Raw genomic sequence first — 52395 nt, 5'->3', positions numbered from 1 at the left:
GAGTAACTTGTGATGCTGATAATCTTTTTGACTGTCAGTCTGACTCCACAAGCACCCACACGAATTGCTTGATTCAGTTGTTAAAGAGCGGTTGGTCAATTCTTTCGTCTCGACCGAGGCGCGCATTCTACATGCTTCACCTCTTTTTGCAACACCCTTAAAGCTTTAATTTCATCAACAAAATCAAGTGCTTAACTAAGATCAGCTTCGAGCTGCTCGTTAGCGGGAGGCGAATAGTACAGCATTGAAATTGGCCGTCAACCCCCGTTTAGAAATTCTTTTCCCTTTTACACAGCCTGTGTCGACAGTCGCCTATAGCAGCAGGTATTTTCGAGCCCCTCTCGGGCACCAAAAGTAGAAAAGGTCTTGTTTTGCAGGACCTTTTCTACTTTTGGCGGCCGCCCCCCTCCCCCGCGGCACGCGGCGTAAGGATCCTCACCATGGAAACGTCACTGGAAACCGTCGCCCTGTTCTCCCTCAAGCTGGCCTATGAGGAAGAAGGCCTGAGCCCGATCCTGCGGGACGATCTGGTGATGGGCGATTACCAGAGGGACGTATTCGAACTGCTGGTGCGCCGCAATGACGTGGACGCCATCCGGGTGAAGCTGCACGAGTGCCTGGACCTGGCGCTGGACGCCCTGGGCGGTGCGGAGAAGCCGTTGGGGCGCGAGCTGCACAGGCTGTCGGCGGGCATCGGCCGAGCCGATTCGCTTGAGCAGTTGCACGCGCCCGTGCTGGCGATCAAGGGCTATCTGAAAGACGTGCTCTGACGCCTGCCTCTTCGGTGAATGTCTGCGTGGCGAGACTCTGTCGTTCTGATATCTTGCCACCCATCTTCAGCACCCTGCCCGGCAGACACCGATGCGGGGCGATAGGCAATTCAAGGAAAGGATCGAATGGAGTTTCTGCGTTTACTCGTGTTTTTGGCGGCCTGGGGTTTCATGTGGCGCTGGGTGGTGAAGAACCGCGGCGGCTGGAACCTGTTCTATAGCAACCTGGTGGGTGCGGCGGGCGGTTTCATCGTGGGCCTGGTGATGCTGTCGATCACCTTTTCGCTGTTCCCGTCGCCGCACCGCGCCGAAAGGGCAGCACCGGAGGAAGTGGTGGAGCAAGAGGCCGAGTCGGTCTCCGACGTCGCACTGCTCCCGGAGGCCGACGACCTTCCGGCCTATGTCGCCGGCGAACCGCAGAACGAGCCTTCGCCGCCCGAGTCCGCGCTCCTGCCCAATTTCAGTAAACGTCTGACGGCAGCGGTGTCCGAGAAGAAGGTGCAGGACACCGCCGGCAAGGAATTCGCCGCGCTGCGCAAACGGATCGGCAAAGACCCGAACGCCGACAAGTCCCTGCTGGCCTCGGTGATGTGCGCGCCCTTCATCATGAACGCCATGCGCTTTCCTGCCTCGGCGGTGATCGCCAATCCGTCCTCGACCCAGAGCACGCGGTACAAGGATCAGACCTACACCATCAGCAATACCGTCACCGCCCGTAACATGCTCGGCGACGATGTCAGCTACCGCTATGACTGCTCGCTGCAGCAAGTGGCCGGCAAAGAGTCCGGGTACGCCGATTGGCGCCTGCTGAACCTGAAGCTGCAGAAGGTCAAATCTTAAGCCTGGTTTAAGGGTGTCGGGCGCCGGCTGCGCTATGATCGCCGGCCTGTGCGCCCCGAGCCCGATCCACGATGCCCCTCGATGAGTTGACCCCGCTGCCCCCTGTGTTGGCCGGCCCGCTGCTGCGGCGGCTGGAGCCCTCTCGGCTGGTGATGTGGCTGGTGGGCACCCGGCCGCTGTCGCTGACCTTGCACCTTGATGGCGTGGGCGACATCCCGCTCGACGGGACGGCGTGCACCGTCGTACCCGTCGGCGCCCGGGCGTTTATCCACCTGATCGACGTCGCCCTGCAGGCCCCGCTGCCCTGCGACACCCGCATCGCTTATGACCTGCTGATCGATGGCCTGCAGCCGATCGCCGAGTGGGCCCCTCACCTGCTCTACGGCAACGCCGATTCGCCGGACTTCGTCCTGCGCTCGCGCATCGACCAGTTGCTCCACGGCTCCTGCCGCAAGCCTCACCACAAGGCCGCCGACGGCCTGCTATGCGTCGACCGACTGCTGGCGGCCGAAACCGCCCCTGCGCAACGCCCGGCCCTGCTGATGATGACCGGCGACCAGATCTACGCCGATGACGTCGCCGGGCCGATGCTGCGCGCGATCCATGCCTTGATCGAACGCCTGGACCTGTTCGGCGAGCACCTCGAAGGCGCCGTGGTCAGCGACAGCGCCCGGCTCTACGAACATCCGGCCAGCTACTACCACCGCGCGGACCTGCTGCCGGCGCTCGAGAGCAACGAGACATTGCGCGAGCGCTTCTTCGGCGGGGCGCGCAAGCCGATCTTCACCAGCAGCAACGCCGACAACCATCTGGTGACGTTCGCCGAAGTCATGGCGATGTACCTGCTGGTGTGGTCGCCGGTGCCGTGGACGCTGATCGATCCGCAGCCGCCGGCGCTGACGCCGGACCGGCTCAAGCGCTACGCCCTCGAACAGGTGCGCATCGACGGCTTCAAGGCCGGCCTGGGCAATGTGGCGCGGGCGCTGGCGCACTTGCCGAGCCTGATGATCTTCGACGACCACGACATCACCGACGACTGGAACCTGTCTGCGCAATGGGAGGAAACGGCCTACGGCCATCCGTTCTCCAAGCGCATCATCGGCAATGCGCTGATCGCCTACCTGCTGTGCCAGGGCTGGGGCAACAATCCGGACGCCTTCAAGGATCCGCTGGAGAAGGCCCGCCGCCTGGGCGCCGACGGCGATGGCCGCCACCTCGACAGCCCGGCGCAGGATGCGCTGATCGACAACCTGCTGCGTTTCCAGCGCTGGCACTACGTGCTGCCGAGCGCCCCGGCGCTGGTGGTGCTCGACACCCGCACCCGCCGCTGGCGCAGCGAACGCTCGCTCAAGCAACCCTCGGGCCTGCTGGACTGGGAAGCCCTGTGCGAACTGCAACAGGAACTGCTCGATCACCCGTCGGCGATCATCGTGTCGCCGGCGCCGGTGTTCGGCGTGAAACTGATCGAGACCGTGCAGCGGGTATTCAGCTGGTGCGGCTACCCCTTGCTGGTGGACGCGGAAAACTGGATGGCCCATCGCGGCGCGGCCCAGGTGATCCTGAACATTTTCCGACACTCGCGCACGCCCGGCAGTTACGTGGTGCTGTCCGGCGATGTGCATTATTCCTTCGTCTACGAAGTGCTCATCCGACACCGCAAGGCCGGCCCGCGAATCTGGCAGATCACCAGCAGCGGCATCAAGAACGAATTCCCGCCCGCCCTGCTGGAATGGTTCGACCGCCTCAACCGCTGGCTCTACTCGCCGCGCTCGCCACTGAACTGGCTGACCAAGCGCCGCCGCATGCGCATCGTGCCCTACGTCCCCGAACACGCCGAAGCGGGCGAACGCCTGTGGAACTCGGCGGGGATCGGCCAAGTGTTCTTCAACAAAGCCGGACAGCCACAGGACATTATCCAGCACAACGCCAACGGCGCAGCCAAGACTCGGATGCTGGCGCCCGACCTGTCGGACTATCCTGATTAGAACCACGGCACCGCAGACGCTCACTGCAGGAGCCAGCCTGCTGGCGATGGCGCCAGCACGGACGCCGCAGGGCCGAAGCATGCCCATGAACCTCACACGCACCCTCATCATCGGCAACTCGGGCGCCGGCAAGAGCTGGCTGGCCCGACGCCTGGCCGCGCACCTGGACGCGCCGTGGATCGAGCTCGACCTTATCCACTGGCTGTCCGACGAACACAGCATCCCCCGCCCCCGCGGCGAAGCGATGGGCATGGCCCGACTCGCCGCCAGCCAGGAACGCTGGGTGATCGAAGGCGTGTACGAGGTGTTCGTCAGTGAATTGCTCGACCGCGCGACGGCGCTGATCTGGCTGCGCATCGCCGACGCGGAATGCGTGGCCAACATCCGCCAACGGGAACGCGGCTCGCCCCCGGACGATCCGCGCCTGGCCGCGATGCTGGCGTGGGCCGTCGCCTACCAAGACCGGGAAGGCACGGACGGATGGGCCGCGCACCGGCAGTTGTTTGAGGGGTTTGCGGGGGAGAAGGTGGTGCTCTGGGAGCGCGGTGAAATCCTCCGGTTTGCGGGCAGTGCATGACACACTGCCCGCCCCAGCTTCACATCGAGGCGATCACCCGCCCCACCCCTCTGACAATCATCCCCACCTCCCGCTCATCGAGCGTCAGCGGCGGCAGCAGCCGGATGGTCTTGCCGCGGGTGACGTTGATCAGCAATCCGTGATCCCGTGCCGCAATCAGCGTCAGGTCGCGGATCGGCTGCTTGAGTTCGATGCCGATCATCAGCCCCTGCCCGCGTATCGCCAGCACGTTGGGGTTGTCCGCCAGCTCTGAGCGCAGGCGGGTCAACAGGCGTTCGCCCTGTACCCTGGCGTTTTCCAGCAGCCCTTGTTCTTCGATGATGTCGAGCACCGTGCAGGCGACCCGGCACGCCAGCGGGTTACCGCCGAAGGTGCTGCCGTGGCTGCCCGGGGTGAACAGGTCGGCCGCCCGCCCCCGCGCCAGACAGGCGCCGATGGGCACGCCGTTGCCCAGGCCTTTGGCCAGCGTCATGACATCCGGAACGATGCCTTCGTGCTGGAACGCGAACCAGCGGCCGGTGCGGCCGATGCCGGTCTGGATCTCGTCGAGCATCAACAGCCAGGCATAACGGTCGCACTGCTCGCGCAGGGCCTTGAGATAACCGGGCGGCGCGGTCTGCACACCGCTTTCGCCCTGGATCGGCTCCATCAGGACGGCCACGATCCGTGCGCCGTGCTGGCGTTGCACCTGATCCAACGCAGCCAGGTCGCCGAACGGCACCTTGATGAAATCCCCCGGCAGGTCATTGAAACCGAGGCGCACCGCCGGACCGTCGCTGGCCGACAAGGTGCCCAGCGTGCGGCCGTGGAAAGCGTTGGCCATTACCACCACCAACGGCTGCTCGATGCCTTTGCGCCAGCCGTAGAGCCGCGCCAGCTTCAGCGCGGTTTCGTTGGCCTCGGCCCCGGAATTGTTGAAGAACGCTCGCTCCATGCCGGACAGCTGCGTCAGTTTCTGCGCCAGCCGTTGCTGCCAGTCGATGCTGTACAGGTTGGAGGTGTGCAGCAGCAATCCGGCCTGTTCGCTGATCGCCGAAACGATGCGCGGGTGCGAGTGGCCGACGTTGGTCACCGCCACACCGGCCACCGCGTCCAGGTATTCGCGACCGGCCTGATCCCACAGTCGTGTGCCCAGTCCCTTGATGAAACTTAGGGCCAGCGGTTGGTAGGTGTTCATCAGGGCGGCGGTCATGACTTCAAACTCCAGTGAAGGTCGGTGTGTTTGCAGTATGGTTAGCCACCAGAGCTGGATAAACTCGGCAACACTTCAATCATTTAGAAGCAGGGCTTGATAATGGATCTGTTCCAGTCGATGAGCGTCTACGTCAAAGTCGTGGAAGCCGGCAGCATGACCGCGGCAGCCCTGCAATGCGAAATGTCCACGACCATGGTCGGCAATCACCTGCGGGCGTTGGAGCAGCGGCTCGGCGTGCAACTGCTGCAACGCACCACCCGCCGCCAGCGGCTGACCGAGTTCGGCTCGCTCTACTACCAGCGGTGCCTTGAGGTGCTGGGGCTCGTCAAGGACTCCGAACGCCTCGCCGAACAGACGGTGGACGAGCCACGCGGCCTCTTGCGCATCACCGCACCGCTGACCTTCGGCGTCGAGCGCCTGGCCCCGGCATTGAGCGAGTTTTCCCTGCAGTGCCCGCAGGTCAAACTGGATGTGGTGCTGACCAACCGCCGTCCGGACCTGCTGGAAAGCGGCCTCGATGTGGCGTTCCGGCTTGGCCATTTCGAGCAATCGAACCTGATCGCCCGGCCACTGATCGATTACACCCTGACCGTGTGCGCCTCCCCCGAGTACGTGGCCCGGCGCGGCATGCCGCATACGCCCGAAGACCTGCAGCAGCACGATTGCCTGTCGTTCGCCTACCCTGCCGGCGATGACTGGCAATCGGTGGAGAAGCGCTGGCGCCTGAGCGGGCCGGACGGAGAGATCATGATCGACGTCAGCGGCCCGATGCTGATGAACACCTCTGCCGGGCTGCATCAGGCGGCCCGCACCGGCATGGGCATCGTGATGCTGCCCGATGCCCTGGTCGAGCAGGACTTGCGGGACGGCAAACTGATCACGGTGATCCCCGATTACCAACCGCCTAGCCGCCCGTTGCACCTGCTGTATGCGCCGGATCGCTACCGGCTGCCGAAGCTGCGGCGCTTCGTCGAGTTTGCGATGCAGACGTGGGGCAAGCGCTGACCGGCGACCTGTAATCACGACCCGCCTTTGACCAGCACCGGTTTCTCCTGATAGCGCTGGGCGAACAACTGCTTCAACTGCGCCACCTTCGGCAGGTCGTTGATCACGATGTAGGGATAGCTCGGGTGTTCCGTCAGGAAGTCCTGGTGATAGTCCTCCGCCGGGTAGAAGCCGTTGTAGGTTTCCAGCCGGGTCACGATCGGTTTGCCGAAGGCATGCGTCCCATCGAGCTGGGCGATGTAGGCCTGGGCCACCCGTTGCTGTTCGGCATTGAGCGGAAACAGCGCAGAGCGGTATTGCGTGCCGCTGTCCGGCCCCTGCCGGTTGAGCTCGGTGGGGTTGTGGGCCACCGAGAAGTAGATCTGCAACAGGCTGCCGTAGCTGACCTGCGTGGGGTCGAAGGTGACCTGCACCGATTCCGCATGGCCGGTATCACCCTCGCTGACCCGCTCGTACTCTGCCGTGTCCGCCGCGCCGCCGGCATAGCCGGACACGGCGTTCCGCACCCCTTTGACGTGCTGGAAAACGCCCTGGACGCCCCAGAAGCAGCCGCCGGCGAACACCGCCGTCTCGCTGTGGGCCTGGGTGTTCTCATCGAGGGCCGGCGGCGGAATGACCACCCCTTGCTCGGCACCGAAGGAGAATGCCGAGCACTGCCCCACCACCGCGGCTGTCGCGACGCCGAGCAACAGCCGGCGCCAGATCGTTTGGGTTTTCATGTTGCGGACTCCTGATCAACCGAAGGTAAAGGCGTAGGCCGACACGCCCGGATCGAGGAACTCGATGCTGAAGGTGCGGTCCTTCACGCCGTCGGCCTGGCGCACCAACTGATACAACCGCTGCTCGGTCACCTGGCCGGTTCCGTCCGGAGCGACATCGACACCGTGGGCATCGCCCGGCGCCTGGCCATCGAGGGTCACCTTGAAGCGCACGGGTTTGCCGTCCTTGCCCGGGCCCAGCACCAGGTGCAGGTCGCGGGCGTGGAAGCGATAGACGATGCGGCCAGCCGGTGCGTCGGCGGTGGCGCGCTCGGCGCCGACCGCCCATTGCCCGCCGAGGCTCCAGTCGTTCAAGGCCAGGATGGCCGGGGTGTTGTAAGCCGCTACCTTGTCGGGCACGAGGCTGGTTTCCGGTACGAAATGTTCCGCGCGCTGGTAGCCGATGTAGGTTTCCGGCGACAGCACCTGATTCATGTCCGCCGCCAATTGCACGCCCTGGGCATCGGCATCGATCAAGCCGTCGGCCACGGTCTTCGAACCGGCTTCGCGCAGCAATTGCTGAATGACCTTTTCCGACTCGGCGTAGTCCCCTTCGCCGAAATGGTGGTAACGGATTCGCCCCTGGGCGTCGGCAAAGTAGTGCGCCGGCCAGTATTCGTTGTTGAAGGCCCGCCAGATCCGGTAGTCGTTGTCGATGGCCACCGGGTATTGGATGCCCAGCGCCTTCATGGCCTTGGTGACGTTGCCCACGTCGCGCTCGAAGGCGAACTCCGGCGCATGCACGCCGATCACCACCAACCCCTGGTCGCGGTACTTCTCGGCCCAGGCCTTGACGTAAGGCAGGGTGCGCAGGCAGTTGATGCAGGAGTAGGTCCAGAAATCCACCAGCACCACCTTGCCCTTCAAGGCCTGGGCATCCAGCGGCGGCGAGTTTAGCCATTGCACCGCACCGTCCAGCGCCGGCAACTGCCCCTCCACCGGCAAGGTGCCCGGTGCCTTCGCCGCCATTTTCATTGCGCCGCCGGCCGCCATCATGGCGCCGCTTCCTGGGATGTCCGACGCCGGAACCTGCGCGGTCATCGTGCCGTTCGCACTGGCGGAGCGTCCGGACAGCTTGCCGACCAACGCCTGTTCCAGGCCGCCCGTGGAGGCGGTGGACACCCGCGCCAGAATCCCGGTGTCGAGGCCCAACGCGATGGCGGCCACCCCGGCCAGCATCGCGGCCCCCAGCCCGCGCCGAATCCACTCGCCGGTGCCGATCGAGCGCTTCATCAGCGCAAAGACCTTACCGCCCAGCAGCAGGGCCGCGGCCAGCGAAGTGGCGGCACCGGCGGCGTAGGCCAGCAGCAACAGCGTGGTGGCGATGCTTGCGCCTTGCAGCGCGGCGCCGGTCAGGATCAGCCCCAGGATCGGCCCGGCGCAAGGCGCCCAGAGCAACCCGGTGGCGACGCCGATCAGAAACGAAGCGCCGGGACGCGGCCGGCTGTCCTGCCCGGCGGCTTCCGACAGGCGACTGCCGGCCGACACCAGCGGCCGGGTCAGGCGTTCGGCCAGACGCGGCAGCAGCAGCGTCAGCCCGAACAGTGCAACGAACAGCAACGCGAGCCAGCGCCCGTACTGATTGACTTGCACCACCCAACCGCCGCCCACCGCCGCCAGCGTGGCGACCAGGGCGAAGGTCAGCGCCATCCCCGCCAACAGCGGCAAGCCACTTCTGAAAAACGGCTGCCCGGTGCGAGCGAAGACAAAGGGCAGAACCGGCAGGATGCAGGGGCTGACGATCGTCAGCACGCCGCCCAGATATGCGAGAACCAAGAGCCACATGGCATCGTCCTGTAGTCAGTGAAAAACGCGGGCGGGGCACGGTTCATGCCGCCGCGGGGTTGAAGGTCATGGCCACGCCGTTCATGCAGTAGCGCAGGCCGGTGGGTTTCGGCCCGTCGTCGAAGACGTGCCCCAGGTGCCCGCCGCACCGCCGGCAGTGGACTTCCTCGCGGCTCATGCCGAAGGAACGGTCCTGGCGCGTGGCCACGGCGTGCTCCAGCGGCGCCCAGAAACTCGGCCAACCGGTGCGGCTGTCGAACTTGGTCGCGGACGAGAACAGCGCCAGCGCGCAACCGGCGCAGGCGAACGTGCCGGTGCGGTGCTCATCGTTCAGCGGGCTGGTGTAGGCCCGTTCCGTGCCTTCGCGGCGCAGCACGTCGTATTGCTCGGGGCTGAGCAGCGCGCGCCATTCGCTGTCGCTGTGGACAACGTCGAACGCTTCGTCGGCCCGGGCTTCGCCGATCGGCGCCGCGCCGGTCGACAATTTTGGCAATACACCCGCCAACAGGGCCGCAACCCCCAGCCCGCCGCCCGCTGCCAGTATCTGTCGCCGTGAAAGCATGGCTGTCTCCGTCGATTCCAAGTGCTTGATGACGAACACAGCCTAGGCTTGGGTTGATCGCCGAATCCTCACGGAAAGTTAAACGATTGGTGATAACTCGCCCGGAGGAAAACCCGCACAATGCGCCTATCGCGCCGAAGGAATGAGCTTCATGGAACAGACCAAACGCGTCCTGGTGGTCGAGGACGACCTGCACATCGCCGACCTCATCTGCCTGCACCTGCGGGACGAGCAATTCGAGGTGGTGCACAGCGCCGACGGCGCCGAAGGCATGCGCCTGCTGCAGCGTGAACAGTGGGACGCCCTCATCCTCGACCTGATGCTGCCCGGCGTCGACGGCCTGGAAATCTGCCGCCGCGCCCGGGCCATGGCGCGCTATACGCCGATCATCATCACCAGCGCCCGCTCCAGCGAAGTGCACCGCATCCTCGGCCTGGAGCTGGGGGCCGACGACTACCTCGCCAAACCGTTCTCGATGCTGGAGCTGGTGGCCCGGGTCAAGGCCCTGCTGCGCCGGGTCGACGCCATGGCGCGCAACCTGAAGATGGACGCCGGGCGCCTGATGCTCGACGGCCTGGAGATCGACCCGATCACCCGCGAGGTGCTGCTCAACGGCCAGCGGCTGGATCTGCCGCCGCGGGAGTTCGACCTGCTGTACTTCTTCGCCCGCCAGCCGGGCAAGGTGTTCTCGCGCATGGATCTGCTCAACGCCGTCTGGGGCTACAGCCATGAAGGCTATGAGCACACGGTCAACACCCACATCAACCGGTTGCGGTCGAAGATCGAGACCGATCCCGCCGCCCCCCGTCGCATCCTCACGGTGTGGGGGCGCGGCTACAAGTTCAGCGCCAGCGCGGACCTGCCATGAAACTGCCCCTCACGCAGCGCTTGTCACTGGTGTTCGCCGCCCTGCTGCTGGTGTGCTGCGGCACTTCGGCCTGGCTGCAGGTGCGCTCCAGCCAGATGCATGAACTGGAAGTGGTACAGGGGCTGTCCCGCGACCTGGCCCGGCACATCGCCCGCGACACCGTGCTGATGGACAGCCACGGCCTGATGCCCGGCGCCGTGCGCGAGCTGTTCAGCCAGCTGATGCTGGTCAACCCCAGCGTCGAGGTGTACCTGCTCGACAACGCCGGCCGGATCGTCGGCAACGCTGCCCCCGAAGGCCGGCTGCGCAGGCAGACGGTCGACCTCGCCCCTGTTCGGCGGCTGCTCGACGACCAGCCGCTGCCGATCCTCGGCGACGACCCGCGCAGCGTCGACGGCCGCAAGGTGTTCAGCGCCGCGCCGCTGCAGGTCGACGGCAAGCCGTCCGGCTATCTCTACGTGGTGCTGCTCAGCGAGGCGCACGACCGCTACGCCGAACGCGGCGCCACCAGCGCCGCCCTGAACACCGCCCTGCTGTCCATCGGGCTGGTGGCGCTGCTGTGCCTGGTCGCCGGTCTCGTGGCGTTCAACCTGATCACCCGTCCGTTGCGGCGGCTGACCGACACCGTCAGCCGCTTCGACATCGACGGTGCGCCGCGCACAGCGTCGCAAGACAACGGCCCGCCGGTTGTGGACAAGTCCGCCGGACACGACGAGATCGCCGTGCTCGACAACGCCTTCCGGCAGATGCAGGCCCGGCTCGGCGAACAGTGGCGTTCATTGACCCGCCAGGATCAGGAGCGCCGCGAGCTGGTGGCGAACATCTCCCATGACCTGCGCACGCCGCTGGCTTCCCTGCACGGCTACCTGGAAACCCTGTCGCTCAAGGACGCCACGCTATCGGCGCAGGAACGCCGCCGCTACCTGGGCATCGCCCTCGACCAGAGCCGCAAGGTCGGCGGCCTCGCGCAATCGCTGCTGGAACTGGTGCGCCTGGAGCACGGCTTCGTGCAACCGGTGCTGGAACGCTTTTCGCTGACCGACCTGGTGCAGGATGTGTTCCAGAAGTTCGAGCTGGGCGCAGAGGCCCGCCAGGTCAGCCTCATGGCCGACTTCACCGCCGGCTTGCCGGCGGTCTGCGCAGACCTCGGCCTCATCGAGCGGGTGCTGACCAACCTGGTGGACAATGCCTTGCGCCACACCCCGCCGGGCGGGGACATCGAGCTTGCGCTCACGCCGCAGGGTGCGCAGGTCGAGGTCACGGTCAGCGACACCGGCCCCGGCATTGCGCCGGAACTGCGCGAAGGCCTGTTCCTGCGCCCGTTCAACATCGGCGGCGCACGCCGGGACGGCGGCCTGGGCCTGCGCATCGTGCACCGCATCCTGCAGTTGCACGGCAGCGAGATCCGCCTGCTCGATGCGCCGGGGCGCGGGGCGACGTTCCGCTTTGCCCTGCAGGTCAATCCGCAGAGCGCCGAGCAATCGATGCTGCGTTCGGTGACACAGCACGCAGCGGGCAAATAATCGGCGCCGTCGGCACCCTGCTCCGTGACAACCCGGCGCCGCTCCCCTAAATTAGGCGCCCGGAAAAAGACCCCGTGCTTTCTCGCCTCCACCCAGTCAAAGAAGTAGTGAAATTTCAATGTCCGATTTCAACACCGCTGAATCCGTAGTCACTCTGTCGTCCAAAGCGGAATACGAAAACTCCATCAATCTTTCACAACACCTTCCGCAGGCCAAGACCATCAGCGAAATGGTGCTGGACGCGTTCCAGTCCACCCGCGAAAGCGAGCAGATCCGTGAGCTGCGCGCGGCTATCCGTCAGGCCCACGACCGCTTCGATGACGACCAGGCCTATGAACTGATGGGCCAGCTCAAGCGCCTGAAGGACGCCGAAGCCGCCGACACCGCCGCCCTCGAAGACTTGAGCAGCAAGTTCCCGATCAGCCGTATCCTGTCCAGCTTCAAGGACGATCCGGCGTTCCAGGAAATCGTCTACGGCCTGGCCCTCAAGGTCCTGAACCAGACCCACCAGGCCATCAGCAATCCGAGCGGCGGCAAGGGCAAGGCCGCACGGGCCAAGAAAGACGCCGAAGTGTTCAGCATCAGCAAGGACGGCGTCAGCGTGACCCTGCCGATGCGCACCCCGCGCTCGCGCCTGAGCATGGACCGCGAGGCGCTGGAGTTCCTCGGCTTCACCTTCACCGGCGAAGGCGACGAGGCCGAGCTGGAGAGCGAGACCTTCATCGACAACGCCGGCACCGAGCAGGCGGTCAACCGCAAGAACATCATCACCGCCCTGCAGCAGCAGACCGCGTTCGACGGCTACAGCATCGCCGCGCAGTAAACCGCTCTGACGAAAAAGCCCCGCTCTGGATACCAGGCGGGGCTTTTTGCTGTGCGGCGGTCAGGCCGACGGATGCAGCGCCGCGATCATGTCCACTTCGATGGCCGCGTTCTTGGGCAACTGATACACACCGACCGTGGTGCGGGTGTGCCGGCCGACATCGCCGAACACGTGGCTGAACACATCCGATGCGCCGTTGGCCACTTCGCTCAGGTCGACGAAGTCCGCCGTGGACTTCACGTAGACCGTGACCCGCAGCAGCGCCTTGACCTTGTCCAGCGAGCCGACGGCATCGACGATCAACGCCAGCGCGCGCATCGCGCTGATGCTGGCGGCGGCCTGCGCATCCTTGAGCGTCAGCTCCAGGCCGACCCGGCCCGGGTACTGGATCTGGCCGTGGGTGCGCGGCACCAGCCCGCTGATGTACAGCTCGTCGTGATGGCGGATCAGCGGCGCATAGTTGCCGCCGCTGGAGTTCTCGCCATAGATGTCGAAGTTCAGTTCTTTCGCCAGTGCAATGAAGCGTTCGTCGCAGGTCAGCCTTTCCGTCATTTCGCCCAGCCTCTGAATCGATGCATGAAGGACCGCAGGTTTGGATCCAAATCTAGGCCTTTTGCCATTACCGCGCAACCGGCCATTCCCCTCCCCCGGCACCGAAACGCAGGCAAGAAAAAACCCCGTCCATCTTCCGATGGCGGGGTTTTTCTTGAAGCCTGCGAACCTTACTGCGCGTACGTCATCAGCACGTCGCCCGGCACCTTGAAGTCCACCGACATCATCACGCTCAGCGCGGTGATGGTGAAGATCGAGAACACGAACAGCTTGCGTGCCCAGACGGTGTCGTCCACAGCCTTGTTGCCGGTCCAGGCCATGTACAGCCAGTACATGCCCATGGCCGCGGCGACGGCGAAGTAGCTCATGCCGGCGTAGCCGCTCAGGGTCAGCATCAGGGTCGCCGCCAGGAACGCCAGGATGTAGATCAGGATGTGCTTCTTGGCCGTCTCGATCCCGCGCTTCACCGGCAGCACCGGAATCGATGCGGCCTGGTAATCCTTGAAGCGGAAGATCGCGATAGCGTAGGAATGCGGCATCTGCCACAGGCTGAACATCACCAGCAGGGTCAGCGCGGCCATGTCGAAGCTGTTGCTCACAGCCACGTAACCGATCACCGGCGGCATGGCGCCCGACAGACTGCCCACCAGCGTGCCGTGAACCGACTTGCGCTTGAGGTACAGGCTGTAGAAGCCGACGTAGATGATGAAGCCGATCACGGCGAACAGGGCAGCCAACGGGTTGGCCACCTTGTACAGCAACGCAACGCCGGCGACACCCAGGACGGTCGCATAGGCCAGGGCCAGTTTCAGGGACACGAGCCCCTGAACCAGCACCCGGTTCTTGGTGCGCTCCATCTTCAGGTCGATGTCGCGGTCGATGCAGTTGTTGAACACGCAACCGGAGGCCACGACCAGGGAGGTGCCGATCATGGCCGCCAGGAACACGGCCAGATCGACATGCCCTTTGGAGGCCAGGAAGAACCCGCCTGCCACCGAAAGCACGTTACCGAAAATGATCCCCGGTTTGGTGATTTGGATAAAGTGCTTGAGCGACATCGGGTCTACCTCACTTCGCCATCATGAACGTGTGGATGCTGAACATGATCCACAGCGACAAGCCGACCAGCAGCAGAATCACGATGGCCGTGAAGACGAACGCAATCACGTTGTTGCGCTGCGCCGCGGAACGGTCCAGGTGCAGGAAGTAATACAGGTGAACGATCACCTGGATCACCGCGAACAGCAGGACGATCGCCAGCGTCGTCGCCTTCGGCAGGCTTGGGTACATCACCAGGCCGAACGGGATGACGGTCAGGATCACCGACAGGATGAAGCCGATGGCGTAAGACTTTACGCTGCCGTGGCCAGCATCGTGGCTGTCATGGGAGTGTGCATTAGCCATTACAGGGTCCCCATCAGGTAGACGACGGTGAAGACGCAGATCCAGACCACGTCCAGGAAGTGCCAGAACAGGCTCAGGCAGCTCAGGCGGGTCTTGTTGGTCGACGTCAGGCCATGTTTGTTGACCTGGTACATCATCACCGCCATCCAGATCAGACCGGCGGAAACGTGCAGGCCGTGGGTGCCGACCAGGGTGAAGAACCCGGACAGGAAGCCCGAACGGTTAGGGCCGAAGCCTTCGGAGATCAGCAGGTGGAACTCGTTGATCTCCATGGCGATGAAGCCCGCGCCCAGCAGGAAGGTCATGAACAGCCAACCCAGCACCTGCTGCTTCTTGCCCTTGTACAACGCCAGCATGGCGAAGCCGTAGGTGATCGAACTGAACAGCAGCAGAGCGGTTTCGCCCAGCACGTAAGGCAGTTCGAAGATGTCGTGGCCCGACGGTCCGCCGGCCACGTTGTTCACCAGTACCGCGTACACCGCGAAGATCGACGCAAACAGGATGCAGTCGGTCATCAGGTAGAGCCAGAAACCGTAGACGGTCATCTCGCCCGAGTCGTGGTGATGGTCATCGTGCCCATGGTCATGACCATGGGCGTGTCCAACATTGGTCACTAAGTTCGACATTGTTTAAGCCTGTTCCAACTTGGTTTCAACACGGGTGGCGGACGCCGGGATCTTGCCGGCCGCGACCAGACGCTTGTGCTGCTCGGCTTCGATGCGCTCGATCACGTCGACCGGCACCATGTAGCCCTGATCGTCACGCGCAGCGTGGATCACGAAGTAGATCACGGTGCCTGCCAGGCTCGCGATCGCCAGCCACCAGATGTGCCAGATCATCGCGAAACCGAACACGGTCAGCAGAGCGCCCATCACCACACCGGTGGCGGTGTTGTTCGGCATGTGGATCGGCTCGTACTTGGCCGGCTTCTGGTACGCGGTACCGTTTTCCTTGGCTTCGGTGAACGGGTCGATGCAGTCGGCCTTCGGCAGGACGGCGAAGTTGTAGAACGGTGGCGGCGACGAGGTCGACCATTCCAGGGTATGCGCATTCCACGGGTCGCCGTGTTCGCACATGTTCTCTGGCTTGTTGCGGTCACGCACCGACACGTACAGCTGGATCAGCTGGGAAGCGATACCGAACGCGATCAGCACCGCACCGACCATGGCGACGTACAGGTACGGCACCCACTCAGGGTTGGTGGTGGCGTTCAGGCGACGGGTCATGCCCATGAAGCCCAGTGCGTACAGCGGCATGAACGCGACGAAGAAGCCGACGATCCAGAACCAGAACGCTGCCTTGCCCCAGCCTTCGTGCAGCTTGAAGCCGAACGCTTTAGGGAAGTAGAAGCCGAAGCCTGCGATGTAGCCGAATACCGCGCCGCCGATGATCACGTTGTGGAAGTGCGCGATCACGAACAGGCTGTTGTGCAGCACGAAGTCCGCACCCGGGATGGCCAGCAGTACGCCGGTCATGCCGCCGATGGCGAAGGTCACCATGAAGCCCAGGGTCCACATCACCTGGCTGGTGAAGCGCAGACGGCCCTGGTAGATGGTGAACAGCCAGTTGAACAGCTTCACGCCCGTCGGGATGGAGATCAGCATCGTCGCCAGACCGAAGAAGGCGTTGACGCTGGCGCCCGAACCCATGGTGAAGAAGTGGTGCAGCCAAACCATGAAGCCCAGCACCGAGATCGCGCCCGAAGCGTAGATCATCGAGTGGTGGCCGAACAGTTTCTTGCCGGTGAACGCCGAGACGACTTCCGAGAAGATGCCGAACGCCGGCAGGATCAGGATGTACACCTCAGGGTGGCCCCAGGCCCAGAACAGGTTGACGTACATCATCGGATTGCCACCAAGTTCGTTGGTGAAAATGTGGAAATCCATGTAACGGTCAAGGGTCAGCAGCGCCAGGGTGGCGGTCAGGATCGGGAACGAAGCCACGATCAGGACGTTGGCCCAGGTGCAGGTCCAGGTGAAGATCGGCATGTCCATCAGCTTCATGCCAGGGGTACGCATCTTCAGCACGGTGGCCAGGAAGTTGACCCCCGTTAGCGTCGTACCCAGGCCCGATAGCTGCAGCGCCCAGATGTAGTAGTCCACACCCACGCCAGGACTGTATTGCAGACCCGACAGCGGCGGATAGGCAACCCAGCCGGTCTTGGCGAATTCGCCGACGCCCAGGGACAGGTTGATCAGCACGACGCCGGACACCAGCAGCCAGAAGCTCAGGGAGTTCAGGAACGGGAAGGCAACGTCACGGGCGCCGATCTGCAGCGGAACCGCCAGGTTCATCAGGCCGGTGAAGAATGGCATCGCCATGAAGATGATCATGATCACACCGTGGGCGGTGAAGATCTGGTCATAGTGTTCAGGCGGCAGGTAGCCAGGCGAACCCTCGGTGGCCATGGCCAGTTGGGAACGCATCATGATGGCGTCGGCGAAGCCGCGCAGCAGCATGACCATGGCGACGATGATGTACATCACGCCGATTTTCTTGTGGTCGACCGACGTCAGCCACTCGGTCCACAGGTAGGTCCACTTCTTGAAGTAGGTGATTGCCGCGAACAGCCCCAGACCACCGAGCGCGATCATGGCGATGGTCACCATGACAATCGGCTCGTGGAAAGGAACCGCTTCCCAACTTAATTTACCAAACATCGTTTACTCCTCTGCCCCGGCAGCTGAATGCGAATTCGAGTCCATTTCCGTGGCGGCCACTTCCTTCTCTTTCTTCTCGTGCTTCAGAGGCTTGCCCGGTTTCATGCCTTCGTACTTGTCGACGATGATCTGGAACTGGTTCGGCGTGACCGAGGAGTAGAGCTCAACCGGATTGTTCTGGCTTGGCTTGGAAAGGGCTGCGTATTCAGCTTGATCAAGCTGTTTAGGTGCCTTTTTGACTTCACTTACCCAGGCGTCGAAATCTTCCTGGGAAGTTGCGATAGCCTTGAATTTCATGCCGGTGAAACCAGCGCCGCTGTAGTTGGCGGAGATGCCTTCCATTTCAGCGTTGCGGTCGGCGATCAGGTGCAGCTTGGTCTGCATGCCTGCCATCGCGTAGATCTGGCCGCCCAGGCCCGGGATGAAGAACGAGTTCATCACGGCGTCGGAGGTGATCTTGAAGTTGATCGGCGTGTGCGCCGGGAACACGATCTTGTTGACCGTGGCGATGCCTTGTTCCGGATAGATGAACAGCCATTTCCAGTCCAGCGCGACCACTTCGATGGTCACAGGCTTGACGTCGGATTCGATCGGGCGATAAGGATCCAGCGAGTGGGTCGACTTATAGGTGATGTAGCCCAGGGCGATGATGATCAGGACAGGGATGGTCCAGACGGCCACTTCGATCTTGGTCGAGTGCGACCATTTCGGGGTGTAGACGGCGTTCTTGTTGGAGGCGCGGTACTTCCAGGCGAACAGGAAGGTCATCACGATGACCGGCACCACGACCAACAGCATCAGCAGCGTGGCGGTGATGATCAGGTTGCGCTGTTCCAGGCCGATCTGGCCCGTTGGATTGAGCAAGGTCATGTTGCAGCCTCCCAGCAGCAACGTGCCGAGCAGCGGCACTAGGCCTAGTAATCTGGGGTACCTGTTTTTACTCATCTCACGACCTCTAAAGCAGCTTGCGCAATGCAGTTGGGTTTTGATCGCCAACACTTCACCCTGCCAAGGGTTGGCATTTTCTTTGGATTGAATAAGGGCCGCCCGTCGCGCGTCAGACGCTCGACAAATCCTGGGACAGCGGTCAGTTCTTATTCGAATTCGTGGTCAAAGGCCTTGTTACAGACCAATTCCATTTGGTGCGGAAAGTTGGAAGGCACCGACACCTGGGTATCGCGGCAGGCCTCATGGCCGCCCCGATACCCGACTTCCTGCCTGTGCCTCTATAAGGACGGGCAGTGCCGGGAATTCAGTGCGGGCGATTGTAGTGAGGTAGCGCCCCCGACACCATGTCTCATCCCGAAATAATTTTTATCCCTCAGAGCAACAATCCATCACCGTTTTTGCAAAAGTGGCGCATGGTATCGAAATCGATTCTCAACAAAAACACCAAAAAATGTAGGTGTACCCGCCCCAGATCAGACAGCTCCGAAGGCATTTTCCCGATCCCCGATCGGCGTAAACCCCGATAACCAAAGGGTTCTGGCCAAATGCCAGATGTTGTTAAAACTGCCTGCCGGAGCGACGCTGAATAAATGCTGACAAATGTCGAAACAGAACCGTTCGCTTGCCTGATCCTGCGTCTCCCCTGTCCTGAAAACGACACCGCGGCGCAACGTGTGTGACAACATGTCGCACACTTGCCGCACCGTTCGTTGCCGTTCGTCACGACGTTTTCACACGGCCCCTGAAATGGCACGGCGCCCCGATCTCCGAACCCGGAAATCGGGGCGCCGTCCTGTATCGGCAAGCCTTGGGATAAGTTGACTCAGCGCAACGCCCGGCGGTTGCGCGCGGTCAGCAGCGGCACCAGGATCACCACCAGCACGAAGGCCAGCAGCGCCCACTGGGCCAGCGACAGGCCGAGGATCGGCGGGTACGGCGTCGAGCAGAAACCGTCCACCTGGAAGCCCAGCGGGAAGATCTTCGCCAGCGGCAGGTCATCGACGATCGGCTGCAGCACATCGATGCCGCAGCTCACCGCCGGGTAGAACTGGGTGTACACGTGATGCCCCGCCACACCGGCGCCGGCCAGTGCGCAGACCACCACCAGCGCCTCGAACACCGTGATGCTGCGGCGAGTGCGCATGGCGGCGCCAATGAACGCGAACAGCGCGATCAGCAGCAACGCATAGCGCTGCAGGATGCACAGCGGGCACGGCGCCTCGCCCAGCACGATCTGCATGTACAGCGCCCCGCCGATCAGCGCCAGGCAGATGATGCCCAGCAACACCAGCCAGCGCCGCTCACGTCCCAACCGAATCGATTCCTCGCTCATCGCGTTTCCCTTTCATGTCCATGGTTCAGCCGGCCGGCGCCTGCGCCTGCAGTTGCGCCATCAGGCTGATGTTGTCTTCGATATGCCAATTGGCCGCGATCCGGCCATTGTCGATCTGATAGATATCGGTTGCCCGGAAGTCTACACGCTGGCCCTGCCCTTTGAGAGCCTTGAAGGTGCCGGTGAAATGCCCGCGAAAGTGCAGATGCACCACAACGCGGTCGCCGGCGACGATCATCTGCTCGATCTCGCAGCTCAGGTCCGGCACCGCCGTGCGGAAGAACCTAGACGCCAGCAACGGGCCGGTCGGCCCCTGCACCCGGCCTTGCGGCGGGGTCATGTCAACGAACTGCGGCGACAGCGCCGCCGTGGCCAACGCCTCCTCCCCCGAGTTCCAGAAACTGCCGTAGCGCCGCGCCGCCAGCTCCATCGCCTCTTGCTGCGCCTTGGGCAGGCTCCGGTCAACGGTCAGGCTTTGGGGCTTGATCAAGGCGGATTCGGCAGACGCGAACGGGCTGGCGAGCAAGGCAGCCGACAGGCCCAATGCGGCCAGGCTGAAACGGCGGGAGAAGGTGAGGTGCGACATGGGGCGATCCTGATCCTGTAAACGAACGAGCGCCTATCATCAGCATCGGGGAATAAACGATAAACCGGTTAAGAAACGATTAACCTTTAAACACTTTTTAAGAATCGGGACCGCATCACGGCCAATCGCGGGCAAGCCCGCTCCCACAGTGTTTTGCAGTGGCCGCACTTTCTGCATCCACCACGGTTCCTGTGGGAGCGGGCTTGCCCGCGATGAAGGCCACCCGGTTTCAGATCACTCCAACGCAGCCGCCGGCCCGAAGAACTCGAAACGGCTCTGCGCCTCCGGCACGCCCAGCGCCTTGAGGTGGCGCTTGATGGCCGCCATGAAGCCCTTCGGCCCCAGGAAGTAGGCGTCCACGTCACGCTGCGCCGGCAGCCATTGGCCCAGTTGCTCCTCGCTCAACAGCCCGACCTTGTCCGCCGCCGGGCTCACGCCGTCGTCCTCGGCGTAGCAGTAGAAGCGCTTGAGCTGCGGGTGACGCTCGGCCAGCCCGTCGACCCAGTCGCGGAACGCATGCACGCCGCCGTTGCGCGCGCAGTGGATGAAGTGCACCGGACGCTCGGTCTCCAGCGCCGCCTCCAGCATCGCCAAGGTCGGCGTGATGCCGACGCCGCCGCTGATCAGCACCAGCGGTTTGTCGCTGTCGGTCAGGGTGAACTCGCCCGACGGCGGGAACAGCTGGATACTCGCCCCGACGTGCAGCTGGTCATGCAGGTGATTGGAGGCGCGTCCGCCGGGCTCGCGCTTGACGCTGATGCGGTACTGGCCGTTGTTCGCCAGCGCCGACAGCGAGTAGTTGCGGCGGATCTCTTCGCCGTCGAGGATCAGTTTCATGCCGATGTACTGGCCAGGCTCGGCCGCAAGGATCGGGCCCTTGTCCGCCGGCTCGAAGTAGAACGAGATGATTTCCGCGCTCTCCTCGACCTTGGCCGCGACGATGAACTCCCGCGCCCCGCGCCATCCGCCGGGGGCCTGTTCCTTCTGGTCGTAGATGGCGGATTCGGCGCCGATCAGGATGTCGGCGAGCTGGCCGTAGGCCGCGCCCCAGGCGCTCATGACGTCAGGCGTCGCGATCTCGTCGCCCAGCACTTCGGAAATCGCGCGCAGCAGGCAGCTGCCGACGATCGGGTAGTGCTCCGGCAGGATCTGCAACGCCACGTGCTTGTTGATGATCTTGGCCACCAGATCGCCCAACTGGTCGAGCTGGTCGATGTGGCGGGCGTACATCAGCACGCCGTTGGCCAAGGCCCGGGGCTGGTCGCCGCTGGCCTGGTGGGCCTGGTTGAACAGCGGGCGCACCTCAGGGTATTCGGACAGCATCATCCGGTAGAAATGGGTGATCAGCGCTTCGCCGCCGCTCTCCAGCAGCGGCACGGTGGATTTGATGATTGCACGGTCCTGAACGCTAAGCATAAGGGTGACTCCTGAGCTTTCTTGATTAATGTCTTAAGCGTTTCAGCTTTCATGCCAAGTTTTTTATTAAATAAAATCAATGAGTTATAAATAGCGTAGTCATATCGACACAGGCGCGCGTATAGTCACGCCGACTACACAGAGTCCGAATGACTACCACCATGTCCGCCAAACCCCTGCTCACCGCCCTGCTCCCCTTGGTCGCCGACCTGTCCCGCGAACTGCCCGAGGGCGAGCGCTACCGACGCCTGCTCGAAGCCATGCGCGCGCTACTGCCGTGCGACGCCGCCGCGCTGCTGCGCCTGGACGGTGATTGCCTGGTGCCGCTGGCGGTGGACGGCTTGAGCGCCGACACCCTGGGGCGGCGCTTCAAGGTCAGCGAGCACCCGCGTTTCGAAGTGCTGCTGGCGGGCGCAGGACCGACCCGCTTCGCCGCCGACAGCGAACTGCCCGACCCCTACGACGGTCTGGTGGACGGGCTGGCCGACCACCTGGAAGTCCATGACTGCCTCGGCTGCCCGCTGTTTGTCGATGAACGGCTGTGGGGCCTGATCACCCTCGACGCCCTCGACCCCGAACGCTTCGAGCCGATCGAGCTCGACGCCCTGCAAGCCTTCGCCAGCCTGGCCTCGGCCACGGTGAACGCCGCCGAGCGCATTGAACGCCTGGCGCTGCGCGCCGAAGACGAACACCAGCGAGCCGAGGTCTATCGCCAGGCCAGCGGCCAGCAGCACCGGGAAATGATCGGCCAGAGCAAGGCCCATAAACGCCTGGTGGAAGAGATCCAACTGGTGGGCGGCAGCGACCTGACCGTACTGATCACCGGCGAGACCGGGGTCGGCAAGGAACTGGTGGCCCAGGCGATCCACGCCGCCTCGCCCCGCGCCGACAAACCGATCATCAGCCTCAACTGCGCCGCCCTGCCGGACACCCTGGTGGAAAGCGAGCTGTTCGGCCACGTGCGTGGCGCCTTCACCGGCGCCACCGCCGACCGGCGCGGCAAGTTCGAACTGGCCAACGGCGGCACGCTGTTCCTCGATGAGGTCGGCGAGCTGTCGCTGACCGTCCAGGCCAAACTGTTGCGGGTGCTGCAGAGCGGTCAGCTGCAGCGCCTGGGCTCGGACAAGGAACACCAGGTGGACGTGCGCCTGATCGCCGCCACCAACCGCGACCTGGCCGACGAAGTGCGCAACGGCCGCTACCGCGCCGACTTCTACCACCGCCTGAGCGTGTACCCCTTGCGGGTGCCGGCCCTGCGCGACCGGGGCCGCGACGTGCTGCTGCTCAGCGGCTTTTTCCTGGAGCAGAACCGCTCGCGCATGGGCCTGGGCAGCCTGCGCCTGAGCGCCGACGCCCAGGAGGCGCTGCTGGCCTACACTTGGCCGGGCAACGTGCGCGAACTGGAACACCTGATCGGCCGCAGCGCGCTCAAGGCGCTGGGCAACTGCAAGGTACGGCCGAAGATCCTCACCTTGCATGCGGCGGATCTCGACTTGCCCCGCGAGGTTGTGGATAACCTGGCGCCGCCGGTCGCCGCAGCCGCCCTGCCCTTGCCCGGCGCAGACCTGCGCAGCGCCACCGAGCAGTACCAGCGCCAGCTGATCGGCGCCGCCCTGGAACGCCACCGGGACAACTGGGCCAGCGCCGCCCGCGAACTGGGGCTGGACCGGGCGAACCTGGGGCGGCTGGCCAAAAGGCTGGGGATGAAATGACCGCCACGCCGTCCGATTGGCGCCAGAATCCCTAAAGCCTGCCGGCATCAAGTCGATAACCCGGCATCGATACCTGCTGGCGATCCGTGGATCGCCGCTCACCTTTTTCAACAGAAGGTTTTTATGTCTTCCAACAAAGCCCGCGCAGATTCACTTTCGCTTCTGCTGTTTACCTTGCGCAGCGGCAAGCTGATGGCGATCAACCTGCTGAAAGTCAGTGAAATCATCCCCTGCCCGCCGCTGACCAAGCTGCCGGAGTCGCACCCCCACGTCAAAGGCATCGCCACCCTGCGCGGGACGTCGCTGTCGGTCATCGACCTGAGCCGCGCCATCGGCGAGCGGCCGCTGGAGGATCCCAACGGCGGCTGCCTGATCGTCACCGACGTCAGCCGTTCGAAACAGGGCCTGCACGTGCAGGCGGTGAGCAAGATCGTCCACTGCCTGACCACCGACATCAAGCCGCCGCCCTTCGGCTCCGGCGGCTCGCGCGCCTACATCACCGGCGTCACGTCGGTGGACGGCACGCTGGTGCAGGTGCTGGACATCGAAAAGGTCATCCACGGCATCGCCCCGGTGGAGATCGACCTGACCCCGACCGAACTGAGCATGGAAGACGCCGAAGTGCTGGGCAACGCACGCATCCTGGTGGTGGACGACAGCCAGGTGGCGCTGCAGCAATCGGTGCACACCCTGCGCAACCTCGGCCTGGAATGCCACACCGCCCGCAGCGCCAAGGAAGCCATCGGCTGCCTGCTGGACCTGCAAGGCACCGCGCAGGAGATCAACCTGATCGTCTCGGACATCGAAATGTCGGAGATGGACGGCTACGCCTTCACCCGCACCCTGCGCGAGACGCCAGACTTCGCCCACCTCTATGTGCTGCTGCACACCTCGCTCGACAGCGCGATGAACAGCGAAAAGGCCCGTCAGGCCGGCGCCAACGGAGTGCTGACCAAGTTCTCCTCGCCGGAACTCACCCACTGTCTGATCGAAGCGGCCAAGTACGTCGCCGCCCAGGGCCATTGACCGATGGCCGAGACCTTCTGCTACCTGATGCGGCGCGACCTGAGCCAGGACGTGCCGCCCATCGAGTGGCCGAACGGGATCGGACTCACCACCTACCGCACCGAACTGGCGCCGGCGGTGCACCGCCTGATGGAGCTCGGCTACCGCGAAGGCGGCGGCCGGGTGCCTGCGCTGGAACACTGGCAAGCGCAGTTCGAGAGCGACCCGGAATACGACCCGACGCTGTGCCTGATCGCCAGCGATGCCGAGGGCATCGCTGGCGTGGCGCAGTGCTGGACCAGTTCGTACCTGAAGAACCTGGTGGTGCATCCCCGCCTTCAGGGCCGGGGCCTGGGTCGGGCGCTGCTGCTGGAGGTGTTCAGGGTGTTTCGGGCGCGCCACGAAGGCTTCGTCGACCTGAAGGTGCTGGAAGACAACCTGCGCGCGCAACGCCTGTACGAAAGCGCCGGGATGTACGTGGTCCACCGCGAGCCCGTGCCCGACTGACCCGATCGCTTACCGCAGAACTTTGTGGGAGCCAGCCTGCTGGCGATGGCGTCCGTGCTCGCGAATGGCCAGCACTGACAACCGCCCCCCATCAGGCATACTCCGAACCTTGGACACCCACCCCCAAGGATGCCGAACCATGAAAGCCCTCACCCTCTTCTGCCTCGCGGCCCTCGCCCCGCTGGCCCAGGCCTCCAGCCCCGACGCCTGGGCCGCCCACGACAAAGCCGTGCTCGCCGCCTGCACCCAGGCCAGCGGCCTGAAAGCCCCCAAGCCCGTCGGCACCGCCGCGCCGTTCGACGACCGGGTCGGCTACACCGCCGTGCTGCTGCAGGGCCAGTACCCGCAAAAACACATGAAAGGCCAGCAAGGCACCGAGCTGTGCCTGTACGACAGAAAGGCCAAGAGCGCCTACGTCACCGAATGGGACTCGGTGCGGCCGACCGCCAAGGGTCGGTGAATGGCGTGCAACTTGCTTCGCCAGGGCTCAGCCCGGCGGCTTTCCGTCGCCGCTCCACCTCCTGACCGAAGATTGGCCGTTCAATGAATACGACGTTTTCCTGCGTGGGCTGCGGCAAATGCTGCACCGACCACCATGTGCCCCTGACCCTGGCCGAAACCCGCATGTGGGCGGCGGACGGCGGTCAAGTGATCGTGCTGGTGGAGGCGTTCCTCGGCAACGGCCTGGGCTTGCCGGCGCAGCAGCGCGAGCACGCCGAACGCCGTTCGGCCGTGGTGCGCAGCGCAGAGGCCCACGTCCACGTGGCGATCACCTTCGCCGCCTACAACGTCGGCCCCTGCCGGAATCTTGACGACGACAAGCGCTGCCGCATCTACGAACGCCGCCCGCTGGTGTGCCGCATCTACCCGGCGGAGATCAACCCGCACATCCCGCTCAACCCCGCCGCCAAGGACTGCCCGCCGGAATCCTGGACCCAGGGGCCGGAGCTGATCGTCGGCGGGGAGTTGGTGGACCGAGAACTGGTGGAACTGATCCAGCGGTCGCGCCAGGCGGACCGCGACGACATCCGCATCAAGGAGGCGGTCTGCGGACTGCTCGGCATCCGCACCACCGCGCTCAAGGGCGACGGCTTCACCGCGTACCTGCCGGACATGGCGGCGCTGGCCGGCGTGATCGACCAAGTGACGGCGCAACCGCTGGCCGAGACGCCGGGTGAATGGCAGTTCCATGTCTCCGGCGATGACATTGCCGGGCAAGTGCGGGCGGCGGGGGCGCAGGTGGTGACGGAGCCGGCGCTGACCTATGCCTTCATTCCGCTGCGAGCGGCCTGATTCGGATCTTGCACCGGGGCTGGTGGCCTCATCGCTAGCAAGCTAGCTCCCACAGGGTCCGCGTCGTTCACTGATTTTGAGCCCCCATGTCACCTGTGGGAGCCTGCGGCGCCTGGGCTGCCGCCATCGCCAGCAGGCTGGCTCCCACAGGGATCCCGGTCGTGCGCAAATCCCTGCACACCCAAAAACCTGTGGGAGCTGCGGTGCGACGATTCGACTTGCCCGCGAAGAGGCCCGTCCGGCAACGCCCCCCGTGGGAGCCAGGCTGCTGGCGATGAGGCCGGCCGGAACACCCTCAATCCCTGACCTGACGCCGCCCCCAGAACTCCCGCGCCAACGACCGCAGGTCCCCCGCCAGCCCCGCCACGTCCTGCGAATTGGCCTGACTCTGCCGCCCTTCGTCCACCGTCACCTCGCAGGCCGAGCGGATGCTGACGATGTTGCGGTTGATGTCCTCGCTCACCGCGCTCTGCTCTTCCACCGCCGCCGCGATCTGCAGGCTCATTTCGGTGATCTGCCCCACACGCCCGCTGATGCCGTCCAATGCCTGCGCCGCCCGCTTCGCCTGTTCGACGCTGTTGTCCACATGCTCGCCGCTCTGCTGCATGGCCAGCACCGCGTCCCGGGCGCCGTTCTGCAGGGTGCTGATCATCCGCTGGATCTCGTTGGTCGATTGCTGGGTACGCTGGGCCAGCCCCCGCACTTCGTCGGCCACCACCGCGAACCCGCGCCCGGCATCCCCGGCCCGCGCCGCTTCGATGGCAGCGTTGAGCGCCAGCAGGTTGGTCTGCTCGGCGATGCTGCGGATCACCTCCAGCACCCCGGAAATCTCGCTGCTGTGGCCTTCCAGTTGATGGATCACCTCGGTCGCCCGGCCCAGCTCCTCGGCCAGGCGCAGCACCGCCGTGCGGCTTTCGCCGACCAGCAGATGCCCTTCACGGGTTTCCGTGCCGGCCATGTCCGCCGCCACCGAGGCCTGCTGGGCATGGCTGGCCACCTCGGCGACACTGGCCGCCATCTGATGGATCGCTGCCGCCACTTGATCGGTCTCAGCCTGCTGGGCCAGGCTGCTGGTGTGGCTGCTGTGCAGGTGATCGACCAATTGCGCGGCATGCCCGGCCAGCCGCTGCGAAGCGTCGCCGATCCGCCCGACGACCGCGCCGACCTGGGCCTCCAGCATCTGCAAGGCAAACTCGATCTGGCCGAACTCGTCCCGCCGGCCGGTGTAGATGCCCTGGCTCAAGGGGTTGTCGGCGATTGTTTGCGCCCGCGCGGTCAAGCGCTCCAGCGGCCGCAGCAGCCAGCCCACGCCCAGGGCGCAGACCGCGCTGCCGACCACGAACGCCCCGGCATCGATCCACAACGACTCCGGCCGCAACCACGCTTCGGTGCCCAGCACCAGCGCCAGCAACGCGCTGGCCAGCGCCGTGATCCGCCCCCGCAACCCCAGCACCGGCAGGCGCGCCCAAGGCGACGTGCGACCTTCGCGCAACCGCGCATAGGCCCGCTCCGCCGCCGCCACCAGCCGCGCGTCCGGCCGGGTGCGCACCGACTGGTACTCCACCGCCGCGCCGTTCTGCGTCACCGGCGTGACATAGGCACTGACCCAGTAATGATCACCGTTCTTGCAGCGGTTCTTCACCAGCCCCATCCAGGAACGCCCGCGCTTGAGCGTCTGCCACATGTGGGCGAACGCCTGGGGCGGCATGTCCGGATGGCGCAGCAGGTTGTGCGGCCCGCCCAGCAGCTCGTCACGGCCATAACCGCAGATGTTGATGAAGTCGTCGTTGGCGTAGGTGATCGCGCTGTTCAGATCGGTGGTCGAGAGGATGTTCGCATCGGGCGCAACATCGACGTTGCGCCCGGTCACCGGGAGATTGATCTTCATGGAGAGCGCGCTCGTTTTATTGGAAAGAGTCGGCAGGGCTGCTGACTCTAAGCGCACTCATTGGATAAACGTTGATCTGGCTCAGGATCTGAGCAATTAGCCATCACTGCGACGGAAAATCGCAGCCGATGGCCGCACATCGGTGCCGGATCAGCGCTTGCCCATCGACCGCCGGGTGCCGGGCGGCGCCATGCCGGGGACTTTGGTGTGGCCGTTCTTGGCGCCGTTCTTGTACCACGGCTGGTTGGAACCCTTGGCGGCGGCCAGCTCACCGGGCCTGAACGGGAACTTGAAGTCCGGGATGGCCGACGGGGTTTCGCTGGCGTCAGGTTGAACGGCCGGGGCGTCGGTCACGGCATCGTCGGTGGGGGCAGTCATGGGGGCTCCGGGGAGGCGGGAGGTCGGCTCCGGAAGGGAGCCGAGAAAGCGCGCAGTATACCTGCGCGCCACCACTTTACAGCCCCGAAAAAGGAACCGGCCGGCCTCATGCCGAGACTGTTCGATGGGCGGAACGCTCCGGCCTCACGCCAACGGCGCCACCCGGTCCAGCGCCCGGTTCACCGCCAGCTCGGCGAGCATGACGATCTGCTGGATCCCCAATGCCATGCTGCGATGCGGGCCGCTGAGCTCATTGGCGAAGTTGCTGACCAGGATGCTGGCCGACGCCAGGGACTCACAGGCGTCGGCCAGCAGGTTCTCGTTGCCGATGTTGGGGCAGACCGTGTACATCGCACTCGGCTGACGGCGCTTGTGGGGTTCCGGGCTGAGGTAGAAATCGAGGGCCCGTTTGACGGCTTGCTCGTTTCTGGCTTGCTCTTCGGCGCGCCTGGCGTCGGCGAGTGGGGTTGTTGAGGGTGGGTCGGGGATCAATTTATCCATCACGCATTTCCTTATGAAATTGCACCTTCATTCCCGATCTCACCCGTGGAATGAGGTGGCAGCTATGTACGGAGTGAGATTACCGGTAAGGAAACTAAACCCGGCCAGACCGAAGCCTGCCCGCACATAACCGCCATAAAGAACTGCTGACAGCCTGAGCTGGCGGCAATTATGGGGGCGCTTGCGTTAGTTTCCAAATTGAACAGCCGGGCATCTCACCTCCCGGTCGCTGAATGGCCAGCGACGGGGAAAGACTAGAGAGCGGGCTTCCGACGGACAACCTGAAAACCTTGTGGGAGGGTTCGGCAAATCTGCAACAGCCTTTAAACATTTCGGTTCTGAAATGCAGTGAGGTTCTATGGGGATTGGGGTGGTCAGGTAGAGATTGATTGGCTGGCAGGCCGCTATCGCCAGCAGGCTGGCTCCTACAGTTGGATCGGGGGCAGTCAGGTGGGGATTGGTTGGCTGGCAGGCCGTTATCGCCAGCAGGCTGGCTCCCACAAGGGATTGAGGTGGTCGGGGAGGGATTGGTCGGCTGGCAGGCCGCCATCGCTGGCAAGCCAGCTCCCACAGGGATTGAGGTGGTCTGGGAGGGATTGCTCGGCTGGCAGGCCGCCATCGCTGGCAAGTCGAGTCGTCGCACCGCAGCTCCCACAAGTAGCCCGGTGCCCACAAAATCCAGGCACACCACAAAAACCTGTGGGAGCCGGCTTGCCGGCGATGACGGTGAGTCAGTCACCACAGATGTCGGCAGTGCCGGCCCCATCGCTGGCAAGTCGAGTCGTCGCACCGCAGCTCCCACAGGGAATTGTGTCGGGCAGTCAGAAACAGGTCGGCTGTCAGGCCGCCGTGGCGTGCTTCTCAAAAGGCCGAGTGTCAGCTCGCCTCGCTTTTGATCTTGATCTGCCGGCCCCTTCGGAAGGCTGAGTGGAGGGGTTCATCCGGGGGTGGGCGCGCAGCGCCGTTTGGCGCAGCCAAACACATCGGAAGGAGGTGCAGCGAAGCAAACCGTAGCCGATGCCCCGGATGAATCCCGGAGCGAGGGGCCGTACGCCGGGGCCAGCCTTTTTGGTTACTTTTTTCTGGGCCGGCATTCCGGGCGTTTGAAAAAAGTGACCCGCCGTAAGGGCGGAACCCTAAGCCGCCGTTACCGCAGAAACGGATATGTACTCAACCAAAACTTAGCCTGGTCGGTCCAAAGACCGCCAAGGCCACAAAGATCAAAAGCCAAGAAGCCGAAACTGACAGCGCCGTCAGCCAGCCGTCACCCTCCCGACCCCCAAACCCGTTTATAAAGACACAACCTGCCCCAACTCCGTCCCCCTGGCGCCCACCGCATGCACATCCAGAAGAAACCCGCCCTGCTCGCCACCCTGCTGATCGCCCTGGCAGCCGCCGGCCTGTGGTACATCGCCAAACCCGCCCCGGCCAAACTGGCGGCCCCCACCGCCATCCCGGTGCAGGTCGTCAGCGTCAGCGAACAGGACGTGCCGCGCTACACCAGCGGCATCGGCTCGGTGCTCTCGCTGCACAGCGTAGTGGTGCGCCCGCAGATCGACGGCATCCTCACCAAGCTCTGGGTCAAGGAAGGCCAACTCGTGAAGGCCGGCGACCTGCTCGCCACCCTCGACGACCGCTCGATCCGCGCCAGCCTCGACCAGGCCCGGGCGCAACTGGGCGAGAGCCAGGCGCAGCTGCAGGTGGCGCTGGTCAACCTCAAGCGCTACAAGCTGCTCAGCGTCGACGACGGCGTGTCGAAGCAGACCTACGACCAGCAACAGGCGCTGGTCAACCAGCTCAAGGCCACCGCCCAGGGCAATCAGGCGTCGATTGACGCGGCGCAGGTGCAACTGTCCTACACCCAGATCCGCTCCCCGGTCACCGGCCGCGTCGGGATTCGCACGGTCGATGAAGGCAACTTCCTGCGCATGACCGACACCCAGGGCCTGTTCACCGTGACCCAGATCGACCCGATCGCCGTGGAGTTCTCCCTGCCCCAGCAAATGCTGCCGACCCTGCAAGGCCTGATCGCCGACCCGCAGCACGCGCAGGTCAAGGCCTACATCGGCGCCGACACCGACGGCGAGACCGGCAACCTGCTGGGCGAAGGCCACCTGACCCTGATCGACAACCAGATCAACGCCAACACCGGCACCATCCGCGCCAAGGCCGAGTTCGACAACCCCGGCCAGAAGCTCTGGCCCGGCCTGCTGGTGACGGTGAAGGTGCAGACCGCCCTGGATAAAGACGCCCTGGTGGTGCCGCCGACCGTCGTCCAGCGGGGGCTCGATCAACACTTCGTTTACCGGGTCAACGGCGACAAGGTCGAAGCGGTGCAGGTGCAGATGGTCTATCAGGGCAGCGGCCAGGACATCATCCAGGGCGTGAAGGCCGGCGACATCCTGGTCAGCGACGGCCAGTCGCGGCTCAAGCCCGGCTCGACCGTGCAGGTGATGAATGAACCGGCGCAGGTGGTGCAAGCGGAGCCGAAGCCATGAGCGTGCGCGGCGGGATGTCCGGGTGGTGCATCGATCACCCGGTGGCGACGATTCTTCTGACGTTCGCGTTGCTGCTGGTGGGGGCGATTGCCTTCCCGCGCTTGCCGATCGCCCCACTGCCGGAAGCGGAATTTCCGACGATCCAGGTGTCCGCGCAATTGCCCGGCGCCAGCCCCGACACCATGGCGTCGTCGGTGGCCACGCCGCTGGAGGTGCAGTTCAGCGCCATTCCCGGCATGACCCAGATGACCTCCAGCAGCGCCCTGGGCTCCAGCCTGCTGACCCTGCAGTTCACCCTCGACAAGAGCATCGACACCGCCGCCCAGGAGGTGCAGGCCGCGATCAACACCGCCGCCGGCAAACTGCCCAAGGACATGCCGACGCTGCCGACCTGGAAGAAGGTCAACCCGGCCGACAGCCCGGTGCTGATCCTGAGCGTCAGCTCGACGCAAATGCCCGGCACCGAACTGAGCGACCTGGTGGAAACCCTGCTGGCCCGCCAGATCAGCCAGATCGACGGCGTCGGCCAGATCAACATCACCGGCCAGCAGCGCCCGGCCATCCGCGTGCAGGCGTCGGCCGACAAACTGGCGGCCATCGGCCTGACCCTGGCCGACATCCGCCAGGCGATCCAGCAGACCAGCCTCAACCTGGCCAAAGGCGCGCTGTACGGCGAGTCGAGCATTTCCACGCTGTCGACCAACGATCAACTGTTCCATCCCGAGGAGTACAGCCAGCTCATCGTTTCCTACAAGGACGGCGCCCCGGTTCACCTCAAGGATGTCGCCAAAGTCGTCAACGGCTCGGAAGATGCCTACGTGCAGGCCTGGGCCGGCGACCAGCCGGGGGTGAACCTGGTGATCTCCCGCCAGCCGGGGGCCAACATCGTCGAGACGGTGGACCGGATCCAGGCCGCCCTCCCCGCCTTGGAGGCCATGCTGCCGGCCTCGGTGCAGGTCAAGGTGCTGATCGACCGCACCCAGACCATCCGCGCCTCGCTGCATGAGGTCGAGATCACGCTGATGATCGCGATTCTGCTGGTGGTGGCGGTGATGGCGCTGTTCCTGCGCCAACTGTCGGCGACGCTGATCGTGTCGGCGGTGCTCGGCGTGTCGCTGACCGCCAGTTTCGCCCTGATGTACCTGCTCGGCTTCAGCCTGAACAACCTGACCCTGGTGGCGATCGTGGTGGCCGTGGGGTTTGTGGTGGACGACGCGATCGTGGTGGTGGAGAACATCCACCGTCACCTGGAGGCCGGCGACGACATGCGCGAGGCCGCGATCAAGGGGGCCGGCGAGATCGGCTTCACCGTGGTGTCGATCAGTTTCTCGCTGGTGGCGGCGTTCATTCCGTTGCTGTTCATGGGCGGCGTGGTCGGTCGGCTGTTCAAGGAATTCGCCCTGACCGCCACCTCGACCATCATGATTTCGGTGCTGGTGTCGCTGACCCTCGCGCCGACCCTTGCCGCCCTGTTCATGCGCCGGCCCACGCACCACGCCCACGACAAGCCCGGCTTCAGCGAGCGCCTGCTGGCCGGGTACGAGAAAGGCCTGCGCCATGCCCTGGCCCACCAGAAACTGATGCTCGGCGTGTTCGGCCTGTCGTTGGCGCTGGCGATCGGTGGCTATGTCTTCATTCCCAAGGGGTTCTTCCCGGTGCAGGACACCGGTTTCGTCCTCGGCACCACTGAAGCTGCCGCAGACATTTCCTACGGCGACATGGTGAAAAAACACCTGGCCATGGCCGAGATCGTCGCCGCCGACCCTGCCGTGCAGGCATTTTCCCACTCGGTCGGGGTCTCCGGCAGCAACCAGACCATCGCCAACGGCCGCTTCTGGATCGCCCTGAAAAAACGCGGTGACCGTGACGTCAGCGCCAGCCAGTTCATCGACCGCATCCGGCCCAAACTGATGAAAGTACCGGGCATCGTCCTCTACCTGCGCGCCGGGCAAGACATCAACCTCAGCTCCGGCCCGAGCCGGGCGCAATATCAGTACGTGCTCAAGAGCAACGACGGCGCGACCCTGGCCACCTGGACCCAGCGCCTGACCGAAAAGCTGCGCGGCAACCCGGCGTTCCGCGACATCTCCAACGACCTGCAGCTGGGCGGCAGCATCACCCACATCAGCATCGACCGCAGCGCCGCCGCGCGTTTCGGCCTGACTGCCAGCGATGTCGACGAAGCGCTCTACGACGCCTTCGGCCAGCGGCAGATCAACGAGTTCCAGACCCAGGTCAACCAGTACAACGTGATCCTGGAGCTGGACACCAAACAGCGCGGCAAAGCCGAAAGCCTCAACTACTTCTACCTGCGCTCGCCCCTGAGCGGGGAAATGGTGCCGCTGTCGGCGCTGGCCCGGTTCGACCCGCCCACGGTCGGCCCGTTGTCCATCGCCCACGACGGCATGTTCCCGGCCGCCAACCTGTCGTTCAACCTGGCGCCCGGCGTGGCGCTGGGCGATGCGGTGATCCTGCTCAACCGGGCCAAGGCCGAGATCGGCATGCCCACCGCCATCAGCGGCAATTTCCAGGGCGCGGCCCAGGCGTTCCAGAGTTCGCTCAAGAGCCAGCCGTGGCTGATCCTGGCGGCGCTGGTGGCGGTGTACATCATCCTCGGCGTGCTGTACGAAAGCTTCGTGCACCCGCTGACGATCATCTCGACCCTGCCGGCGGCGGGCCTCGGTGCGGTGATCATGCTGTGGCTGTGCGGCCAGGACTTCTCGATCATGGCGCTGATCGGCCTGGTGCTGCTGATCGGCATCGTGAAGAAGAACGGCATCCTGATGATCGACTTTGCCCTGGAGGCCCGGCGCAACCGGGGGCTGGCGCCGCAGGAGGCGATTTTCGAGGCCTGCCTGACGCGGTTCCGGCCGATCATGATGACCACCCTCGCCGCCCTGCTCGGCGCCCTGCCGCTGATGCTCGGCTACGGCACGGGCGCCGAACTGCGCCAGCCGCTGGGCATCGCGGTGGTCGGCGGCCTGCTGGTGAGCCAGGCCCTGACGCTGTTCACCACGCCGGTCATATACTTGTGGCTCGAACGGCTATTCCATCGACCTGCACCGGCGCCCGCCGCGGCGCTGGCGACCACAGACTGAGGCAGGGTCATGCGCGTCCTGATTATCGAAGACGAAGAAAAAACCGCGGACTACCTGCACCGCGGCCTGACGGAACAGGGCTACACCGTGGACCTGGCCCGCGACGGCATCGAGGGCCTGCACCTGGCGCTGGAAGGCGACTACGCGGTGATCGTGCTCGACGTCATGCTGCCGGGCCTGGACGGCTTCGGCGTGCTGCGCGCGCTGCGGGCGCGCAAGCAGACGCCGGTGATCATGCTCACCGCCCGGGAACGGGTCGAGGACCGGATCAAGGGCCTGCGCGACGGCGCCGACGATTACCTCGGCAAGCCGTTCTCGTTCCTGGAACTGGTGGCGCGCCTGCAAGCCCTGACCCGGCGCAGCGGCGGCCACGAGCCGGTGCAGGTGAGCATCGCCGACCTGTGGATCGACCTGATCAGCCGCAAGGCCACCCGCGCCGGCACCCGCCTGGACCTGACCGCCAAGGAGTTCTCGCTGCTCAGCGTGCTGGCCCGGCGCCAGGGCGAGATCCTGTCCAAGACCGCCATCGCCGAGATGGTCTGGGACATCAATTTCGACAGCGACGCCAACGTCGTCGAGGTCGCGATCAAGCGCCTGCGGGCCAAGCTCGACGGGCCGTTCGACGAGAAGCTGCTGCACACCATCCGCGGCATGGGATATGTGCTGGAGAGCCGCGGTGTCCAGTAACTCGATTGCCCTGCGCCTGAGCGGCCTGTTCACCCTGGTGGCGCTGCTGGTGTTCCTGCTGATCGGCGGCGCGCTGTACCAGCAGGTGGACAAGGGCCTGGGCCTGCTGCCGGAAGCCGAGCTCGACGCACGCTACAGCGTGCTGGAGTCGGCGCTCAACCGCTTCGGCACGCCCGAGCACTGGGTGAAGATCAACGCCAAGCTCAACCTGCTCGGCGAAGAGGACAAGCGCATCCGCTTCTGGGTGGTCAGCGGCGATCCGGGTTATGAGTACGGCAGCCCGGACGCCCTGATCCGCGCCTTCGCCCAGGGGCCGCTGGGCATGCGCGACCTGCAACTGCCCGGCCACGCCTACCCGCTCAAAGTGCTGCTGACCGAACTGCCGGCCAAGGATCAGCGCCCACCCCTGCGCTTCATGATCGGCATCGACACCGAGACCTTCCACGAGACCCAGCACCGCTTGCTGATCGCCCTGGTCAGCCTGGCGGCCGTCGGCGTGCTGCTGGCCTCGGCGCTGGGCTACTGGGTGGCGCGGATCGGCCTCAAGCCGTTGATCAAACTGTCCCAGGAGGCCCAGCGCCTGGCGCCACCCTTGCGGGCCGGGCGCTTGCGCCTGTCGCCGCTGCCGCCGGAGCTGGCGCAGTTCGTCAGCTCGTTCAACTCGACGCTGGAACGGGTCGAACAGGCCTATTCGCGGCTGGAGTCGTTCAACGCCGACGTCGCCCACGAACTGCGCTCGCCGCTGACCAACCTGATCGGCCAGACCCAGGTCGCCCTCACCCGGGGGCGCTCGGCGGAACATTACTTCGAAGTGCTGCAATCGAACCTCGAAGAGCTGGAGCGGCTGCGTTCGATCATCAACGACATGCTGTTCCTGGCCAGCGCCGACCAGGGCAGCAAGGCCACCAAACTGACGCAGACTTCGCTGGCCGACGAGGTGGCCACCACCCTCGAATACCTGGACTTCATCCTCGAAGACGCCCAGGTGCAGGTGCAGGTCAGCGGCGACGCCCAGGTGCGCATCGAGATCGCCCACCTGCGCCGGGCGCTGATCAACCTTTTGAGCAATGCCGTGCAGCACACGGCGCCGGGCCAGGTGATCGAGGTGCACATCGAGGTGCAAGAGCATCAAGTCAGCATCGGCGTGGCCAACCCCGGCTCGCCGATCGCCGGCGAGCACCTGCCGCGGCTGTTCGAACGCTTCTACCGGGTGGATGCGTCGCGCAGCAACAGCGGCAACAACCACGGCCTGGGGCTGGCCATCGTCAAGGCGATCGCGCTGATGCACGGCGGCGACGTGTTCGTGCAAAGCGACCGCGGCATGAACACCTTCGGCATGCACTTGCCGGTCTGACGCCCGGGATCTTTGCCTGCGCTGTAACAGTCATTTATGAAAATCACGCTGTTTCCCGGTGTCCGGCGACCTTATCTTTGCCCGCAACCACACAGCACTTGCCAAGCAAGAAGGTTTTCGAGATGTCCAACAGTATGGGAATTGCCAGCGCGTTCGTTTTGTCCTCATTGATCCTGTCGCCTTTGGCGATGGCCGAAGAATCCCAGTCGTTCGTGGCGCACAACGCCGCCCGCGCCCAGGCCTTCGAGCAGCATCAGGCAGAGATGATGGCCAAGGCCCAGAACGCCGCGCAGTCCCCGCAGGCCGCCACTTCCCAGGCACAGCCGTCGCTTGAGAAAGACAGCTGAGCCGCGCTCCTTCCGATTTCCCTCGACGCGGTCGTTTGGCTCTTCCCGTTCGACCGTCGTCACTCCAGGCCGCTGAATTTCAGCGGCCTTTTTTTCGTTGTGGTCTGAAGGCCGTCCGGATCGTCTTTAACAATTAGAAACATCCCGCCCCTCAAGCGATTGAAGAGAACGTTGACCCAAGGAGCTTTACCGCACGTGCGTTACCCAGTCCGTTTCACCCCGCTGTTCATTGCAGTCGCCGCAACGATTGCCCCGGCAGCCCAGGCCGCCGAACCCGAGAAGGCAGGCTTCGTCGAAGGTTCGAGCCTCAACCTCAACGCCCGCAACTACTACATGAACCGCAACCGCCTGCAGCAGGCGGACGACAACATCGAGTGGGGCCAGGGCTTGCTCGGCAAGTTCGAGTCCGGCTACACCAAAGGCACCGTCGGCTTCGGCGTCGACGCCCACGCCATGCTTGGCCTGAAGCTCGACGGCGGTGGCGGCACCGACAACTCCAGCATCCTGCCGGTGAGCGACGGCAGCGGCAAAGCGCCGGGCTCGTTCTCCACGGCCGGCGGCACCCTGAAAATGCGCGCGTTCGACACCGAGCTCAAGGTCGGCGACCTGTTCCTCACCAACCCGGTGATCGCCGGCGGCGAGAGCCGCATGCTGCCGCAGACGTTCCGCGGCCTGAGCCTGACCAACCGCAGCTTCGACGGCTGGCTGATCGAAGGCGGCCAGGCCAGCTTCACCAAGCCCTACAACCAGAGCGGCCACAAGCGCATCGGCACTTCCTACGGCAGCCTCCCCGACGGCGACGAAAGCCGTCACCTGAACTGGGCCGGCGTGGCCTGGAGCGGCGTCGAAGGCCTGACCAGCAGCCTGTACGCCTCCGAACTCAAGGACATCTGGAACCAGTACTACTACGACCTGGACTACACCTGGGCGCTGAACGATCTGGTCAGCCTCAACCCCGGCCTGCACTACTACCACACCCAGGACACCGGCGAGGCGCTGCTGGGCGACATCGACAACAACACCTGGAGCGTGCACTTCACGGTCGGCATCGGCAGCCACAGCCTCACCGCCGCCTACCAAAGGGTCAACGGCAACACGCCGTTCGACTACATCAGCCAGGGCGACAGCATCTACCTGGACAACTCCCAGCAGTACTCGGACTTCAACGGCCCCAACGAGCGCTCGTGGAAGCTCAAGTACGCCTACGACTTCGCCGGCGTCGGCCTGCCGGGCCTGACTTCGGCGGTGTCCTACTCGCGCGGCACCCTGGACCTGACCAAGACCGACCCGAACAGCCCCGGCTACGCCGCGTGGTACAGCGCCGAGGGGCGCAACGCCAAGCACTGGGAACGCGACGTCGACCTCAAGTACGTGGTGCAGAGCGGCCAGGCCAAAGACCTGGCGGTGCGCCTGCAATGGGCGACCAACCGTGGCGGCAACGGCTACGGCGCACTGGACTCCGACACCGATGAATACCGCGTGATCATCGACTACCCGATCAACGTCTTCTAAGATCGGCGCTACGCTAGAGGATCGGCCTGACCCTCAGGCCGTTCCAATATCCTGTGGGAGCGAGCCTGCTCGCGATGGCGGTGCATCAGCCAACATCCAGGTTGCTGAAGGATCGCCATCGCGAGCAGGCTCGCTCCCACAATGGTATCTGCAGGCCTACGCTTACAAAAATCCACAACCGAACGCCCACCATGATCGCAAGCCGCACCCCACCTGCTTCGGGCAAGACCGGACGTTCCGTGCCGCTGCTGATTCTCGGCAGCCTGCTGACCGTCGTCGCGATCGTGTGCATCGTCACCTTCCTGCTGATCCGCGAGCACGCCAACGCCCAGGAATCGGCCACCCGCAGCGCCACCACCATCGCCCAACTGATCGACGCCGATGTGCTGCGCACCGTCGAGCTGTACGACCTGACGCTGCAAGGCCTGATCGCCGCCGCCCAGCGCGAGGACCTCAAGCACGTGTCGCCGCAGATCCGCCACATGGCCCTGTTCGACCGCTCCACCGCAGTGCGCTTCAAGGGCGACATCCTGCTGCTCGACAAGCACGGCGAGGTGGTGGCCGACTCTTCCCGGGTCGAGCCGAAACCGGGCAACTTCGCCGACCGCGACTACTTCCTGGCCCATGCCTTCAACCGCGACGCGGGCCTGTTCATCAGCCGTCCGTTCAAGACCCGCTGCGACTGCGACGAGGCCGACCAATGGCGGATCAGCTTCAGTCGGCGCATGTCTTCCGACACCGGCGAATTCATCGGCGTGGCGGTGGCGTCGATGAAGCTCGATTACTTCGACCAGCTGTTCAACAGCCTCGACATCGGCGTCGACAGCACCCTGAACATCATCAACAGCGACGGCCTGCTGCTGGCACAGAAGCCTTACCTGCAAAGCGACTCCATCGGCAAGAGCTTCGCCAACCGGCCCAACGTGATCCGGATCCTCGGCGACAGCGGCGGCAACGGCAGCTTCAACAGCATTTCCAGCATGGATCTGCGGCAGCGGCTGTACACCTACTCCCGGGTCGGCAATTTGCCGCTGACGGTGATCGTCGCCCTGTCCGGCGATGCGGTGTTCGGCGCCTGGCAGCGCACGGCGATCCTGATCAGCGGCGCCACCGGCGTGCTCTGCGCCGGCCTGCTGTGGCTGACCTGGCTGCTGGCCCGGGAACTGCGCCTGCGCCACCGGGCCGAGCGGGAGTTGGCGCAGCTGGCGGCCACCGATGCCCTCACCGGCGTGGCCAACCGGCGCATGCTCGACCAGTCGCTGCGCCACGAGTGGTTCCGCGCCCAGCGCTCGGGCAAGCCGTTATCGGTGCTGATGATCGACGCCGACCGCTTCAAGGCCTTCAACGACCGCCACGGGCACCAGGCCGGGGACCGGGCATTGCAGGCGCTGGCCCGGGTGGTCAGCGCGAACGTGCGGCGCCCGGCGGATCTGGTGGCCCGTTATGGCGGCGAGGAGTTTTCGGTGATCCTCGCCGAGACCGACAGCGCCGGCGCCCGGCAGATCGCCGAGCACATCCGCGCGGCGGTGGAGCAGTTGCCCCACGCGGACGGCGATGAGGCGCCGATGACCGTGAGCATCGGCGTCAGTACCTGGACGACGGCAATGGACTCAAGCCTTGAGCAACTGCTGTTTGCGGCGGACAAGGCGTTGTACCAGGCCAAGGAAGGTGGGCGCAACCGGGTGGTGGTGGCCTGAGCCTTGAGCTGACGGTGCTGACGCCATCGCCAGCAGGCTGGCTCCCACAGGGGGCACCGGGTGTTCGCAAGATTCATGCGCACCACTACAACTGTGGTGGCTGCCCCACTGCCATCACCAGGGGGCTGGCGCCCGCTGTGCAACGAATCCGGGCATAAAAAAAGGCCACCCAAAGGTGGCCTTCAAAAAACTAGAGAGGTTTTTTACTTACACCGCCGCAACCGGGCGCATGTAAGAGATCGGAGCGGTGCTGGCGTCTTCGAACGTCACGACTTCCCACGCATCTGTCTGCTCAATCAACTTGCGCAGCAGCTGGTTGTTCAGTGCATGACCGGACTTGAAGCCCTTGAACTCACCGATCAGGCTGTTGCCCAGCAGGTAGAGGTCGCCGATCGCATCGAGGATCTTGTGCTTAACGAACTCGTCTTCGTAGCGAAGGCCGTCTTCGTTCAGCACGCCATCGGCATCGACCACGATCGCGTTTTCCACGCTGCCGCCGAGTGCGAGGTTGTGCTTGCGCAGGTACTCGATGTCACTCATGAAGCCGAAGGTACGGGCGCGGCTGACTTCCTTCACGAACGACGTGCTGGAGAAGTCCACGCTTGCACTTTGGGTGCGGTCGCGGAAAACCGGGTGATCGAAATCGATCTCGAAGCTCACCTTGAACCCGTCGAAAGGGACGAAAGTGGCGCGCTTGTCGCCGTCTTCCACGGTCACTTCCCGCAGGATGCGGATGAACTTCTTGGCGGCGTCCTGCTCTTCCAGGCCAGCCGACTGAATCAGGAATACGAAAGGTCCGGCGCTGCCATCCATGATCGGGACTTCGGACGCGGAGAGCTCGACGTAGGCGTTATCGATGCCCAGGCCAGCCATGGCCGAGAGCAAGTGCTCCACCGTGTCCACCTTCACGTCACCGTTGACCAGCGTCGTCGACATGGTTGTCTCGCCGACGTTGGCGGCGCGGGCCGGGATCTCGACGACTGGGTCGAGGTCGGCACGACGGAAGACGATCCCGGTGTCGATCGGCGCAGGCTTGAGGGTCAGGTAGACCTTCTCGCCGGAGTGCAGGCCAACACCGGTGGCACGGATAATGTTTTTCAGTGTGCGTTGTTTAATCATGGCATGGGCCGCTTCAGCGCAAATTGCGAACTGGTATCAACAAAGGCTGGCGATGATAGCAGACCGAGCCTTTGCTGAACACCAATCACCTGAATACCCCTGATACATTTCATCAATCGGCCTGACGACGCAGGAAAGCCGGGATGTCCAGGTAGTCCAGGTCATCTTGCGGATTCATCTTCGCGGCAGTCGCAGCACCGGCCTGGGCCTGGTTGCGCATGACGGTCGGACGGTCCAGGTCACGGTAGTTCACCGCTGGCTGCTCCTGACGTGCAGGGGCCTGCTGCGGCTGTACCGGGGCGGCGGCCATGGTGGTGTGGACGGTGTTGTCGATGACCTTCACAGGCTTCTCGATCTTGGCGCCCAGACCGGTGGCGACCACGGTCACGTGCAGCTCGTCGCGCATGTCCGGATCGATCACGGTGCCGACCTTGACCATCGCGTGCTCGGAGGCGAAGGCTTCGATGATCGAACCCACGTCGGAGTACTCGCCCAGGGACAGGTCGGGACCGGCGGTGATGTTCACCAGGATGCCGCGTGCGCCCTGCAGGTTCACGTCTTCCAGCAGCGGGTTGCGGATGGCCGCTTCGGTCGCTTCGCGCGCACGGTTCGGGCCGCTGGCGCAGCCGGTGCCCATCATCGCCATGCCCATTTCGCTCATCACGGTGCGCACGTCGGCGAAGTCGACGTTGATCATGCCCGGACGCTTGATGATGTCGGAGATGCCGCGCACGGCGCCGGCCAGCACGTCATCGGCCTTGGCGAAGGCGGACAGCAGGCTGGCGTCCTTGCCCAGGATGGTCAGCAGCTTCTCGTTCGGGATGGTGATCAGCGAGTCGACGCTTTCGGACAGCATGCGGATGCCTTCGTCGGCGATCTGCATGCGCTTGCGGCCTTCGAACGGGAACGGACGGGTCACGACCGCAACGGTCAGGATGCCCATTTCCTTGGCCACTTCGGCGATGATCGGCGCCGCACCGGTGCCGGTGCCGCCGCCCATGCCGGTGGTGATGAACACCATGTTGGTGCCGGCCAGGACTTCAGCGATGCGCTCGCGGTCTTCCAGCGCGGCCTGACGGCCGACTTCCGGGTTGGCGCCCGCACCCAGGCCCTTGGTCACACCGGTGCCCAGTTGCAGGATGGTGCGCGCACCGATGTTCTTCAGGGCCTGGGCATCCGTGTTGGCGCAGATGAACTCGACGCCTTCGATGTTGCTCTTGACCATGTGATTGACGGCGTTGCCGCCGCCACCGCCGACACCGATAACCTTGATTACCGGGCTTGCGGGGATGTTGTCTACGAGTTCGAACATTTTCCCTCTCCTTACATTCTCTAGTTTTTTCGCCTACTGCCGTTTGTTGCGGTGCTGCGGTAAAGCTTCAGAAATTGCCTTGGACCCACTTCTTCAGTCGGTCGAGCAACGGCGCCTGCGGCTCGTCGTTGCTGTAGCTGTCGCGGCTGCCGATGCCCGAGAACGAGATCCCGTCGGACTGCTTCTGCAGGCCGTACATCAGCAGGCCCACGCCGGTCGAATAGATCGGGTTGCGCACCACGTCGTCGAGGCCCTTGACGCCGTGCGGCACGCCCAGGCGCACCGGCATGTGGAAGATTTCCTCGGCCAGCTCGGTGGCGCCTTCCATCTTCGAGGTGCCGCCGGTCAGGACGATGCCCGCCGGAATCAGGTCTTCGTAGCCGCTGCGGCGCAGTTCGGCCTGGATCAGGGTGAACAGCTCGTCGTAGCGCGGCTCGACCACTTCGGCCAGGGCCTGGCGGGACAGCTCGCGCGGCGGACGGTCGCCGACGCTCGGCACCTTGATGGTCTCGCCGGCGCCGGCCAGCTTGGCCAGGGCGCAGGCGTAGCGGATCTTGATCTCTTCGGCGTACTGGGTCGGGGTGCGCAGCGCCATGGCGATGTCGTTGGTCACCTGGTCGCCGGCGATCGGGATCACCGCCGTGTGGCGGATGGCGCCTTCGGTGAAGATCGCGATGTCGGTGGTGCCGCCGCCGATGTCCACCAGGCACACGCCCAGTTCCTTTTCGTCGTCGGTGAGCACCGAGTAGGCCGAGGCCAGTTGCTCAAGGATGATGTCGTCGATTTCCAGGCCGCAGCGGCGCACGCACTTCTCGATGTTCTGCGCGGCGTTGACGGCGCAGGTGACCACGTGGACCTTGGCCTCCAGGCGCACGCCGGACATGCCCAGCGGCTCGCGCACGCCTTCCTGGTTGTCGATCACGTAGTCCTGCGGCAGGGTGTGCAGCACCCGCTGGTCGGCCGGGATCGCCACGGCCTGGGCGGCGTCGAGCACGCGCTCAAGGTCGGCGGAGCTGACTTCGCGGTCGCGGATCGCCACGATGCCGTGGGAGTTCAGGCTGCGGATGTGGTTGCCGGCCACGCCGACGAACGCCGAGTGGATCCGGCAGCCGGCCATCAGCTGCGCCTCTTCGATGGCGCGCTGGATCGACTGCACGGTGGATTCGATGTTCACCACCACGCCTTTCTTCAGGCCGCGGGACGGATGGGTGCCGATCCCGACGATATCGAGCGTGCCGTCGTCAGCGACCTCGCCTACCAGCGCCACCACTTTGGAGGTGCCGATATCCAGACCGACGATCATTTTGCCGCTTTGCACGTTTGCCATGGGTCCTGCCTCTTCTTAATTCTTTGCGACAGCGGGTTGGGCTGCCGGCGGCGCTACAGGTTCCCGCCAGCCAACGGCCAGGCCGTTGGCGTAGCGCAGATCGATGCGCGCAATGTTCGTAATCTGTTCTTTGAGCGTCTTGTCGTAGATGGCAATGAAGCGGCGCATCTTTTCCACCAGGTTGCCGCGTCCCAGCAGCAACTCGATGCCGGGGCCGGAACTACCGGCACCGGTGGTCAGGAACCAGCTGCCCCGCTCGCGCAGTTCCAGGCGCGCGATCGAGAAGCCCAACGGCCTGAGCATCTGGCTCAGCACCTGATACTGCTGCATCACTTGCTGCTGGGCCCGCTGGGGGCCGAACAGCTGCGGCAGGTGTTCGTAGTTCGCCAGTTCCTTGGGCGTGAACGCCTGGCCCTGGTTGTTGAGCAGCGACTCGTCGCCCCAACGGGCCACCGGCAACTGCTCTTCGAGGCGGATCACCACCTGGTCCGGCCACACCCGACGCACTTCGGCGTGGGCGATCCACGGCATCTGCTCAAGCTCCGTGCGCATGCTGGCCAGGTCGATGGTGAAGAAGCTCGACGCCACGTACGGGGCGATCCGCTGCTGCACCGCCTGCTGGCTGATGTAGCTCAGGTCGCCCTGCACCGCGATCTTGGTGATCGGCCGGTCGGCGTACGGCAGCAGCCGCTGCGCGCCTTCGTAGGTGCCGAACCCCAGGGCCACCAGCAGCACCGGCCAGAACAGCCCTTTGAGGAAGCCGAAATTGGCTTTGGGCAGGCGCGCGGACATCGGCTCTTTGGCCACCATGCGGCTGGCGCCCCGCGGCACCGGCTTGCGGCCGGGTGCGGAGGGCTGATGTCTGAGCTGTGCGCCTTGCATGGCCTTAACCTCGCGCGTCTGCTTCGACACTGGCGGCCAGGATGGCCAGAACCAGTTGCTGGAAATCCAGACCGGCGGCCCGGGCCGCCATCGGCACCAGGCTGTGGTCGGTCATGCCCGGAGCGGTGTTCACTTCCAGGAACCAGAACTGCCCGTCGGCGTCCTGCATCACGTCCGCACGTCCCCAGCCGGCGATGCCCAGCGCGTCGCAGGCCTTGGCCGTCAGGTCCATGAGTTCCTGTTCCTTGGCGGCATCGAGCCCGCACGGAATGCGGTACTGGGTATCGTTGGCGATGTACTTGGCGTCGTAGTCGTAGAACGTGTGGGGCGTGCCCAGGGCGATCGGCGGCAACACCTGGTCGCGCAGGGTGGCGATGGTGAACTCCGGACCCTGGATCCATTGCTCGACCAACACTTGCGAATCGTAGGTACTGGCCGCTTTCCAGGCGTCGATCAACTCGGACGCGGAAGTCACTTTGGCCATCCCGATACTTGAACCTTCATGGGCCGGTTTGACGATCAAAGGGAAGCCCAGTTCCGCCGCCGCCGAAATACAGTCCGCTTCGCTGCGCAGCACGGCGTGGCGCGGCGTCGGGATCCCGAGGCTGTGCCAGACCTGCTTGGTGCGCAGCTTGTCCATGGCCAGCGCCGAGGCCAGGATGCCGCTGCCGGTGTACGGAATGCCGGCGACTTCGAGCAGGCCCTGCATGCTGCCGTCCTCGCCGCCACGACCGTGGAGGATGATGAACGCGCGGTCGATCTTCTCGCTCAACAGGCGCTGCAGCAGGTCGTCGCCCACGTCTATGCCGAACGCGTCCACGCCGGCGCTCTGCAGCGCGGCGAGCACGGCGTTGCCGGACTTCAGCGAGACTTCACGCTCGGCGCTCTTGCCGCCGAACAGCACGGCGACGCGGCCGAAGTCTTTCGGCGCGATGGTGGAGAACAGGTTCGCGTAGGCAGCACTCATTTCAACTTCCCCTCGACCGGCGCCGCGACGGCCCCGGCGAACAACTCGCTTTTCAACAGTTTCGGCGCCAGGCCGCCGATGTCACCGGCGCCTTGGCACAGCAGAATGTCGCCGGCGCGCAGCAGCGGCTTGACCACCGGCGCCAGATCGGCGCCACGCTCGATGTAGATCGGGTCGAGCTGGCCGCGCTGACGGATGCTGTTGCACAGCTTGCGGCTGTCGGCGCCGGGGATCGGCTCTTCGCCGGCCGGGTAGACCTCCATCAGCAGCAGCACGTTGGCGTCGGCCAGCACGTTGACGAAATCGTCGTACAGGTCGCGGGTGCGGCTGTAGCGGTGCGGCTGGTAGACCATCACCAGGCGGCGCTCAGGCCAGCCGCCGCGCACGGCCTTGATCACGGCCGCGACTTCGGTCGGGTGGTGGCCGTAGTCGTCGACCAGCATCACGTTGCCGCCGTCCACCGGCAGCTCGCCGTAGACCTGGAAGCGCCGGCCCACGCCCTGGAAGCCCGACAGGCCCTGGACGATGGCTTCGTCGCTGACGCCTTCGTCGGTGGCGATGCAGATGGTCGCCAGGGAATTGAGCACGTTGTGGTTGCCGGGCATGTTCACCGACACCTCCAGCGGCTCGCGGTCGGGGCGCAGCACGGTGAAGAAGGTCTGCATGCCTTGCTGGCGCACGTTGATCGCGCGCACGTCGGCGTCTTCGCTGAAGCCGTAGGTCACGGTCGGACGCTTGACCTGCGGCAGGATCTCGCGCACCACCGGGTCGTCCAGGCACATCACCGCCAGCCCGTAGAACGGCAGGTTGTGCAGGAACTCGACGAAGGTCTTCTTCAGCTTGTTGAAGTCGCCGTCGTAGGTCGCCATGTGGTCGGCGTCGATGTTGGTGACCACGGCCACCAGCGGCTGCAGGTGCAGGAAGCTCGCGTCGCTCTCGTCCGCCTCGGCGACCAGGTAGCGGCTGGTGCCCAGCTGCGCGTTGGTGCCGGCGGCGTTCAGGCGCCCGCCGATGACGAAGGTCGGATCCAGGCCGCCGGCCGCGAACACCGAAGCGATCAGGCTGGTGGTGGTGGTCTTGCCGTGGGTGCCGGCGACGGCGATGCCGTGGCGGTAGCGCATCAGCTCGGCCAGCATCTCGGCACGGGGCACCACGGGAATGCGACGCTCAAGGGCGGTCGCCACTTCCGGGTTGGAGGTGTTGACCGCGCTCGACACCACCAGCACGTCGGCTGCGGCGGCGTTCTCGGCACGGTGGCCGATGAAGATCTGCGCGCCGAAGGACTCCAGGCGCTCGGTGACCGGGGAAGCCTTCAGGTCCGAGCCGGACACGGCGTAGCCCAGGTTCAGCAGCACCTCGGCGATGCCGCACATGCCCACGCCGCCGATGCCGACGAAGTGGATGCGGCGGATGCGGCGCATTTCCGGTTGCGGCATGGCTTTCTGATTCTCAACCATGGGCCACCTCCAGGCAGGTGTCGACCACGCTACGGGTGGCATCGGGTTTGGCCAGACGGCGGGCCGCTTGGGCCATTTGTTCGAGTCGTTGCGGTTGCATCAAGACCTCTGTCAGGCGCGCGGCAAGGTCCGCTGCGCCGGTCGTTCTTTGCGGCATCAGGAAGGCAGCGCCTTCGCGGGCCAAATAATCGGCGTTGCGGGTCTGGTGATCGTCGATGGCGTGGGGCAAGGGCACCAGCATCGAAGGCAGACCGGCGGCGGCCAGTTCACTGATGGTCAGGGCGCCTGCGCGGCACACCACCAGGTCAGCCCAGCCATAGGCCTGGGCCATGTCTTTGATGAACGGCTGCACCTGCGCGTCGACGCCGGCGGCGCGGTAGCGCTCTGCAGTCACTTCATCGTGGTGCTTGCCGGCCTGGTGGAACACCTCCGGACGCAGGTCGGCAGCGACTTGCGCCAGGGCTTCAGGCAACAGCTTGTTCAACGGTTCTGCGCCCAGGCTTCCGCCCAGGATCAGCAAACGTGCCTTGCGACCGGCCAGGGCCTGCCGCGGCGTTTCGAGGAACAGCTCGCTGCGCACCGGGTTACCGGTGGTGCGGCGGCTGTCCGACAGGGTAAAGGTGTCGGGAAACGCTTCACACACCCGGGCGGCGAACGGCACCAGCATCCGATTGGCGGTGCCGGCCACGGCGTTCTGCTCGTGAACGATCACCGGCACGCCGGCCAGCTTCGCGGCGACACCGCCGGGGCCGGTCACATAACCGCCGAAACCGACCACGCACACCGGCTTGAGGCGGCGCATCACGGCACGGGCCTGCAGCACCGACTTGAGCAGCATGAACGGCGCCTTGAGCAGCGACAGCTTGCCCTTGCCCCGCAGGCCGGTGGCGTTGATGCGGTGCAGTTCCAGGCCTGCGGCCGGCACCAGGTCGTTCTCGATCCCGCGCGGGGTGCCGAGCCAGTGCACGGTGTAGCCGCGCGCCTGGAACTCGCGGGCACAGGCCAGCGCCGGGAACACGTGGCCGCCGGTGCCGCCGGCCATGATCAATACGTTAGCGCCCATGGTTCGGCTCCTCGGCGAAGTCGCTCTCATGGAATTCCATCTCTTCGCTGCCCAGGTGCGTGCGGCTCTCCCACTCGATCCGCAGCAGCAGGCCGAGGCAGGCGCAGCAGATCACCAGGGAGCTGCCGCCGTAGCTGAGGAACGGCAAGGTCAGGCCCTTGGTCGGCAGCAGGCCGACGTTCACGCCGATGTTGATCAGGAACTGGCCGATCCACAGGAACGACAGCCCGTAAGCGACATAGGCGGCAAAAAACTGTTTGGCCTTCTCGGCCCACAGGCCGATGTACATGCCACGGATGCACACGAACACGAACAGCGCCACAGTGCACAGCGAACCCACGGCGCCCAGCTCCTCGGCCAGCACCGAGAACACGAAGTCGGTGTGGGCTTCCGGCAGGTAGAACTGCTTCTGCACGCTGTTGCCCAGGCCGACGCCCAGCCACTCGCCGCGGCCGAACGCGATCAGCGCCTGGGACAGCTGGTAACCGGCGCCGAACTGGTCGGCCCACGGGTCGGCGAAGTTGGTCAGACGCGCCATCCGGTACGGCTGCATCTGGATCAGCAGCACCACCGCCGCGACCGCCAGCACCACCATCAGGGAGAACCGGAACAGGCCGACGCCGCCCAGGAACAGCATCGCCGCGGCCGCGCCCATCATCACCACGGTGGCGCCGAAGTCCGGCTCCATCAGCAGCAGGCCCGCCATCGGCAGCAGCACGATGAACGGTTTGAAGAAGCCCATCCAGCTTTCGCGCACTTCCTTCTGCCGGCGCACCAGGTAGCCGGCCAGGTAGATCACCACGAACACCTTGGCGATCTCGGAGGGCTGCACGTTGAAGAAGCTGAAGCCGATCCAGCGCATCGAGCCGTTCACCTCCCGGCCGATGCCGGGAACGATCACCATCACCAGCAGGCCGAAGGCGCCGATCAGCATCATCCAGCCCATGCGCTGCCAGGTGGCGATCGGGATCATCATGGTCACGACGCAGGCGCCCAGCCCCAGCACGATGTAGATCAGGTGGCGGATCATGTAATAGAGGGCGCTGCCCGACTGGGCCGCCGCCACTTCGGTCGACGCCGAGGCGATCATGATCAGCCCGAGCCCCAGCAGCGCCAGGCAGCCGGCGAGCATCGGGAAGTCGAGGTCGATGCCGCGTCCGGTGATGATCGGCGACGGGTACGGCTTGATGATCCCTTTGAGGCTCATGCCAGATCCTCCACGGTGCGGACGAACTGGTGGCCCCGGTCTTCGTAGTTCTTGAACATGTCGAAACTGGCGCAGGCCGGCGACAGCAGCACCACATCGCCCGGACGGGCGGCGGCGCGGCATTGCGCAACGGCTTCGGCCAGGGAGCCGGCACGGATCAGCGGCACGGCGTCGCCGAGGGCCTCGCCGATCTTGTCGCTGTCGCGGCCCATCAGGACCACGGCGCGGCAGTGGGCCGCCACCGGATCGCGCAGGTCATGGAATTCGGCGCCCTTGCCGTCGCCGCCGGCGATCAGCACGATCTTGCCGTCGATGTCCGCGCCCAGGCCTTCGATGGCGGCCAGCGCGGCGCCGACGTTGGTGGCCTTGGAGTCGTTGTAGTAGCCGACGCCGTCCACGTCACGCACCCACTGGCAGCGGTGCTCGAGACCGGCGAAGTTGCGCAGCGCCGCGAGCATCGCGTCGAACGGCAGGCCGACCGCATGGCCGAGCGCCAGCGCCGCCAGGGCGTTGGACTGATTGTGGGCGCCGCGGATCTTCAGTTCGCGCACCGGCATCAGGTTCTGGAATTCGAAGGCCAGCCACTTCTCGCCGTCCTCTTCGCGAATGCCGAACGCCTTGAAGTCCGGTTTGGTCAGGCCGAAGGTCCAGCACGGCTGGCCCTCGCCCATCAACGGACGGCTCAGGGCGTCTTGGCGGTTGACCACGAACTGCTTGGCGCCCCGGAAGATCCGGTGCTTGGCCAGGTGGTAGGCCGGCAGGCCGCTGTAGCGGTCCATGTGGTCTTCGCTGATGTTGAGCACAGTCGCCACTTCGGCGTTGAGCTGGTCGGTGGTCTCCAACTGGAAACTCGACAGCTCCATCACGTACAGCTCGACGTCGTCGCTCAGAAGGTCCAGCGCCGGCGTGCCGAGGTTGCCGCCCACCGCCACGCGTTTGCCGGCGGCAGCCGCCATCTCGCCGACCAGGGTGGTGACGGTGCTTTTCGCGTTGGAGCCGCTGATGGCCACGATCGGCGCCTTCGCGTTGCGCGCGAACAGCTCGATGTCGCCGGACAGTTTCACGCCACGGGCCGCTGCGGCCTGCAGGGCCGGGGTCGCCAGCGCCAGGCCGGGGCTCACGTAGAGTTCGTCGGCACGGCACAGGAACTCGACGTCCAGCTCGCCACAACGCACTTCCACGTGCGGATAGTCACGCTTGAGCGTGGCCAGTTCCGGCGGGTTTTCCCGCGTGTCGGCCACCGCAAACGCCACGCCCCGGTTCGCCAGGAAGCGAACCAGGGACATGCCGCTCTTGCCGAGGCCGACAATGATGCGGAAGTGGTCGGAAGCGATCAGGGACACTCGTTCTACCTCAGCTTCAGGGTGGCAAGGCCGATCAGCACGAGAATCACGGTGATGATCCAGAAACGGACGATCACGCGCGGCTCGGGCCAGCCCTTGAGTTCAAAGTGGTGGTGGATCGGCGCCATGCGGAACACGCGGCGGCCGGTCAGTTTGAAAGAGGCGACCTGGATGACCACCGAGAGGGTCTCCATCACGAACACGCCGCCCATGATGAACAGGACGATTTCCTGGCGCACGATCACGGCGATGGTGCCCAGCGCGGCGCCCAGCGCCAGCGCGCCGACGTCGCCCATGAAGACCTGGGCCGGATAGGTGTTGAACCACAGGAAGCCCAGGCCGGCGCCGATCAGCGCGCCGCAGAACACGATCAGTTCGCCCGCGCCCGGCACGTAAGGGATCAGTAGGTATTCGGCGAACTTCACGTTGCCCGACAGGTAGCAGAAGATGCCCAGGCCGCCGCCGACCATCACGGTCGGCATGATCGCCAGGCCGTCGAGGCCGTCGGTCAGGTTGACCGCGTTGCTCGACCCGACGATCACGAAGTAGGTCAGCACGATGAAGCCGGCGCCCAGCGGAATGCTGTAGTCCTTGAGCATCGGCAGGATCAGGGTGGTTTCCACCGGCGTCGCGGCGGTCATGTAAAGGAAGATCGCGGCGCCGAGGCCGAACACCGACTGCCAGAAATACTTCCAGCGGCTCGGCAGGCCACGGGAGTTCTTCTCGATCACCTTGCGGTAGTCGTCGACCCAGCCGATGGCGCCGAACAGCAGGGTCACCAGCAGCACGACCCAGACGTAACGGTTGGTGAGGTCGGCCCACAGCAGGGTGCTGACGCCGATGGACGACAGGATCAGGGCGCCGCCCATGGTCGGCGTACCCGACTTGGACAGGTGCGATTGCGGGCCGTCGTTGCGCACGGCCTGGCCGATCTGGCGGTTCTGCAGGGTGCGGATCATCCATGGGCCGTAGCACAGGGACAGGACCAGCGCGGTCAGCACACCGAGGATCCCGCGCAGGGTCAGGTACTGGAAGACCGCGAAGCCTTTGTAGAACTGTTGCAGATACTCCGCTAGCAGCAGCAGCATTAATGTTTCTCCAGACTGGAACCGCACAGGGCCGCCACGATGTTTTCCATCGCCGCGCTGCGCGAGCCCTTGATCAAAATGGTGGTGTTTTTGTCCTGTTCGGCGGCCAGGGCCTGGATCAGTTCGGCCTGGGTGCCGAAGTGATGCGCCTGCGCACCGAAAGCGTTCACGGCATGGGCCATCAGCGGGCCGACGGCGTAAAGCGCGGAAACCTTGCCCCGGGCGTACTCGCCCACGTCGCGGTGCCCCTGCTCCGCCCAGTCGCCCAACTCGCCGATGTCCCCGAGCACCAGAACGGTGCGGCCGGAAAAGCCGGCGAGTATATCAACGGCCGCGCACATGGAGGTGGGGTTTGCGTTGTAGGTGTCGTCGATCACGCGTTGGCCGTTCTTGGCCAGTTGCGCGACGGTGCGGCCCTTGACCGGCTGCACCGCGCCGAGCCCGGTGGCGATGCCGAACGGCGACACGCCCAGGGCATGGGCGGCAGCGGCGGCGGCCAGGGCGTTGGCGACGTTGTGGGTGCCGAGCAGGTTCAGCTGCACCCGCTCGGAGCCTGCCGGCCC

Annotated in this window: 47 protein-coding genes and 1 pseudogene (1 of these 48 only partly in view); 20 read left to right on the top strand and 28 right to left on the bottom strand. The window is 64.9% G+C overall.

What is annotated here, in order from left to right; all coding sequences use genetic code 11:
* The first annotated feature begins 440 nt into the window (after nt 1-440).
* The 4 genes from CAG31_RS21535 (at nt 441) to CAG31_RS21520 (ending at nt 4172) form a co-directional block, all read left to right on the top strand.
* Nucleotides 441-770, top strand: coding sequence for a hypothetical protein (locus tag CAG31_RS21535; RefSeq protein WP_085584931.1), 330 nt, complete (start codon nt 441-443; stop codon nt 768-770).
* A 126-nt stretch (nt 771-896) separates the two neighbouring features.
* Nucleotides 897-1610 (top strand): hypothetical protein, encoded by a 714-nt coding sequence (locus tag CAG31_RS21530; RefSeq protein ID WP_085584929.1) that lies wholly within the window; start codon nt 897-899, stop codon nt 1608-1610.
* A gap of 71 nt (nt 1611-1681) precedes the next feature.
* Nucleotides 1682-3595 (top strand): alkaline phosphatase D family protein, encoded by a 1914-nt coding sequence (locus tag CAG31_RS21525; RefSeq protein WP_085584927.1) that lies wholly within the window; start codon nt 1682-1684, stop codon nt 3593-3595.
* A gap of 85 nt (nt 3596-3680) precedes the next feature.
* Nucleotides 3681-4172 (top strand): adenylate kinase, encoded by a 492-nt coding sequence (locus CAG31_RS21520; protein WP_085584925.1) that lies wholly within the window; start codon nt 3681-3683, stop codon nt 4170-4172.
* A 19-nt stretch (nt 4173-4191) separates the two neighbouring features.
* On the opposite strand, the gene CAG31_RS21515 is transcribed toward CAG31_RS21520, so the two are convergent.
* On the bottom strand, nt 4192-5364 hold the full coding sequence (locus CAG31_RS21515; protein ID WP_085584923.1) for an aspartate aminotransferase family protein: 1173 nt from the start codon (nt 5362-5364) through the stop codon (nt 4192-4194).
* A 102-nt stretch (nt 5365-5466) separates the two neighbouring features.
* On the opposite strand from CAG31_RS21515, the gene CAG31_RS21510 reads away from it, so the two are divergent.
* Entirely contained in the window at nt 5467-6372 is a 906-nt protein-coding gene (locus tag CAG31_RS21510) for a LysR family transcriptional regulator (protein ID WP_085584922.1), read from the top strand.
* 14 nt (nt 6373-6386) lie between these two features.
* Here the strand turns inward: CAG31_RS21510 and msrA are convergent, their stop codons facing one another.
* The 3 genes from msrA to msrB are packed head-to-tail and all read right to left on the bottom strand — an operon-like array spanning nt 6387 to nt 9477.
* Nucleotides 6387-7091, bottom strand: coding sequence for a peptide-methionine (S)-S-oxide reductase MsrA (msrA, locus tag CAG31_RS21505; protein WP_085584920.1), 705 nt, complete (start codon nt 7089-7091; stop codon nt 6387-6389).
* 15 nt (nt 7092-7106) lie between these two features.
* Nucleotides 7107-8915: a cytochrome c biogenesis protein DipZ gene (locus CAG31_RS21500; protein ID WP_085584918.1), complete on the bottom strand. Its 1809-nt coding sequence runs from the start codon at nt 8913-8915 to the stop codon at nt 7107-7109.
* Between the two features lie 43 nt (nt 8916-8958).
* On the bottom strand, nt 8959-9477 hold the full coding sequence (msrB, locus tag CAG31_RS21495) for a peptide-methionine (R)-S-oxide reductase MsrB (RefSeq protein WP_085584916.1): 519 nt from the start codon (nt 9475-9477) through the stop codon (nt 8959-8961).
* Between the two features lie 151 nt (nt 9478-9628).
* Between msrB and CAG31_RS21490 the strand changes: the two genes are divergently transcribed.
* The 3 genes from CAG31_RS21490 to CAG31_RS21480 all read left to right on the top strand — a co-directional run bounded on the left by CAG31_RS21490 (nt 9629) and on the right by CAG31_RS21480 (nt 12691).
* Entirely contained in the window at nt 9629-10345 is a 717-nt protein-coding gene (locus CAG31_RS21490) for a response regulator transcription factor (RefSeq protein ID WP_085584914.1), read from the top strand.
* Complete coding sequence (locus CAG31_RS21485) at nt 10342-11868, top strand: HAMP domain-containing sensor histidine kinase (protein WP_085584912.1); 1527 nt, start codon at nt 10342-10344, stop codon at nt 11866-11868. The genes CAG31_RS21490 and CAG31_RS21485 overlap by 4 nt, the downstream gene beginning before the upstream one ends.
* A 118-nt stretch (nt 11869-11986) precedes the next feature.
* Nucleotides 11987-12691 (top strand): hypothetical protein, encoded by a 705-nt coding sequence (locus CAG31_RS21480; RefSeq protein WP_085584910.1) that lies wholly within the window; start codon nt 11987-11989, stop codon nt 12689-12691.
* A 60-nt stretch (nt 12692-12751) separates the two neighbouring features.
* Here the strand turns inward: CAG31_RS21480 and CAG31_RS21475 are convergent, their stop codons facing one another.
* From CAG31_RS21475 to hmpA, 9 genes are all read right to left on the bottom strand, one after another.
* Nucleotides 12752-13243, bottom strand: coding sequence for a RidA family protein (locus CAG31_RS21475; protein ID WP_085584908.1), 492 nt, complete (start codon nt 13241-13243; stop codon nt 12752-12754).
* Between the two features lie 170 nt (nt 13244-13413).
* Nucleotides 13414-14301, bottom strand: a complete 888-nt coding sequence (gene cyoE / locus CAG31_RS21470) for a heme o synthase (RefSeq protein ID WP_085584906.1) — start codon at nt 14299-14301, stop codon at nt 13414-13416.
* Between the two features lie 10 nt (nt 14302-14311).
* The gene (gene cyoD / locus CAG31_RS21465) at nt 14312-14647 is read right to left on the bottom strand and encodes a cytochrome o ubiquinol oxidase subunit IV (protein WP_085584904.1); all 336 of its coding nucleotides are present in this window, start codon (nt 14645-14647) and stop codon (nt 14312-14314) included.
* Nucleotides 14647-15273: a cytochrome o ubiquinol oxidase subunit III gene (locus CAG31_RS21460; protein ID WP_085584902.1), complete on the bottom strand. Its 627-nt coding sequence runs from the start codon at nt 15271-15273 to the stop codon at nt 14647-14649. Before CAG31_RS21460 ends, cyoD begins: the two co-directional genes overlap by 1 nt.
* Nucleotides 15274-15276: 3 nt before the next feature.
* Nucleotides 15277-17307 (bottom strand): cytochrome o ubiquinol oxidase subunit I, encoded by a 2031-nt coding sequence (gene cyoB / locus CAG31_RS21455; protein ID WP_085584900.1) that lies wholly within the window; start codon nt 17305-17307, stop codon nt 15277-15279.
* Nucleotides 17308-17310: 3 nt separating this feature from the next.
* Nucleotides 17311-18252, bottom strand: coding sequence for a ubiquinol oxidase subunit II (gene cyoA, locus CAG31_RS21450; protein WP_085584898.1), 942 nt, complete (start codon nt 18250-18252; stop codon nt 17311-17313).
* An 826-nt stretch (nt 18253-19078) separates the two neighbouring features.
* Entirely contained in the window at nt 19079-19588 is a 510-nt protein-coding gene (locus CAG31_RS21440; protein ID WP_085584896.1) for a disulfide bond formation protein B, read from the bottom strand.
* A 25-nt stretch (nt 19589-19613) separates the two neighbouring features.
* Nucleotides 19614-20174, bottom strand: a complete 561-nt coding sequence (locus CAG31_RS21435) for an ester cyclase (RefSeq protein WP_085584894.1) — start codon at nt 20172-20174, stop codon at nt 19614-19616.
* Nucleotides 20175-20408: 234 nt separating this feature from the next.
* Nucleotides 20409-21590: an NO-inducible flavohemoprotein gene (hmpA, locus tag CAG31_RS21430; RefSeq protein WP_085584892.1), complete on the bottom strand. Its 1182-nt coding sequence runs from the start codon at nt 21588-21590 to the stop codon at nt 20409-20411.
* A gap of 161 nt (nt 21591-21751) precedes the next feature.
* Between hmpA and norR the strand changes: the two genes are divergently transcribed.
* From norR to CAG31_RS21405, 5 genes are all read left to right on the top strand, one after another.
* The gene (gene norR / locus CAG31_RS21425) at nt 21752-23302 is read left to right on the top strand and encodes a nitric oxide reductase transcriptional regulator NorR (RefSeq protein ID WP_085584890.1); all 1551 of its coding nucleotides are present in this window, start codon (nt 21752-21754) and stop codon (nt 23300-23302) included.
* Between the two features lie 123 nt (nt 23303-23425).
* Nucleotides 23426-24328, top strand: a complete 903-nt coding sequence (locus tag CAG31_RS21420) for a chemotaxis protein CheV (protein ID WP_085584887.1) — start codon at nt 23426-23428, stop codon at nt 24326-24328.
* A gap of 3 nt (nt 24329-24331) precedes the next feature.
* Nucleotides 24332-24814, top strand: a complete 483-nt coding sequence (locus tag CAG31_RS21415; protein ID WP_256575609.1) for an N-acetyltransferase — start codon at nt 24332-24334, stop codon at nt 24812-24814.
* A 139-nt stretch (nt 24815-24953) separates the two neighbouring features.
* Nucleotides 24954-25274, top strand: a complete 321-nt coding sequence (locus tag CAG31_RS21410) for a hypothetical protein (RefSeq protein ID WP_085584885.1) — start codon at nt 24954-24956, stop codon at nt 25272-25274.
* 83 nt (nt 25275-25357) lie between these two features.
* Nucleotides 25358-26107: a YkgJ family cysteine cluster protein gene (locus CAG31_RS21405; protein WP_085584883.1), complete on the top strand. Its 750-nt coding sequence runs from the start codon at nt 25358-25360 to the stop codon at nt 26105-26107.
* Nucleotides 26108-26402: 295 nt separating this feature from the next.
* Here the strand turns inward: CAG31_RS21405 and CAG31_RS21400 are convergent, their stop codons facing one another.
* The 4 genes and pseudogenes from CAG31_RS21400 to CAG31_RS21390 form a co-directional block, all read right to left on the bottom strand.
* Complete coding sequence (locus CAG31_RS21400) at nt 26403-27506, bottom strand: methyl-accepting chemotaxis protein (RefSeq protein WP_371856117.1); 1104 nt, start codon at nt 27504-27506, stop codon at nt 26403-26405.
* A gap of 207 nt (nt 27507-27713) precedes the next feature.
* Nucleotides 27714-27995: pseudogene (locus CAG31_RS29060) on the bottom strand (PAS domain-containing protein); the annotation flags it as partial.
* A 150-nt stretch (nt 27996-28145) separates the two neighbouring features.
* The gene (locus CAG31_RS21395; protein ID WP_085584879.1) at nt 28146-28373 is read right to left on the bottom strand and encodes a hypothetical protein; all 228 of its coding nucleotides are present in this window, start codon (nt 28371-28373) and stop codon (nt 28146-28148) included.
* Nucleotides 28374-28517: 144 nt separating this feature from the next.
* Nucleotides 28518-28874, bottom strand: a complete 357-nt coding sequence (locus CAG31_RS21390; protein WP_085584877.1) for a DUF6124 family protein — start codon at nt 28872-28874, stop codon at nt 28518-28520.
* Nucleotides 28875-30211: 1337 nt separating this feature from the next.
* Between CAG31_RS21390 and CAG31_RS21385 the strand changes: the two genes are divergently transcribed.
* From CAG31_RS21385 to CAG31_RS21355, 7 genes are all read left to right on the top strand, one after another.
* A complete protein-coding gene (locus CAG31_RS21385; protein ID WP_085584875.1) occupies nt 30212-31372 on the top strand; it encodes an efflux RND transporter periplasmic adaptor subunit in 1161 nt (386 codons plus the stop codon).
* The gene (locus tag CAG31_RS21380) at nt 31369-34470 is read left to right on the top strand and encodes a multidrug efflux RND transporter permease subunit (protein ID WP_085584873.1); all 3102 of its coding nucleotides are present in this window, start codon (nt 31369-31371) and stop codon (nt 34468-34470) included. Before CAG31_RS21385 ends, CAG31_RS21380 begins: the two co-directional genes overlap by 4 nt.
* Nucleotides 34471-34479: 9 nt before the next feature.
* Nucleotides 34480-35157, top strand: coding sequence for a heavy metal response regulator transcription factor (locus CAG31_RS21375; RefSeq protein ID WP_085584871.1), 678 nt, complete (start codon nt 34480-34482; stop codon nt 35155-35157).
* Nucleotides 35147-36511, top strand: coding sequence for a heavy metal sensor histidine kinase (locus CAG31_RS21370; protein WP_085584869.1), 1365 nt, complete (start codon nt 35147-35149; stop codon nt 36509-36511). The genes CAG31_RS21375 and CAG31_RS21370 overlap by 11 nt, the downstream gene beginning before the upstream one ends.
* A gap of 122 nt (nt 36512-36633) precedes the next feature.
* Nucleotides 36634-36858, top strand: coding sequence for a hypothetical protein (locus tag CAG31_RS21365; protein WP_085584867.1), 225 nt, complete (start codon nt 36634-36636; stop codon nt 36856-36858).
* A gap of 195 nt (nt 36859-37053) precedes the next feature.
* Complete coding sequence (locus CAG31_RS21360) at nt 37054-38370, top strand: OprD family porin (protein WP_085584865.1); 1317 nt, start codon at nt 37054-37056, stop codon at nt 38368-38370.
* A 191-nt stretch (nt 38371-38561) separates the two neighbouring features.
* Nucleotides 38562-40067: a sensor domain-containing diguanylate cyclase gene (locus tag CAG31_RS21355; protein WP_085584863.1), complete on the top strand. Its 1506-nt coding sequence runs from the start codon at nt 38562-38564 to the stop codon at nt 40065-40067.
* 207 nt (nt 40068-40274) lie between these two features.
* On the opposite strand, the gene lpxC is transcribed toward CAG31_RS21355, so the two are convergent.
* From lpxC to murF, 11 genes are all read right to left on the bottom strand, one after another.
* Nucleotides 40275-41186 carry a UDP-3-O-acyl-N-acetylglucosamine deacetylase gene (lpxC, locus tag CAG31_RS21350; RefSeq protein WP_085584860.1) on the bottom strand — a complete coding sequence of 304 codons (912 nt, stop codon included), beginning with the start codon at nt 41184-41186 and terminating at the stop codon, nt 40275-40277.
* A 112-nt stretch (nt 41187-41298) separates the two neighbouring features.
* Nucleotides 41299-42498 (bottom strand): cell division protein FtsZ, encoded by a 1200-nt coding sequence (ftsZ, locus tag CAG31_RS21345; RefSeq protein WP_085584858.1) that lies wholly within the window; start codon nt 42496-42498, stop codon nt 41299-41301.
* 67 nt (nt 42499-42565) lie between these two features.
* The gene (gene ftsA, locus CAG31_RS21340) at nt 42566-43825 is read right to left on the bottom strand and encodes a cell division protein FtsA (protein ID WP_065261511.1); all 1260 of its coding nucleotides are present in this window, start codon (nt 43823-43825) and stop codon (nt 42566-42568) included.
* A 15-nt stretch (nt 43826-43840) separates the two neighbouring features.
* Nucleotides 43841-44707, bottom strand: coding sequence for a cell division protein FtsQ/DivIB (locus CAG31_RS21335; RefSeq protein ID WP_085584856.1), 867 nt, complete (start codon nt 44705-44707; stop codon nt 43841-43843).
* A gap of 4 nt (nt 44708-44711) precedes the next feature.
* Nucleotides 44712-45674 carry a D-alanine--D-alanine ligase gene (locus CAG31_RS21330; protein ID WP_085584855.1) on the bottom strand — a complete coding sequence of 321 codons (963 nt, stop codon included), beginning with the start codon at nt 45672-45674 and terminating at the stop codon, nt 44712-44714.
* Nucleotides 45671-47131 carry a UDP-N-acetylmuramate--L-alanine ligase gene (gene murC, locus CAG31_RS21325; RefSeq protein ID WP_085584853.1) on the bottom strand — a complete coding sequence of 487 codons (1461 nt, stop codon included), beginning with the start codon at nt 47129-47131 and terminating at the stop codon, nt 45671-45673. Before murC ends, CAG31_RS21330 begins: the two co-directional genes overlap by 4 nt.
* Nucleotides 47124-48194, bottom strand: a complete 1071-nt coding sequence (gene murG, locus CAG31_RS21320; protein WP_085584851.1) for an undecaprenyldiphospho-muramoylpentapeptide beta-N-acetylglucosaminyltransferase — start codon at nt 48192-48194, stop codon at nt 47124-47126. The genes murC and murG overlap by 8 nt, the downstream gene beginning before the upstream one ends.
* Nucleotides 48184-49401 (bottom strand): putative lipid II flippase FtsW, encoded by a 1218-nt coding sequence (ftsW, locus tag CAG31_RS21315; protein WP_085584849.1) that lies wholly within the window; start codon nt 49399-49401, stop codon nt 48184-48186. The genes murG and ftsW overlap by 11 nt, the downstream gene beginning before the upstream one ends.
* On the bottom strand, nt 49398-50744 hold the full coding sequence (murD, locus tag CAG31_RS21310) for a UDP-N-acetylmuramoyl-L-alanine--D-glutamate ligase (protein WP_085584847.1): 1347 nt from the start codon (nt 50742-50744) through the stop codon (nt 49398-49400). Before murD ends, ftsW begins: the two co-directional genes overlap by 4 nt.
* Nucleotides 50745-50749: 5 nt before the next feature.
* A complete protein-coding gene (gene mraY, locus CAG31_RS21305; protein ID WP_085584845.1) occupies nt 50750-51832 on the bottom strand; it encodes a phospho-N-acetylmuramoyl-pentapeptide-transferase in 1083 nt (360 codons plus the stop codon).
* Nucleotides 51832-52395 carry the 3' end of a UDP-N-acetylmuramoyl-tripeptide--D-alanyl-D-alanine ligase gene (murF, locus tag CAG31_RS21300; RefSeq protein WP_085584843.1) on the bottom strand. 804 nt of this gene lie beyond the right edge of the window, so only the last 564 of its 1368 coding nucleotides appear in the window; its start codon lies beyond the right edge, outside the window; it ends in the stop codon at nt 51832-51834. The genes mraY and murF overlap by 1 nt, the downstream gene beginning before the upstream one ends.

The organism is Pseudomonas sp. R25(2017) (assembly GCF_002112565.1).
In the GTDB taxonomy this organism is placed as follows: Bacteria; Pseudomonadota; Gammaproteobacteria; order Pseudomonadales; family Pseudomonadaceae; genus Aquipseudomonas; species Aquipseudomonas ekonensis.
Note: the sequence above shows the minus strand (reverse complement) of the source record. Positions and strands in the feature narration are given on the sequence as shown.

Excerpts from the sequence above, each read along its gene's own strand:
- CAG31_RS21330 (WP_085584855.1), bottom strand. The coding sequence starts at position 45,674 with ATGAGTGCTGCCTACGCGAACCTGTTCTCCACCATCGCGCCGAAAGAC.
- CAG31_RS21525 (WP_085584927.1), top strand. The coding sequence starts at position 1,682 with ATGCCCCTCGATGAGTTGACCCCGCTGCCCCCTGTGTTGGCCGGCCCG.
- CAG31_RS21535 (WP_085584931.1), top strand. The coding sequence starts at position 441 with ATGGAAACGTCACTGGAAACCGTCGCCCTGTTCTCCCTCAAGCTGGCC.
- murG (WP_085584851.1), bottom strand. The coding sequence starts at position 48,194 with ATGGGCGCTAACGTATTGATCATGGCCGGCGGCACCGGCGGCCACGTG.
- CAG31_RS21510 (WP_085584922.1), top strand. The coding sequence starts at position 5,467 with ATGGATCTGTTCCAGTCGATGAGCGTCTACGTCAAAGTCGTGGAAGCC.
- CAG31_RS21335 (WP_085584856.1), bottom strand. The coding sequence starts at position 44,707 with ATGCAAGGCGCACAGCTCAGACATCAGCCCTCCGCACCCGGCCGCAAG.
- CAG31_RS21380 (WP_085584873.1), top strand. The coding sequence starts at position 31,369 with ATGAGCGTGCGCGGCGGGATGTCCGGGTGGTGCATCGATCACCCGGTG.
- CAG31_RS21475 (WP_085584908.1), bottom strand. The coding sequence starts at position 13,243 with ATGACGGAAAGGCTGACCTGCGACGAACGCTTCATTGCACTGGCGAAA.
- CAG31_RS21395 (WP_085584879.1), bottom strand. The coding sequence starts at position 28,373 with ATGACTGCCCCCACCGACGATGCCGTGACCGACGCCCCGGCCGTTCAA.
- cyoD (WP_085584904.1), bottom strand. The coding sequence starts at position 14,647 with ATGGCTAATGCACACTCCCATGACAGCCACGATGCTGGCCACGGCAGC.
- ftsZ (WP_085584858.1), bottom strand. The coding sequence starts at position 42,498 with ATGTTCGAACTCGTAGACAACATCCCCGCAAGCCCGGTAATCAAGGTT.
- CAG31_RS21485 (WP_085584912.1), top strand. The coding sequence starts at position 10,342 with ATGAAACTGCCCCTCACGCAGCGCTTGTCACTGGTGTTCGCCGCCCTG.
- CAG31_RS21490 (WP_085584914.1), top strand. The coding sequence starts at position 9,629 with ATGGAACAGACCAAACGCGTCCTGGTGGTCGAGGACGACCTGCACATC.
- CAG31_RS21480 (WP_085584910.1), top strand. The coding sequence starts at position 11,987 with ATGTCCGATTTCAACACCGCTGAATCCGTAGTCACTCTGTCGTCCAAA.
- CAG31_RS21415 (WP_256575609.1), top strand. The coding sequence starts at position 24,332 with ATGGCCGAGACCTTCTGCTACCTGATGCGGCGCGACCTGAGCCAGGAC.
- msrB (WP_085584916.1), bottom strand. The coding sequence starts at position 9,477 with ATGCTTTCACGGCGACAGATACTGGCAGCGGGCGGCGGGCTGGGGGTT.
- cyoA (WP_085584898.1), bottom strand. The coding sequence starts at position 18,252 with ATGAGTAAAAACAGGTACCCCAGATTACTAGGCCTAGTGCCGCTGCTC.
- CAG31_RS21405 (WP_085584883.1), top strand. The coding sequence starts at position 25,358 with ATGAATACGACGTTTTCCTGCGTGGGCTGCGGCAAATGCTGCACCGAC.
- CAG31_RS21435 (WP_085584894.1), bottom strand. The coding sequence starts at position 20,174 with ATGTCGCACCTCACCTTCTCCCGCCGTTTCAGCCTGGCCGCATTGGGC.
- CAG31_RS21390 (WP_085584877.1), bottom strand. The coding sequence starts at position 28,874 with ATGGATAAATTGATCCCCGACCCACCCTCAACAACCCCACTCGCCGAC.
- CAG31_RS21385 (WP_085584875.1), top strand. The coding sequence starts at position 30,212 with ATGCACATCCAGAAGAAACCCGCCCTGCTCGCCACCCTGCTGATCGCC.
- norR (WP_085584890.1), top strand. The coding sequence starts at position 21,752 with ATGTCCGCCAAACCCCTGCTCACCGCCCTGCTCCCCTTGGTCGCCGAC.
- CAG31_RS21375 (WP_085584871.1), top strand. The coding sequence starts at position 34,480 with ATGCGCGTCCTGATTATCGAAGACGAAGAAAAAACCGCGGACTACCTG.
- CAG31_RS21420 (WP_085584887.1), top strand. The coding sequence starts at position 23,426 with ATGTCTTCCAACAAAGCCCGCGCAGATTCACTTTCGCTTCTGCTGTTT.
- msrA (WP_085584920.1), bottom strand. The coding sequence starts at position 7,091 with ATGAAAACCCAAACGATCTGGCGCCGGCTGTTGCTCGGCGTCGCGACA.
- CAG31_RS21355 (WP_085584863.1), top strand. The coding sequence starts at position 38,562 with ATGATCGCAAGCCGCACCCCACCTGCTTCGGGCAAGACCGGACGTTCC.
- murC (WP_085584853.1), bottom strand. The coding sequence starts at position 47,131 with ATGGTTGAGAATCAGAAAGCCATGCCGCAACCGGAAATGCGCCGCATC.
- CAG31_RS21365 (WP_085584867.1), top strand. The coding sequence starts at position 36,634 with ATGTCCAACAGTATGGGAATTGCCAGCGCGTTCGTTTTGTCCTCATTG.
- hmpA (WP_085584892.1), bottom strand. The coding sequence starts at position 21,590 with ATGCTTAGCGTTCAGGACCGTGCAATCATCAAATCCACCGTGCCGCTG.
- CAG31_RS21515 (WP_085584923.1), bottom strand. The coding sequence starts at position 5,364 with ATGACCGCCGCCCTGATGAACACCTACCAACCGCTGGCCCTAAGTTTC.
- CAG31_RS21410 (WP_085584885.1), top strand. The coding sequence starts at position 24,954 with ATGAAAGCCCTCACCCTCTTCTGCCTCGCGGCCCTCGCCCCGCTGGCC.
- CAG31_RS21530 (WP_085584929.1), top strand. The coding sequence starts at position 897 with ATGGAGTTTCTGCGTTTACTCGTGTTTTTGGCGGCCTGGGGTTTCATG.
- cyoB (WP_085584900.1), bottom strand. The coding sequence starts at position 17,307 with ATGTTTGGTAAATTAAGTTGGGAAGCGGTTCCTTTCCACGAGCCGATT.
- CAG31_RS21440 (WP_085584896.1), bottom strand. The coding sequence starts at position 19,588 with ATGAGCGAGGAATCGATTCGGTTGGGACGTGAGCGGCGCTGGCTGGTG.
- CAG31_RS21520 (WP_085584925.1), top strand. The coding sequence starts at position 3,681 with ATGAACCTCACACGCACCCTCATCATCGGCAACTCGGGCGCCGGCAAG.
- mraY (WP_085584845.1), bottom strand. The coding sequence starts at position 51,832 with ATGCTGCTGCTGCTAGCGGAGTATCTGCAACAGTTCTACAAAGGCTTC.
- CAG31_RS21460 (WP_085584902.1), bottom strand. The coding sequence starts at position 15,273 with ATGTCGAACTTAGTGACCAATGTTGGACACGCCCATGGTCATGACCAT.
- ftsW (WP_085584849.1), bottom strand. The coding sequence starts at position 49,401 with ATGAGCCTCAAAGGGATCATCAAGCCGTACCCGTCGCCGATCATCACC.
- CAG31_RS21500 (WP_085584918.1), bottom strand. The coding sequence starts at position 8,915 with ATGTGGCTCTTGGTTCTCGCATATCTGGGCGGCGTGCTGACGATCGTC.
- ftsA (WP_065261511.1), bottom strand. The coding sequence starts at position 43,825 with ATGGCAAACGTGCAAAGCGGCAAAATGATCGTCGGTCTGGATATCGGC.
- lpxC (WP_085584860.1), bottom strand. The coding sequence starts at position 41,186 with ATGATTAAACAACGCACACTGAAAAACATTATCCGTGCCACCGGTGTT.
- cyoE (WP_085584906.1), bottom strand. The coding sequence starts at position 14,301 with ATGTCGCTCAAGCACTTTATCCAAATCACCAAACCGGGGATCATTTTC.